Origin of the sequence: Bradyrhizobium sp. NAS96.2 (assembly GCF_001908235.1) — a bacterium.
In the GTDB taxonomy this organism is placed as follows: domain Bacteria; phylum Pseudomonadota; class Alphaproteobacteria; order Rhizobiales; family Xanthobacteraceae; genus Bradyrhizobium.
The window spans coordinates 1-41,506 of record NZ_LGHK01000143.1; the positions used below are offsets into that span (position 1 = coordinate 1).

30 protein-coding genes and 1 pseudogene are annotated in these 41,506 nt (G+C 64.6%); 21 read left to right on the forward strand and 10 right to left on the reverse strand.

Annotated elements, in window-relative coordinates; translation table 11 throughout:
• Nucleotides 1-15: 15 nt before the first annotated feature.
• The 5 genes from AC628_RS44265 (at nucleotide 16) to AC628_RS27740 (ending at nucleotide 7,700) form a co-directional block, all read left to right on the forward strand.
• Entirely contained in the window at nucleotides 16-5,280 is a 5,265-nt protein-coding gene (locus tag AC628_RS44265; RefSeq protein WP_210190269.1) for a beta strand repeat-containing protein, read from the forward strand.
• Between the two features lie 271 nt (nucleotides 5,281-5,551).
• Nucleotides 5,552-6,052 carry a phage tail protein gene (locus AC628_RS27725; protein WP_074129966.1) on the forward strand — a complete coding sequence of 167 codons (501 nt, stop codon included), beginning with the start codon at nucleotides 5,552-5,554 and terminating at the stop codon, nucleotides 6,050-6,052.
• Between the two features lie 12 nt (nucleotides 6,053-6,064).
• Nucleotides 6,065-6,589, forward strand: a complete 525-nt coding sequence (locus AC628_RS27730) for a phage tail protein (protein WP_074129967.1) — start codon at nucleotides 6,065-6,067, stop codon at nucleotides 6,587-6,589.
• 12 nt (nucleotides 6,590-6,601) lie between these two features.
• Nucleotides 6,602-7,135 (forward strand): phage tail protein, encoded by a 534-nt coding sequence (locus AC628_RS27735; RefSeq protein WP_074129968.1) that lies wholly within the window; start codon nucleotides 6,602-6,604, stop codon nucleotides 7,133-7,135.
• A gap of 7 nt (nucleotides 7,136-7,142) precedes the next feature.
• Nucleotides 7,143-7,700: a GNAT family N-acetyltransferase gene (locus AC628_RS27740; protein WP_245321349.1), complete on the forward strand. Its 558-nt coding sequence runs from the start codon at nucleotides 7,143-7,145 to the stop codon at nucleotides 7,698-7,700.
• Here AC628_RS27740 and AC628_RS27745 read toward each other — a convergent pair.
• Nucleotides 7,682-7,984 carry a DUF6916 family protein gene (locus AC628_RS27745; RefSeq protein WP_245321350.1) on the reverse strand — a complete coding sequence of 101 codons (303 nt, stop codon included), beginning with the start codon at nucleotides 7,982-7,984 and terminating at the stop codon, nucleotides 7,682-7,684. The two genes, AC628_RS27740 and AC628_RS27745, sit on opposite strands and share 19 nt — an antisense overlap.
• Before the next feature lie 428 nt (nucleotides 7,985-8,412).
• Between AC628_RS27745 and AC628_RS27750 the strand changes: the two genes are divergently transcribed.
• The 9 genes from AC628_RS27750 to AC628_RS27790 all read left to right on the forward strand — a co-directional run bounded on the left by AC628_RS27750 (nucleotide 8,413) and on the right by AC628_RS27790 (nucleotide 19,047).
• Nucleotides 8,413-9,567 carry an iron-containing alcohol dehydrogenase gene (locus tag AC628_RS27750; RefSeq protein WP_074129970.1) on the forward strand — a complete coding sequence of 385 codons (1,155 nt, stop codon included), beginning with the start codon at nucleotides 8,413-8,415 and terminating at the stop codon, nucleotides 9,565-9,567.
• A gap of 52 nt (nucleotides 9,568-9,619) precedes the next feature.
• Nucleotides 9,620-11,170: an AMP-binding protein gene (locus tag AC628_RS27755; protein WP_074129971.1), complete on the forward strand. Its 1,551-nt coding sequence runs from the start codon at nucleotides 9,620-9,622 to the stop codon at nucleotides 11,168-11,170.
• Between the two features lie 84 nt (nucleotides 11,171-11,254).
• Nucleotides 11,255-11,992, forward strand: coding sequence for a DUF2270 domain-containing protein (locus AC628_RS27760; protein ID WP_074129972.1), 738 nt, complete (start codon nucleotides 11,255-11,257; stop codon nucleotides 11,990-11,992).
• Nucleotides 11,993-12,071: 79 nt separating this feature from the next.
• Nucleotides 12,072-12,959, forward strand: coding sequence for a TauD/TfdA dioxygenase family protein (locus AC628_RS27765; RefSeq protein ID WP_074129973.1), 888 nt, complete (start codon nucleotides 12,072-12,074; stop codon nucleotides 12,957-12,959).
• A 417-nt stretch (nucleotides 12,960-13,376) separates the two neighbouring features.
• Nucleotides 13,377-14,972: an ABC transporter substrate-binding protein gene (locus AC628_RS27770; RefSeq protein WP_074129974.1), complete on the forward strand. Its 1,596-nt coding sequence runs from the start codon at nucleotides 13,377-13,379 to the stop codon at nucleotides 14,970-14,972.
• Between the two features lie 227 nt (nucleotides 14,973-15,199).
• Complete coding sequence (locus tag AC628_RS27775; protein WP_074129975.1) at nucleotides 15,200-16,147, forward strand: ABC transporter permease; 948 nt, start codon at nucleotides 15,200-15,202, stop codon at nucleotides 16,145-16,147.
• A 4-nt stretch (nucleotides 16,148-16,151) separates the two neighbouring features.
• Entirely contained in the window at nucleotides 16,152-17,045 is an 894-nt protein-coding gene (locus tag AC628_RS27780; protein WP_074129976.1) for an ABC transporter permease, read from the forward strand.
• Nucleotides 17,045-18,058 (forward strand): ABC transporter ATP-binding protein, encoded by a 1,014-nt coding sequence (locus AC628_RS27785; RefSeq protein ID WP_074129977.1) that lies wholly within the window; start codon nucleotides 17,045-17,047, stop codon nucleotides 18,056-18,058. The genes AC628_RS27780 and AC628_RS27785 overlap by 1 nt, the downstream gene beginning before the upstream one ends.
• A complete protein-coding gene (locus AC628_RS27790) occupies nucleotides 18,055-19,047 on the forward strand; it encodes an ABC transporter ATP-binding protein (protein WP_074129994.1) in 993 nt (330 codons plus the stop codon). Before AC628_RS27785 ends, AC628_RS27790 begins: the two co-directional genes overlap by 4 nt.
• A gap of 35 nt (nucleotides 19,048-19,082) precedes the next feature.
• Here the strand turns inward: AC628_RS27790 and AC628_RS27795 are convergent, their stop codons facing one another.
• The 4 genes from AC628_RS27795 to AC628_RS27810 all read right to left on the reverse strand — a co-directional run bounded on the left by AC628_RS27795 (nucleotide 19,083) and on the right by AC628_RS27810 (nucleotide 25,267).
• Nucleotides 19,083-21,062: an acetyl/propionyl/methylcrotonyl-CoA carboxylase subunit alpha gene (locus AC628_RS27795; RefSeq protein WP_074129978.1), complete on the reverse strand. Its 1,980-nt coding sequence runs from the start codon at nucleotides 21,060-21,062 to the stop codon at nucleotides 19,083-19,085.
• Nucleotides 21,059-22,687, reverse strand: coding sequence for an acyl-CoA carboxylase subunit beta (locus tag AC628_RS27800; RefSeq protein WP_074129979.1), 1,629 nt, complete (start codon nucleotides 22,685-22,687; stop codon nucleotides 21,059-21,061). Before AC628_RS27800 ends, AC628_RS27795 begins: the two co-directional genes overlap by 4 nt.
• On the reverse strand, nucleotides 22,687-24,285 hold the full coding sequence (locus tag AC628_RS27805) for an AMP-binding protein (protein ID WP_074129980.1): 1,599 nt from the start codon (nucleotides 24,283-24,285) through the stop codon (nucleotides 22,687-22,689). The genes AC628_RS27800 and AC628_RS27805 overlap by 1 nt, the downstream gene beginning before the upstream one ends.
• 115 nt (nucleotides 24,286-24,400) lie before the next feature.
• Nucleotides 24,401-25,267, reverse strand: a complete 867-nt coding sequence (locus AC628_RS27810; protein ID WP_074129981.1) for a beta-keto acid cleavage family enzyme — start codon at nucleotides 25,265-25,267, stop codon at nucleotides 24,401-24,403.
• A gap of 214 nt (nucleotides 25,268-25,481) precedes the next feature.
• Between AC628_RS27810 and AC628_RS27815 the strand changes: the two genes are divergently transcribed.
• Nucleotides 25,482-26,705 carry an ABC transporter substrate-binding protein gene (locus tag AC628_RS27815; protein ID WP_074129982.1) on the forward strand — a complete coding sequence of 408 codons (1,224 nt, stop codon included), beginning with the start codon at nucleotides 25,482-25,484 and terminating at the stop codon, nucleotides 26,703-26,705.
• 161 nt (nucleotides 26,706-26,866) lie between these two features.
• Here the strand turns inward: AC628_RS27815 and AC628_RS27820 are convergent, their stop codons facing one another.
• The 4 genes and pseudogenes from AC628_RS27820 to AC628_RS27835 form a co-directional block, all read right to left on the reverse strand.
• On the reverse strand, nucleotides 26,867-27,691 hold the full coding sequence (locus AC628_RS27820; RefSeq protein WP_074129983.1) for a helix-turn-helix domain-containing protein: 825 nt from the start codon (nucleotides 27,689-27,691) through the stop codon (nucleotides 26,867-26,869).
• A gap of 116 nt (nucleotides 27,692-27,807) precedes the next feature.
• Nucleotides 27,808-28,464 carry a glutathione S-transferase family protein gene (locus AC628_RS27825; protein WP_074129984.1) on the reverse strand — a complete coding sequence of 219 codons (657 nt, stop codon included), beginning with the start codon at nucleotides 28,462-28,464 and terminating at the stop codon, nucleotides 27,808-27,810.
• Nucleotides 28,464-29,630, reverse strand: a complete 1,167-nt coding sequence (locus AC628_RS27830; protein WP_074129985.1) for an acyl-CoA dehydrogenase family protein — start codon at nucleotides 29,628-29,630, stop codon at nucleotides 28,464-28,466. Before AC628_RS27830 ends, AC628_RS27825 begins: the two co-directional genes overlap by 1 nt.
• 134 nt (nucleotides 29,631-29,764) lie before the next feature.
• A pseudogene (locus AC628_RS27835) lies at nucleotides 29,765-30,900 on the reverse strand (acyl-CoA dehydrogenase family protein).
• Nucleotides 30,901-31,115: 215 nt separating this feature from the next.
• Here AC628_RS27835 and AC628_RS27840 point away from each other — a divergent pair.
• From AC628_RS27840 to AC628_RS27850, 3 genes are all read left to right on the forward strand, one after another.
• Complete coding sequence (locus tag AC628_RS27840; RefSeq protein WP_074129986.1) at nucleotides 31,116-32,657, forward strand: acyl-CoA synthetase; 1,542 nt, start codon at nucleotides 31,116-31,118, stop codon at nucleotides 32,655-32,657.
• A gap of 126 nt (nucleotides 32,658-32,783) precedes the next feature.
• Nucleotides 32,784-34,004 carry an ABC transporter substrate-binding protein gene (locus tag AC628_RS27845; protein WP_074129987.1) on the forward strand — a complete coding sequence of 407 codons (1,221 nt, stop codon included), beginning with the start codon at nucleotides 32,784-32,786 and terminating at the stop codon, nucleotides 34,002-34,004.
• Between the two features lie 260 nt (nucleotides 34,005-34,264).
• A complete protein-coding gene (locus AC628_RS27850; protein ID WP_074129988.1) occupies nucleotides 34,265-34,975 on the forward strand; it encodes a DUF1614 domain-containing protein in 711 nt (236 codons plus the stop codon).
• 12 nt (nucleotides 34,976-34,987) lie between these two features.
• On the opposite strand, the gene AC628_RS27855 is transcribed toward AC628_RS27850, so the two are convergent.
• A complete protein-coding gene (locus AC628_RS27855) occupies nucleotides 34,988-35,752 on the reverse strand; it encodes a helix-turn-helix domain-containing protein (RefSeq protein WP_074129989.1) in 765 nt (254 codons plus the stop codon).
• Nucleotides 35,753-36,005: 253 nt separating this feature from the next.
• Here AC628_RS27855 and AC628_RS27860 point away from each other — a divergent pair, with 253 nt between their 5' ends.
• The 3 genes from AC628_RS27860 (at nucleotide 36,006) to AC628_RS27870 (ending at nucleotide 41,392) form a co-directional block, all read left to right on the forward strand.
• Entirely contained in the window at nucleotides 36,006-38,225 is a 2,220-nt protein-coding gene (locus tag AC628_RS27860) for a marine proteobacterial sortase target protein (protein WP_502689778.1), read from the forward strand.
• Nucleotides 38,226-38,426: 201 nt separating this feature from the next.
• Nucleotides 38,427-39,002 (forward strand): class GN sortase, encoded by a 576-nt coding sequence (locus tag AC628_RS27865; protein ID WP_074129991.1) that lies wholly within the window; start codon nucleotides 38,427-38,429, stop codon nucleotides 39,000-39,002.
• 167 nt (nucleotides 39,003-39,169) lie between these two features.
• Nucleotides 39,170-41,392 (forward strand): acetate--CoA ligase family protein, encoded by a 2,223-nt coding sequence (locus AC628_RS27870; protein WP_074129992.1) that lies wholly within the window; start codon nucleotides 39,170-39,172, stop codon nucleotides 41,390-41,392.
• Nucleotides 41,393-41,506: the final 114 nt, after the last annotated feature.

Here is a 41,506-nt window from a genome sequence, read left to right on the forward strand (position 1 = left end):
GTCAACGGCCCGGCCGTGACCTATTCGCTGACCGGCGACACCTCCGGCGGCGGCTTCACCATCAACGCGACCACGGGCGTCATCACCGTCGCCGACCCCACCAAGATCGATTACGAGACCAGCGGTTCCACCCACGCCTACACCGTGACGGCGACTGCCAGCGATGGCACGCTGACAAGCTCGCAGACCTTCACCATCGACGTCACCGATGTCGCGCCGTCGACCCCGGTCGACAGCGACGGCAGCGCGAACCGGGTCGCGGTCGGCGGTCCGGCAGGCAGCTATGTCCACCTGACAGCGTCCTCGATCGACGTGAACGGACCGCCGGTGACCTATTCGCTGGTCGGCGACACCTCCGGCGGCGGCTTCACCATCGATGCCACCACCGGCCAGGTCACGGTTGCCGATCCCAGCAAGATCGTCTTCAATCCCGCCAGCCCGTCCTTTGACGTCACGGTCGATTCAAGCGACGGGACGCTGCACAGCCAGCAGACCTTCACCATCCAGGTCGTCGTCGACCAGGCACCGGTCGTCACCGCCGGCCACACCCTGAATTACACCGAGAACCAGGCCGCGACCGCGATCGATTCGGCGATCATCGTGACCGACGCCGACGATGCCAATCTGGCGTCCGCCACGGTGCAGATCACCGGCGGCTACGTCAGCGGCGAGGACGTGCTCGGCTTCACCAACCAGAACGGCATCAGCGGCGCGTTCAACGCGGCGACCGGGACGTTGACGCTGACCGGCTCCTCCAGCGTCGCGAACTACCAGGCCGCGCTGGACTCGGTGACTTATTTCAACACCAGTGACAACCCGTCGGGCGCACCGCGCACCGTCACGATCACCGCCAATGACGGCACGCTCGACAGCACGCCGGTCACCGACACCATCAACGTCACGCCGGTCAACGACCCGCCCGTGGTCACCGCCGGCCACACGCTGAACTACACCGAAAACCAGGCCGCCACCGCGTTCGACCCGGCGATCACCGTGTCCGACGTCGACAACACCACGCTGGCCGGCGCCACGGTGCAGATCACCGGCAACTACGCCAACGGCCAGGACGTGCTCGGCTTCACCAACCAGAACGGCATCACCGGATCGTTCGACGCCGCGACCGGAACGCTGACGCTGTCCGGCACCTCCAGCGTCGCCAACTACCAGGCCGCGCTCGCCTCGGTGACCTATTTCAACACCAGCGACAACCCGTCGGGCCTGGCGCGCACCGTCACCATCATCGCCAATGACGGCGCGGCGAACTCCACCGCAGTCACCGACACCATCAACGTCACGCCGGTCAACGATCCGCCGGTCACGACCGCCGGCGGTACGCTGAGCTACATCGAGAACCAGGCCGCAACCGCGATCGACGCGTCGGTCAACGTGACCGACGTCGACAGCGCCAACATGGCCAGCGCGACGGTGCAGATCACCGGCAACTATGTCAGCGGCCAGGACATCCTCGGCTTCACCAACCAGAACGGCATCACCGGATCGTTCAATGCCGCGACCGGGACGCTGACCCTGACCGGCTCCTCCAGCGTCGCCAACTACAAGGCCGCGCTCGATTCCGTCACCTATTTCAACAACAGCGACAACCCGTCCGGGGCGGATCGCACCGTCAGCTTCACGGTCAATGACGGCTCGCTGAACAGCAATACCTCGACCTCCACCATCCATGTCACGCCGGTCAACGATGCGCCGGTGATCAGCTTCGGTGCCATCACCGGTTTCTCCGAGCCGCCGAACGGCACGCCGGCGGCGAATTCGACCCCGGTCACGATTACGCCGAATCTGACGATCACGGACGCCGAAGGCAACAACCTGACCGATGCGACCTTCGTGCTGAACGACCTGAAGCCGTCGGACGCGCTCTCGATCGCAGGGCATGCCGGCAGCAGCGGCGATATCGGCGGCATCCACTTCGATATCACCAGCACCGCCGGCACGGAAACCATCAGCTTCACCGGCACCGACACGCTTGCGCACTACAATGCGGCGCTGGACCTGATCCAGTTCAACAACACCAGCGAGAACCCCGACACCACCGCGCGTTCGTATAGCCTGACCGTGCACGATGACGGCGGCACCGCGAATGGCGGCAACAACACCGGGACGGCCTCGACGACGGGAAGCGTGACCGCGGTGGACGATGCGCCCACCGCGACGGTGCCGGCGGACAATTCGATCGGCACCGCGTTCTCGCACACCAATCTCGCGATATCAGGCCTGTCGGTCGCCGACGTCGATTCCGACCCCAGCACCGTCACTGCCACGATCTCGACGCTCCATGCGAATGTGAGCTTCGACACCACGGGCCTTGCTAGCTTCACCAACAACGGCAGCCACACCGTGACCCTCACGGGCACGATCGCACAGGTCAACACTGCGCTGGCAACGCTGACCTACAACAGCGACGACGGCTTCACCGGCACCGACACCGTCACGCTGAATGTCAGCGACAACGGCCACACCGGCACCGGCGGGCCGCTCTCGTCGGGCAATCAGACCTTCCATGTCGGCGTCGTGCCCCAGGTGTTCTACATCGACAACTCGGCCGCGGGCAGCCACAACCTCGGCACCCAGGCCGACCCATACACCTCGATCGCGGCCTTCAACGCGGCGAACCCGGCAGGCTCCGGCGACTACGTCGTGCTGGAGCACGGCACCGGCACCTACAGCGAAGCCACCGGCATCAATCTCGCCAACGGCGTCAACCTGATCGGCGGCAGCCACACCCTGCAGTTCACCAATCCGGTGACCGGCGCGACGGTCATCGCCAATGTCGGGTCCGGCACCGATCCGGTCATCCACGTGACCGGCGCCGACAACGGCATCGACCTGCTCGGCACGACGGGGCATACCATCACCGGTGTCAGCATCGACACCTCGGCCGGAACCGGCATCGGCATCAGCGACGACGGCAACAATGTCGGCACCGTCACGATGTCCGACATCACGATCAAGACCGCCAGCGGTACCGGCATGAGCTTCACCCACGGCGGCACCATCACGCTGACCGGCACCGCCAACTCCATCACGTCCACGACCGGAACCGCGCTCGATGTTGAGAACACCAACATCGGCTCGTCCAACCTTATCCTGAAGAGCATCACGTCGAGCGGCGGGTCCAACAACGGCATCATCCTCTCCAACACCGGCACCGCCGCCGGCAATGGCGGCCTGCACATCACCGGCGACGGCTCAACGGCGGGCAGCGGCGGCACGATCGCCAACAAGACCGGCGCTGACGGCAGCACCACGCAGGGCAGCGGCATCTTCCTGAACAACACCAAGGATGTTCAGATCTCCTACCTGGCGATGCACGACTTCCAGAACTACGGCATCGTTGGCACCAACGTCACCGGCTTCACGCTCGGCAACACCACGGTGACCGGCACCAACGGCGACAATGTCGGCGGCATCGGCGAAGGCGACGTCTACTTCACCGGCCTATCCGGCACGGCTTCGGTGACCAACTCGACCTTCACGGGCGCGGCGCTCGATGCGTTCCATGTCTTCAACAACTCCGGCCAGACGCTCAACCGCATCACCATTACCGGCTCGACTTTCGCGACCAATACGGCGGCGGGAAACCAGTCGGGCGATGCCCTGGTGTTTCAAGCCACCGACGGAACATTCAACGCGACGATCCAGAGCTCGACATTCACGTCGGCGCGCGGCGACCTGTTCCAGCTCGATCTGCATGGCGGCGTCAGCTCGGACCTCGTGCTGGGCGGCGCGAGTGCCGGTCTCGGCAACAGCTTCTCGAACAACAACCAGAACATCGTCTCGGGCGGCGGCGGCATCACCATCAGTTCCGGCGGAACCGGCGACCACGCCAACCTGACCTTCAACATTGCAAACAACACCATGCGCGATGCCGTCGGCACGGCGCTCGGCATCAGCACCGGATCGGGAGCAAGCTCGTTCACCGGCACGATCGATTCCAACACGATCGGCGTGGCCGGCGTCACCAACAGCGGCTCCTCCCAAGGCAGCGACATCGGCTTCATCACCGACGGCGGCGCCAATTCCAGCGTCACCATCACCAACAACCATCTGTATCAGTACAATAACGACGGCATCCAGGTGCAGACCGGCGACGCTGTGGACGGCGGCAACGCGCGATTGACCGCGATCGTCATGGGCAACACGGTGTCCAACCCCGGCACGTTCGGCAATCATGGCTTCGAGCTCAACGCGGGCACGGTAACGGGCGATGCGCAGAGTGTCTCTCTGACGATGGGCGGCACCGGCACCCAGGAAAATCAGTTCCTGGGTTCGGGCGCCAATGGCGGCACCGATATCCGGCTGCGCGATCGCTTCGACACCACGGTCGGCCTGCACGCCGGCGACGGTACGTCCTACAGCGGTGGCTCGACCGATACCGCCGCGATCTCGGCCTATGTGCTGTCGCATAACACCGTCACCACGGCACCCACGTTCAGCGTCACGGCGGGCAGCACCAACGGGTTCGGCGCATCGCCGATGCTCGCGGCGGACGGCGGCGTGCAGGCCGCTGTCGCGAACCCGGGCGAAACCCACCTGACGCAAAGCGAACTGAACTCGGTTGTGTCGGCGGCCATTGCGCAATGGGTGAAGGCAGGCGTCGATTCGGATCAACTCGCCGCGCTGCATGCCGTCACCTTCAGCGTCGCGGACCTCGGCGGCCAGATTGTCGGCCTGGAAAGCGCCGGCCACATTACGATCGATACCGATGCCGCAGGCCACGGCTGGTTCGTCGATCCGACACCGTCGGACAATTTCGAGTTCACGCACGCGCTCAATGCTTCCGGCTCCAGCCTGCAGACCGATCCGTCAACGGCAGCGGCGGGACACCTCGATCTGCTGACCGCCGTGGTCCATGAATTGGGACACGTGCTCGGGCTCCCCGACCTGACGTCGGCATCCGATGCCAACGACCTGATGTATATCGATCTGGCCGACGGCGAGCGGCGGCTGCCAACAGCTACGGATGTCGCTCAAGCCAACGTGGGATCGGTCAAGGCGATGCCCACGCAAAGCGACGCATCCTCAGGTCAGCAGGCGACCAACAACGGCGGCTTCGACTTCTCGTCGTTCACCCAGACGTCGTCGCAGACCAACACCAGCCATGTGGATCTGGCCGCGAACAACCAGACCCTGTCTGATTTGTTCAGCGGGCATTCCAATGTCGCCGCCCCTTGGTGGCTCGGCCACGAGACGACATTCGTCGCCATGGGCGGCACGCCGATCGACAATCATCTCCAGACCCACCACGATCTGGTGGTTTGATCGAACGTCGCGCCGACAAGGACACGCCAGCCGGAGCTATCCGGCGGGGCGTGCTCCATCCGGTCGGAGCGTATTCGGGTCGATAGCGGTGGCGACGTTCCGCGTCGGAATAACGACGCGGAAGATCGCGCGCCAAACAAAAAATTCACAAAGGCTCGACAATCGTTGAGGTTGCACTTGGTAGAAAACACGCTATCGTGCACACGTTCTCGACGCTGCATTCATTGTCTCGCATTTTTCACAAATCGTACGACTTATTCGCGGAGGACCGATGGCCGATCCGTTTCTTTCTGAAGTCCGCATGATGTCGTTCAACTTTCCGCCCAAGGGCTGGGCGTTCTGCAACGGCCAGTTGCTCCCGATCAATCAGAATCAGGCGCTGTTCTCGTTGCTGGGCACCACCTATGGCGGCGACGGGCGCGTCAATTTTGGTCTGCCGGACCTGCGGGGCCGGGTGCCGATCAGTATGGGCAATGGCTACACGCTCGGCCAACGCGGTGGCGAGGAGGCCCACACGCTCACCATCAACGAGATGGCGCAGCATAATCATCTGGCCAACGCCACCAACAGCAACGGTACCCAGCCGATCGATTCGGGCGCCTATCTCGGCGCCTTCAACAACGGCTACACCTCGTCGCTGGCCGACATCACGACGCTCAATCCCCTGACCGTGGGCAATGTCGGCGGCAGCCAGCCCCATCAGAACATGCAGCCGTTCATGACGATCAATTTCAGCATTGCCCTCCAGGGCATTTTCCCCTCGCAGACCTGACGAGACGCGCCGATGGCACAACCTTATGTAGGTGAAATCCGTATGTTCGGCGGCAATTTTGCCCCGGCGGGCTGGAATTTCTGTGACGGCAGCCAGTTGGCAATTTCCGAGTACGAAACGCTGTACAATCTGATCGGCACCACCTATGGCGGCGACGGCCAGGTGACCTTCGCAGTCCCCGATCTGCGTGGCCGGGTGCCAATTCATATGGGCACTGCCAGCAGTGGCACGACCTATAACATCGGGGAAGCGGGCGGCGTCGAGACCGTGACGCTCACGACACAGACGATCCCGCAGCATTCGCACGGCTTCATCGCCTCGAAACAGACCAGCACCGGGCAGAACCCGCAAGGAAACGTTCTTGACCAGACGTCCGGCACAATCGCCCTGTACATCGACGGCCAGCCGCCCGATGGCCCGATGGCAAGCGGAATGCTGATGAATGCGGGCGGAAGCCAGCCGCACAACAATTTGCAGCCGCTCCTTTGCGTCACCTTCATCATTTCGCTGTTCGGCATTTTCCCGAGCCAGACCTAGGAGCGCGACAACATGGCCGATCCCTTCGTCGCGGAGATCCGCATCTTTCCGTTCAATTTCGCCCCCAAGGGCTGGGCCTTCTGCGCCGGTCAGATCTTGCCGCTCTCGCAGAATACGGCGCTGTTCTCGCTGCTCGGTACCACCTATGGCGGTGACGGCAAGTCGAACTTCGCGCTGCCCAACATGCAGGGCAACGCGCCACTGGCACCTGGACAGGGGCCCGGGCTATCGCTGTATGATCTCGGAGAGACCACCGGCACGACCTCGGTGACGCTGCTGCAAAGCGAGATACCGGTTCACAACCATCTCGTGAACGTCGGCACGCAGGACGTTGCCGACATCCAGGTGCCCAGCCCGAGCCGCATCCTGGGCAAGTCGGCCAACGCCTTCGCCTATGTACCCGCAAGCCCGGCGCCGACCCTGATTCAGATGAACGCCGCCATGATCGGCATGACGGGCGGTAACCTGCCGCACAACAACATGCAGCCTTACCTCACCTTGAATTTCTGCATCGCGCTTCAGGGCGTGTATCCGCCACGGAGCTGAGATCGCCTTGACCCTCCACGTTCCCGCCACTGGCACGCCCGCGTTCGGTTGGGCGCGTGCGGCCGAAGTCGGTTGCGGCTTCCGCCGGATGTCGGAGGCGGATCTGCCGTTCCTCGGCCGGGTCTATGCCGCGACGCGCGCCGAGGAGCTGGCGCCGGTGCCGTGGAGCGAGGCGGACAAGGCGGCCTTTCTCGAACAGCAATTCCGCGCCCAGCACGCGCATTACCAGCGGTACTATCCCAACGCCGATTGGCTGGTAGTCGCGCGCGCGGATGGAGATATTGGCCGCTTCTACATCGAGCGCTGGCCGAGCCAGCACCGCATCATCGACATCGCCTTCATGCCGGCGCATCGCGGCAAGGGCTACGGCGAGGCGTTGCTGCGCGATGCCATGGACGAGGCCGACGCGGCCGGCAAGGACGTCTCGATCCATGTCGAGAAGCTCAACCCGGCGATGCGGCTCTACCACCGGCTCGGCTTCGTCACCGAGGAAGACAAGGGCGTCTACGATCTGATGCGCTGGCGTGCAGGCCGAGAAACCGAGCGTCAGGTGAAGATCGCCTGATAGCCGTTGCCGTCGCCGAGCGGACCGATCGGCACCAGGAAGATCTCGATCACGCCGAGCGCGGGATGCCGCACCGGATAGATCGCCTGCGGCAGCCATGCGCCCTTCGGCCCCACGAACAGCAGAGAGAACGCACCACCCGGCCGGCCGCTGTTGCCCGCGGGCTCGACCTTGGCGAGCCTCAGCACCACGACGCGATCGGCCGCCTGCATCTCGAACTCTGCGTCCTGCTGCGGTTTGAAGTCATCAATATGCAGTTTCGCGAGATCGACGGTGGATGACATGCGCACGTCCTTGTTGCTGTCGACCTGTAACACACGTCACGACGATGCGGTCAAGGTTTCTGCCGCACGCCCACTCTCGCCGTCATTCCCTGTGCCCACTGTCCCCAGAGGGGGGCAAGTAAACGCAAGACTCGGACAGATCATCTCGCGAGAATGTGGATGTATGACTCAAGCGAGCGCCACATATTCGATGTCGTCCCGGGCAAGCGCAGCGCGGCCCGGAACCCATTGGCCAGCGCCGGGGCCGCAGCTCACTTCGACACCACAACCCTGTGGTTATGGATCCCTGCTTTCGCAGGGACGACAACGGAATAGGCGGTGCGATCGTGCCAACCACCCGCAGCAGCCCTGATGACGGCCCCGCTTTCCTCCGCTAACCTCCCCCCAAACGACCGCCGGCAAGGCGGAGCATTTTGAGGGAGAGGCGCGTGCATCGAGGCCGTGTCGTATTCGGCGCCATGGACGAGGTCGTGTTCGGACGGCCCGCCCGTGAGGCCATCGTCGAGCAACTGGACCGGTTAGGCGCACAGCGCGCCTTCCTGATGGTATCGGGCACGCTGAACCGCGAGACCGATGAGATCGAGAAAATCCGCGAGGCGCTCGGGTCCCGCTGCGTCGGCACCTTCGACAAGATGCCGGCGCATACGCCGCGCGCCGCGGTCATCGCGGCAACCGAACAGGCGCGCGATGCGAAGGCCGACCTGATCGTCACCGTCGGCGGCGGCTCGATCACCGACGGCGCCAAGGCGGTGCAGCTCTGCCTCGCCAACAATGTCACGACATCCGACGGCATCGACGCGATCCGCACTCGCGGCGGCGTCTCGCCGGAGATGAATCCGCCGGCCGTGCGCCAGATCAGCGTGCCGACCACGATCGCGGGCGGCGAGTTCTCGTCGATCGCGGGTGTCACCAACGAGGCCAAGCGGCAGAAGGAGATGCTGCGCCATCCGCTGGTGATGCCGCGCGCCACCATCCTCGATCCGGAATTGTCAGTGCACACGCCGGACTGGCTGTTCCTGTCGACCGGCATCCGCGCGGTCGATCATTGCGTCGAGGGCATCTGCTCGCGCGAGGCGCATCCTTACGGCGACGCGCAGGCGATCAAGGGGCTCGAGATGCTGGCGGCCGGCCTGCCGCGGGTGAAGGCCAATCCGACGGACATTTCGGCACGGATGGATTGCCAGATCGGCACCTGGCTCTCGACCGGCCCGCTCGCCTCGGGCGTGCCGATGGGCGCGAGCCACGGTATCGGCTACGTGCTCGGCGCCGAATTCGACGTGCCGCACGGCTACACCTCATGCGTGATGCTGCCGGCGGTGATGCGCTGGAACAAGCGCGACAATGCCGACCGGCAGGCGCTGGTTGCGGCCGCGATGGGCCATCCGGGCGCGGACGCCGGCGACGTGCTCGACCGCTTCATCCGCGACCTCGGCATGCCGCGCAGCCTGCAAGAGGTGCAGGTCGGTCCCGAACATTTCGACCGCATCGCAGCGGGAGCGATGCGCACGCCCTGGGTGCCGCGCAATCCGCGCAAGATCGACGGCCCGTCCCAGGTCCGCGAGATTCTGGTGATGGCCACCTAGAACAAGCGCCTAGAACAAAAACGAGTCGCGAGTGAGGGGGAAATAAAGCTCAATGTACACCGGCAAGCATGCTTACCTGCGCCCGCTGCAACCCGCCTTCATCATGGCCGGGACCGGCGAGACCGTCACCTATCGCGAGCTCGAGGCGCGCAACAACCGTCTCGCACATCTGTTCCGCAAGCAGGGCCTGCGGCGCCTCGACCACTATTCGATCTTCATGGAGAACAACAACCGCTACCTCGAGGCCTGCGGTGCCGGCGAGCGCGCAGGACTCTATTACACCTGCGTCAACTCCTACCTCACCGCCGGTGAGCTCGCCTACATCCTGACCAACAGCCAGTCGCGGATCCTGATCACCTCGAAGCTGAAGCTCGACATCGCGCGCGAGGCGCTGAAGGCGTGCCCACAGGTCGAGCTGTGCATCGTGGTCGACGGCGACAGTGAAAGTGATCGCATCGTCGGCTTGCCGCAGGCCACCGCGGGCCTGCCGTCGACGCCGATCGCAGACGAATATGCCGGCACCGCGATGCTCTATTCGTCCGGCACCACCGGCCGGCCCAAGGGCATCGTGCGGCCGTTGCCGGAACAGCCACCATCGGAAAACCTGCCGCTGTTCGATTTCCTGACCAAGCTCTGGCACTACCGCGAGGGCATGGTCTATCTGTCGCCGGCGCCGCTCTATCACTCGGCGCCGCAGGCCGCGGTCAATCTCACCATCCGGATGGGCGGCACCGTCGTCATCATGGAGAGCTTCGATCCCGAGCGTTATCTCCAGCTGGTCGAGAAATGGGGCATCACCCACAGCCAGCTGGTGCCGACAATGTTCTCGCGCCTGCTGAAGCTGCCCGAGGAGGTGCGCACCCGCTACGACCTGTCGACGCTCGAGATCGCGATCCACGCCGCAGCGCCCTGCCCGGCGCTGGTCAAGGACGACATGATCAAATGGTGGGGCCCGATCATCCACGAATATTACGGCGCGACCGAGGGCCTCGGCTTCACCGCCTGCAACAGCGAGGAATGGCTCGCGCATCGCGGCACCGTCGGCAGGGTCTTGCTCGGCGACCTGCATATCCTCGACGAGAACATGCAGCCTTGTCCGAAGGGAACGCCGGGCACGGTGTGGTTCAAGACCGCGACGCCGTTCGAATATTTCAACGATCCGGCCAAGACCAGCGAGGCGCGCTCGGCGGACGGCAGCATGAGCACGGTCGGCGACGTCGGCTATGTCGACGACGACAACTTCCTCTATCTCACCGATCGCGCCACCTTCATGATCATCTCCGGCGGCGTGAACATCTACCCGCAGGAATGCGAGAACCTCCTGATCACCCATCCCAAGGTCGCCGATGCCGCCGTGTTCGGCGTGCCCAATATCGATCTCGGCGAGGAGGTGAAGGCAGTGGTGCAGCCGGCCGACGGCATCGCGCCGGGGCCGGAGCTGGCCGAGGAGCTGATCGCCTTCTGCGCAGGCTCGCTGTCGCGCCAGAAGGTACCGCGCTCGGTGGATTTCGAGGCCGAGCTGCCGCGGCTGCCGACCGGAAAACTCTACAAGCGCCTGCTGCGCGACCGCTATTGGGGCAACAAGACCTCGCGGATCGTCTGAGCCAAGCGATGCGGCTGACGGCGCTGACACGGTCGGGCAAGCGCCGCAGCGCAACGGACTCGCCCATCGCGCGGATTTGGCGTTATGCTCTGCGATCGCAAGCCAGCTTCGCCGGAGGCCGCCATGCCGTCGCCCCAGCCGCGCGAGCCGGAGCCGGCAGAGGCCGGCAGGCTCGAATTCACTGCCGCCGAGATCGGCGCGCTCGCCCACCTCTATCGCGGCGAGGTCTACCGCAGCACGGTCTGGCGCACCCGCCTCGACAGCTCGACCAACTGGGCTGTTGTCACCACCGGGATCGCGCTGTCGGCGACCTACAGCAACGCGGAGGCCTCGCCTCTGCCGATGGTGCTGGTCGGCCTGCTGGTCACGGTCTTCCTGCTGTTCGAGGCGCGGCGCTACCGCTACTTCAACGTCTGGCGCGCCCGTGCCCGGCTGCTCGAAACCGATTTCTACGCGCCGATGATCCGCGGCGAGGAACCATCGCCAAATGCGGCCTGGACCGAGCTGCTGGCCAACGATTATCGCCGCCCCAGCTACCACATCAGCTTTGCCCGCGCGGTCGGCCGGCGGCTGCGCCGGACCTATGGCTGGATCTTCGCAATCCAGGCCATCGCCTATTACGGCAAGCTGGCGATCCATCCGCTGCCGTTGACCACGATGAGCGACATCTGGGACCGCGCCTCGATCGGGCCGATTCCGGGGGTCATCGTGGTCCTGGCCGGCGTCGCCTTCCATTCGAGCTGGGCGCTGTTCGCCCTCGTCACGCGGCGCATCGAGGTCGCCGACCGGCGCACGCGGCACAATCTGATCGCAATGGGGTGAGGTGCTGCAGGTCGCGTTGCCGGTGGCGGGCTTTTCCCCTAACCTCGCTTCAACAAGAAAAATCAGGGAGGACCTGCCGATGGAAGTGATCCCACTGCGCGAGGGATTCGGAGCCGAACTGCGCGGCGTCACGCTGTCAGATGTTGCCGGCAGCGATGGCGCCTATGCGGCGGTGCGCGCGGCCTTCGAGGAGCACTCGGTGCTGGTGTTCCGCGACCAGGAGGTCAGCGACGACATCCAGCTCGCCTTCTCGCGCCGCTTCGGTCCGCCTGAGGTGACAAAAGTCGGCTCGATGGGCACCGGCTCGCATTTCGTGATCCTCTCGACCTTCGGACCCGACGGCAAGGTGGTTCCATCAGACCATCGGCAGCAGCTGCGCGCCAAGGCCAACCAACTCTGGCACACCGATTCCTCCTTCAAGCGCGTGCCGGCGCTGACCTCGATCCTGTCGGCGCGCATCATCCCCGAACATGGCGGCGAGACCGAATTCGTCTCGATGCGACTTGCGTTCGAGCGGCTCGACAAGGATGTGGCGAAGCGGCTCGAAAACTCCTTCGCCTGGCATTCCTACGCGCATTCGCGCAGCAAGGTGGCCGCCGGCCTCGCAACAACGGAGGAAACCGACGCGCTGCCGCCGGTGTGCTGGCGCATGGTCTGGCGCAATCCCGTCAACGGCCGCGGCGCGCTGTATCTCGCCTCGCATGCCTATGGCGTCGAGGGCATGGATGCCGATGCCGGCAAGGCGCTGATCGAGCAATTGACGGACGCTGCGACCGCGCCCGGCGTCAGCTATCTGCACCAATGGAAGCAGGGCGACGTCGTGATGTGGGACAACCGCGCCACCATGCATCGCGGCCGCCCCTGGCCGGCGCATGAGGGCCGCCTGATGATCCGCACCACGATCTCGGCGACCGAGGCCGACGGCATCGCGAGCGTCAGCCCGCCCTCATCGCAAGCGGCGGAGTGAGGTGTGCAGTTGTGTCGTACCGTCATCCTGAGGAGCGCGGAACGCGCGTCTCGAAGGATGCACGGCCACTGACCGGGCCGTACATCCTTCGAGGCTCGCTCCGCTCGCACCTCAGGATGACGGAAGAAGATTCATCGGCGACAAACTGTCGCTGATTGCGGGATGCTTCGCGCCACACGCATCGGCGTTAGCAATCGAAATCGAAATCGAAATCGAAGGGAGATTCGTCACTGCATAGCAAAACAACCGGAGAGTTCCCCGCAATCACTGCCAATCTTCCCGGTCCGTGGAAATTTTAATGTCCTGGCGTCATCCGAATTGCCAATCCCCGCGCGACCCGTGCAGGTTGCCCGACAGCCTCACCGTGGTATCGTCGATGCCAATCGGCCATTGAGACCGAAATTCGTGGAGGGGACTATGCGGAGCGTGCAAGCGCTGGCCGTCGCGGTGTTGTCTGTGCTGACCATCAGCGACGTTTCACGCGCAGCCGAGCCGAAATCGGGCGGCATCTTCAGGATCTATCACCGCGACAGCCCCGGCAGCGCCTCGATCCACGAGGGCGCGACCTATTCGGTGAACATTCCGTTCATGCCGATCTTCAACAATCTCGTCATCTTCGATCAGCACATCGCCCAGAACAGCGCCAGCACGATCCGGCCCGAGCTTGCGGAAAGCTGGGCCTGGAGCGGCGACAACAAGACGCTGACCTTCAAGCTGCGCAAGGACGTAAAATGGCATGACGGCAAGCCGTTCACCGCGGCCGACGTCAAATGCACCTTCGACATGCTGATGGGCAAGTCGCAGCAGAAGTTCCGGCAGAATCCGCGCAAATCCTGGTACGACCAGGTCGATGAGGTCACGACCAACGGCGACTATGAGGCATCGTTCAAGCTGAAGCGGCCGCAGCCCGCGCTGTTGTCGCTGCTCGCCTCGGGCTATTCGCCGGTCTATCCCTGCCACGTCTCGCCCGCGGAAATGCGCACCAAGCCTGTTGGCACCGGCCCCTTCAAGTTCGTCGAGTTCAAGGCCAACGAATCGATCAAGCTCACCAAGAACCCTGATTACTTCAAGAAGGGCCTGCCCTATCTCGACGGCATCGAGTTCACCATCATCCCGAACCGCTCGACCGCGATCCTGGGCTTCGTCTCGGGCAAGTTCGACATGACGTTCCCCACCGAGGTCTCGATCCCGCTGCTCAAGGACGTCAAGTCGCAGGACCCGACAGCGGTCTGTGTGGTGGAACCGAACAACGTCTCGACCAACATCATCATCAATTCGACCGCCCCGCCGTTCAACAATCTCGACATCCGCCGCGCGCTGGCGCTGGCGCTCGATCGCAAGGCATTCATCCAGATCATGTTCGAGGGCCAGGGCGACATCGGCGGCACCATGGAGCCCGCGCCCGACGGCCTGTGGGCGATGCCCAAGGACATGCTGGAATCCATTCCCGGCTATGGTCCCGACGTCGAGAAGAACCGCGAGGAAGCCCGCAAGCTGATGCAGAAGGCGGGCTATGGTCCGGACAAGCATCTGCAGATCAAGGTGTCGACCCGCAACATCGCGGTCTACCGCGATCCCGCGATCATCCTGATCGACCAGATCAAGAGCATCTACATCGACGCCGAACTCGACGTGGTCGACACCGCGCAGTGGTTTCCGAAGATCGCCCGCAAGGACTATTCGCTCGGCCTCAACCTCACCGGCAACGCCGTCGACGAGCCCGATCAGTCATTCTACGAGAACTACGCCTGCGGCTCGGAGCGGAACTACACCAACTATTGCAACAAGGACATCGAGAAGCTGTTCGACCAGCAATCTGAGGAGACCAACCTCGACAAGCGCAAGAAGCTGGTCTGGGAGATCGACAAGAAGCTGCAGGAAGACGTCGCGCGGCCGATCATCTTCCACGCCCGCACCGGCACCTGCTGGAAGCCTTATGTGAAGAATGTCACGATCATGTCCAACAGCTCCTATAACGGCTATCGCTACGAAGACGTCTGGCTGGATAAATAGGCAGGTACAGATCTGATGAGAGCTGGTTTGCCCAGGACTTCACCTCTCCCATCGGGAGAGGTCGCGCCGAAGGCGCGGGTGAGGGGTCACGCCCTATCGTGGGACCTGCGCCCCCTCACCCGGCGCTTCGCGCCGACCTCTCCCCGCCGGGGAGAGGTGAAGACCTCGCCTATGCAAGTTCTCATAAGCATCGTTCGGTAGCACACCGACGAAAGGAGAGAGCCAGGGTGTTTGCCTATATCGTGCGGCGGCTGTTCCTGATGCTGGTGACCCTGTTCGGGATCTCGGTCATCATCTTCGTGCTGCTGCGCGTCGTTCCCGGTAACATCGTCGACATCCTGTTCGATGCCGCGGGCTTCGTCGACCCCGCCGACAAGGCCAATCTCGAGCGCGAGCTTGGCCTCAGCCAGCCGATCGTGATCCAGTATCTGCACTGGATCGGCGGCCTGCTGCACGGCGATCTCGGCTATTCCTATGTCTCGGAGAAGCCGGCGCTGGAGGAGATCCTGCCGCGGATCCCGATCACCGCGCGGCTCGCGGGGCTGGCGCTGCTGTTCTCCGCCTCGATCGGCATCCCGCTCGGCGTGATCAGCGCCGTGCACCAGGGCTCCAAGCTCGATTATGCGCTGCGCGTCGTCAGCCTCAGCGGCCTGTCGCTGCCGTCGTTCTGGCTCGGCCTGTTGATCCTGATGGCCTCGGTGTCGCTGTTCGGCACCATGCCGATCTTCAATCCGAACCCGAAGACCTGGCTCGAGGCGCTGACCATCTATGCGGTGCCGGCAATGGCCGTCGGCTTCCGCAGCGCGGCGCTGACCATGCGCATCACCCGCTCATCGATGCTGGAGATCCTGCGCCAGGACTACATCCGCACCGCGCGCGCCAAGGGCGCATCCGAAGCCTCCGTCAACTATCACCACGCGCTGAAGAACGCCGTGCTGCCGGTCATCACCGTGATCGGCATCGAGGCCGCATTCCTGATCGGCGGCTTGATCGTCACCGAGACCGTGTTCAACATCCCCGGCATCGCCCGCTTCCTGGTCGAGGCGCTGCGCTGGCGCGATTATCCGATCGTGCAGAACCTCGTGATGTTCATCGCTGTTGTCGTGGTGGTCGTGAATTTCATCGTCGACATGCTGTATGCGGCCATCGATCCGCGCATCCGGTTTGGGGACTAACCCGATGGCGACGATCAATTTCGATAGTGAATTGCGACGCGCCGGGGCCAACGCCACCGGCGGCTGGGGACGGCTCGCCTTCCTCGCGCAGCGCCACGTGCTCGGCACCGTCGGCCTCATCATCATGCTGCTGTTCGTGTTGACCGCGATCTTCGCCGACGTCATCAGCCGCTACGATCCGCTCACCGTCGATTCCGCGCACCGCTTGGCACCGCCCTCGATGCTGCACTGGTTCGGCACCGATTCCTTCGGCCGCGACGTCTGGAGCCGCATCATCCATGGCGCACGAATCTCGCTTGCGGTCGGCATCGGCTCCACGACGCTCGGCGCTACCCTCGGCGTGATCGTGGGCCTTGCCTCCGGCTATCTCTCCGGCTGGGTCGATCTCGTGTTCCAACGGGTGACCGACATCCTGCAATCGCTGCCGCTGCTGGTGCTAGCGCTTGTCATGACCGCGGCGCTCGGTCCGTCGCTGCCGAACGTCATCCTTGCGATCGCGATTCCCCTGATCCCGACCGTCGCCCGCGTGATCCGCGCTAACACGCTGGCGCTGCGCGAGCAGCCGTTCGTGGAGGCCGCCAAGTCGATCGGCATGAGCGAGATGCGCATCGCGCTGCGCCATGTGCTGCCGAACACCATCGCACCGCTGATCGTGCTCGCGACCGCGCAGCTCGGCTCGACCATCCTGACCGAGGCATCGCTGTCATTCCTCGGCCTCGGTATCCCAGAACCCTATCCATCCTGGGGCCGCATGCTGTCGGAATCCGCCGCCGAATATGTCCGCACCGCGCCGTGGCTGGTGATCTTCCCCGGCATTGCGATCAGCCTCGCGGTGTTCGGCACCAATCTGTTCGGCGACGCGCTGCGCGACATCCTCGATCCGAGGCAGCGCGGCTGATGAGCGAGGCTATCCCGGCAGAGACGGTTCTCGACGTGAAGAACCTGCAGACGGTGTTCTTCACCAATTCCGGCCTGTTCCGCGCGGTCGACGACGTCTCGTTCTCGGTCCGCCGTGGCGAGACCTTGGCGATCGTCGGCGAATCCGGCTGCGGCAAGAGCGTCAGCGCGCTCTCGATCATGCGCCTGGTGCCTGATCCGCCCGGCCGCATCGTCGGCGGCTCGGTGACGCTCGAGGGCACCGACCTCCTGAAGCTCGACGACGCCGCGATGCGCGATATCAGAGGCAACCGCATCTCCATGATCTTCCAGGAGCCGATGACCTCGCTCAATCCGGTGATGCGGATCGGCGATCAGATCATCGAGGCGGTGCGGCTGCATCAGAAGGTGAGCAGCAAGGAGGCCTGGAAGCAGGCCGTCGACATGCTGCGGCTGGTGCGTATCCCCGAACCTGAGCGCCGCGCGCAGGAATATCCGCACCAGCTCTCCGGCGGCATGCGCCAGCGCGCGATGATCGCGATGGCGCTGGCCTGCCGACCGGCGCTGCTGATCGCCGACGAGCCGACCACCGCGCTCGACGTCACGATCCAGGCGCAGATCCTGGCCCTGATCGTCGATTTGCAGCAGCGGCTCGGCACCGGGCTGATCCTGATCACCCATGACCTCGGCGTCGTCGCGCAGACCGCGCAGCGTGTGATCGTGATGTATGCCGGCAAGAAAGTCGAGGAAGCGACAGTTGAATCTTTGTTCGAGACGCCGCTGCATCCCTACACCCGCGGCCTGATGGCCTCGATCCCCGCGGTGCCTTCACCCGATGCGAAAGAGGACGTGCGGCTGGTCGAAATCCCCGGCATGGTGCCGTCGCTGACCAAATTGCCGCCCGGCTGCGCCTTCGCGCCGCGCTGCAAGCTCGCGGTCGACCGTTGCCGTCAGGAATATCCGCCGCTCGACGAGGTCAAGAGCAAGCACTGGGCGGCATGCTGGCGCGCCGGCGAGCTGGCGGAGGCATCATGACTGAGCAGCGCCCGCTCCTCGAGGTCACTGACCTGGTCAAGCACTACGCGGTGCGCGGCGGCGTACTGCGCCGGCAGGTCGGCACCGTGCACGCGGTCGACGGCGTCAGCTTTGCGCTCGGCGCCGGCGAGACGCTCGGCCTGGTCGGCGAATCCGGCTGCGGCAAGTCGACGGTGGCGCGCACCGTGCTGCGGCTGGTCGAGCCGACCAGCGGCGCCATCAAGCTCGACGGCGAGGACATCGCGTCGCTCAGCAAGACGGCGCTGCGGCCGTACCGTCGCTCGATGCAGATCGTGTTCCAGGATCCGTTCGCCTCGCTCAACCCGCGCATGACGGCCGGCAACATCGTCGGCGAGCCGTTGACTGTGCACAGCATCGCGACCGGTGCGAAGAAGCAGGAGCGCGTTGCAGAGCTGTTCCAGCAGGTCGGCCTCCGGCCCGACCAGATGAAGAATTTCCCGCACCAGTTCTCCGGCGGCCAGCGCCAGCGCATCTGCATCGCGCGTGCGCTGTCGCTCGGACCACGGCTGATCGTCTGCGACGAGCCGGTCTCCGCGCTCGACGTCTCGATCCAGGCGCAGGTGATCAATCTGTTGATCGACCTGCAGCGCAAGCAGAACTTCTCCTATTTGTTCATCGCGCACGATCTCGCGGTCGTCGCCCATATCAGCCACCGCGTCGCCGTGATGTATCTCGGCCGCATTGTCGAGATCGCCGACAAGCACGAGTTGTTCGCCAACCCGCGCCATCCCTATACGCAGGCGCTGCTCGCCTCGGTGCCGATCGCCGACCCCAAGGCCAAGCGCACTGCGCCCTTGATCGACGGCGACGTACCAAGCCCGATCAACCCGCCCTCCGGCTGCGCCTTCCACACCCGCTGCCGCTACGCGATCGATCGCTGCAAGACCGAACGCCCGGCGTTGCAGGCGGCCGGACCGGCGCATCAGGTGGCGTGCTGGCTGAATGATGGGACGGGGCGGAGCGAGTAGAGCCGTCGTCCCGGCTTGCGCCGGGACGACGGTCTTTATGCGGCGGCCTCGATCTCCACGACGATCTTCCCCGTCGTCACCTGCTCGCCTTCAGCAACATCGATCGACGACACCGTGCCGGCGACACCGGCGGTGTGGACGTGCTCCATCTTCATCGCTTCCAGCGTCATCACCGGCTGACCCGCGGCGACCTTGTCGCCGGCCTTCACCAGCACCGCGACGACCCGGCCGTTCATGGCGGCACGGACCTTGCCGTCGCCGCCGGCGGCCGACGCACTTTCCGGCGGGGCGAGCGTGAGGTCGCGGGCCGACAGCGTGACGCCGCGGTGCAGGATATAGAGCCGATCGCCATCGCGCAGGAGCCTGGCTTGCTCCATCACGCCATCATGGTGAAAGCGGATGCTATCCTGATCGAGCTCGTCGATCACGAAGCTGAACCGATCACCATTGCGGGTCGCGACGTAGCTGCCGTCGCGCTCGCGGACGATCTCGATCTCCTGCGCGCCGTGGCCGAGATCGATCCGCAGGCCGAGCGGGAACGACGCCGCCAGCGACCGGCCGCGCTGCCATGCCGGCGCATGCGGATGGGTGACGTAGAGCAGCAGCGCCGCGAGCGCGAGGTCGCTGCCACGATCCGGCCGCGGCGCCAGCAGCGCCTCGCGATTATTGCCGATGAAGGCCGTGGTCGCCTCGCCCCTGGCAAAGACCGGATGGCGCAGACAGTCGATCAGGAAGCCCTGGTTGGTGGTGACGCCAAACGCCGTGACCTGCTCCAGCGCAGAGATCAGCTTGCCGCGCGCCTCGTCGCGGGTGGCGCCGTGACTGATGACCTTGGCGATCATCGAATCGTAGAACGGCGGAATCTCCGAGCCGGACTTGAGTGCATGCTCGACGCGGATGCCATCGGGCATCTGCCACCGCGCCATCGTGCCGGATTGCGGCATGAAGTCGTGCCCGGCATCCTCCGAGCACAGCCGCACCTCGATGGCATGACCGGAGAAGGTGATGTCCTCTTGCCTCAGACCGAGCGGCTCGCCCTTGGCGACGCGCAGCTGCAATTCGACGAGATCGAGCCCGGTGATCGCCTCGGTGACGGGATGCTCGACCTGGAGCCGCGTGTTCATCTCCATGAAATAGAAATTGCCGGCACGATCGAGCAGGAATTCCAGCGTGCCGGCACCCTCGTAGCCGATCGCCTTGACCGCCTGCACGGCGACCGCGCCCATGCGCGCGCGCAGCTCCGGCGTCACCGCGGGCGACGGCGCCTCCTCGATCAGCTTCTGGTGCCGCCGCTGCACCGAGCAGTCGCGCTCGCCGAGATGGATCGCGTTGCCATGGCGGTCGCCGAACACCTGGATCTCGATGTGGCGCGGATCGACGATCGCGCGCTCCAGGATAACGGTGGGATCACCGAACGCACCCTGCGCTTCCGACCGCGCGCCGCGCAGCGCATCCGGAAACGCCGCCGCATCCACGATCAGCCGCATGCCGCGGCCACCGCCGCCGGTGACCGCCTTGATCATGACGGGAAAACCGATCTTCTTCGCTTCCGCCAGCATCGCCGCATCGCTCTGGTCGGCGCCTTGATAGCCGGGCACGCAGGGCACACCGGCCTTCTGCATGATCTCCTTGGCGCCGGCCTTGTTGCCCATCGCCAGGATCGCCTCCGGCGACGGACCGATGAACACCAGCCCCGCATCGCGGCACGCCTGCGCGAAGTCATCGTTCTCCGCGAGGAAACCGTAGCCGGGATGCACCGCGCCGGCGCCGCTTGCCTTGGCGGCGGCAATGATCGCGTCGATCTTCAGATAGGATTGCGCCGGCAGCGCCTCGCCGATCCGCACCGCCTGGTCGGCCTCGCGCACATGCAGCGCATCGCGGTCGGCATCCGAATAGACCGCGACGACGCCATAGCCGAGCCGCCGCGCGGTACTCATGATGCGCAGCGCGATCTCACCGCGGTTGGCGATCAAAACCTTGAAGAACGGCGTCCGCTTCACGATTGCCCCGCTCATGGCCGCGCCACCGAGAACTGCATGCGCTGCGGAGTGCGCGCCTCCGCCTCCCGGCAGATCGAAAGCACCTCTGACAGCACCGTCCGCGTATCGCGCGGATCGATCACCCCGTCGTCGAGCACCCGCGCGCTGGTCGAGAACACGTCCATCTGACTGTCGAACACGCCAGTGATCTGCGCCTTCATCGCGTCCAGCTTCTCCTTCTCGATCGGCTTGCCGCGACGCGCTGCCGCCGCCTCGGTGACGATTGCCATGGTCTCGGCGGCTTGCTCGCCGCCCATCACGGCGGTCTTGGCGTTCGGCCAGGAGAAGCAGAAACGCGGATGGAAGCCGCGGCCGCACATGCCGTAATTGCCGGCGCCGAACGAGGCGCCGCAATACAGCGTGATCTGCGGCACCGTCGCCGAGGTCACCGCCTGGATCATCTTGGAGCCGTGCTTGATCATGCCGGCCTCTTCATAGGCCTTGCCCACCATGTAGCCGGTGGTGTTGTTCATATAGAGGATCGGCGTGCGCGACTGGCAACAAGCCTGGATGAAATGCGTCGCCTTGTTGGCGCCGGGCACATCGAGCGGCCCGTTGTTGGTGATGATGCCGATCGCTTGGCCCTGGATGCGGGCATGGCCGCAAATCGTCGCCGGGCCATAGTTGGCTCCGAGCTCGGTGAAGTCGGAATCGTCGATGAAGCGCGCGATCGCCTGGCGCATGTCGACCGGACGCTTGTGGTCCATCGGCATGATGCCGAGCAAATCCTCGGCGTCGTAGCGCGGCGGCTTGAACGCGGCTGGTTCTGGGCTCGGCCGGTCCCGAGGGCGGTCCCAGGGCAGCTTGGCCATGATCTCGCGTGCGATGCGCAGCGCGTCGCGGTCATCCTCGGCGAGATAATCGCCAAGACCTGAGATCTGGGTATGCATCTCCGCGCCGCCGAGCTCCTCCTCGGTCGCGATCTCGCCGGTGGCGGCCTTGAGCAAAGGCGGCCCGGCGAGGAACGCGCGGGTGCGGCCGCGCACCATCACGATGTAGTCGGAGAGGCCGGTCTGGTAGGCGCCGCCCGCGGTCGAGGAGCCGTGGGTGACGGTGACGACCGGAAGCCCGGCCGCCGACAGCCGCGCCAGGTTGCGGAAGATGTTGCCGCCACGAACAAAATCCTCGACCCGGTAGCGCAGCAGATTGGCGCCGGCGCTTTCGACCAGCTGCACATAAGGCAGCTTGTTCTCAAGCGCGAGCTCCTGCACCCGCAGCGTCTTGTCGAGGCCGTAGGGTTGCAGCGCGCCGGCGTCGATGCCGGCATCATTGGCGCTGACCATGCAGCGGATGCCGGAGACGAAACCGATGCCGGCGACCAGTCCGCCGCCGGGCACGCTCTTGTCCGCATCAGCCACATCGAACATGTAGCCGGCGAGCGTCGACAATTCGAGGAATGGCGAGCCGGGATCGAGCACCAGCGCGACGCGCTCGCGCGGCAACAATTGCCCACGCTTGTGGAAGCGGTCCTTTGCTGCGGCCGACGCCGCACGGGTCCGCTCTTCCAACCCGCGCATCCGGGCGATCAGCGCCAGCATGCCGTCGCGATTGCCCTGAAAGCCGGCGCTACCGGTGGCGATGGTGTTCTCGATGATGGCCACTACGCGCGCTCCACAAAATACCCGCTGTATTGCTGCCGCAGCTCAACCTTGCGCAGCTTGCCGGTCGCGGTCATCGGCATCTCCTCGAGGATACGCACCAGCTTCGGCACCTGGAAGCCACCGAGATGCTTTCGGCAATGCGCCTCGATGCCGGCCTCGTCGGCGATCGCCCCGGGCTTCAGCTTGACGAAGGCGGAGACCGCCTCGCCCCATTGCGGATGCGGCAGGCCGACCACGGCCGCGTTTTGCACCGCCGGATGCGCCAATAGCGTCTCCTCGATCTTGACGGACGCGACGTTCTCGCCGCCCGACTTGATCATGTCCTTCTTGCGGTCGAGGAACAGCACCTCGCCATTGGCGTCAATCAAAGCGAGATCGCCGGTATGGTGCCAGCCGAACTTGCGGGCCTCCTCGGTCGACTTCGGGTCCTTGTAATAGCCCATCATCACGTTGGGCCCGCGATGCACCAGCTCGCCGATCTCGCCGCGCGGCAAAAGCTTGCCGTTGTCGTCCATGATCGCGGTCTCGTTGACGATCAGCGACTCGCCCCAGTAATTGCCGAAGCGATCGAGCTGCACCTCCGGGCGCGACATCGTGGTCGCCGGATACATCTCGGTCTGGCCGCTGGTCAGCACGAAGTTCGGGCACATGTCCGCCATCGCGCGTTCGAGCAGCGGCTTGCCCATCGGCGCCATGGTGTAGATGCAGCAACGCAGGCCCGACAAATCATATTCGCGCCGGCGCGGATGATCGAGGATCGCCTGGTACATCAGCGACAGGCCGACGAACACGGTAAGCTTGTCGCGGACGATGGCCTCCATGCAGACCACCGGATCGAAGCCGCGCATCAGCGCCATGCGGCCGCCGACCGAGAGATAGCTGAGCAGCAGCACATGGCCGGCGCAGTGGAACAACGGCAACTGCCCGGTGATCCCGTCATCACGCGAGAGCTGCATCTCGATGCAGTTGCTCATCACGGCCATGACCACGGCGAGATGGCAATGCATCGCGCCCTTTGGCCGCGACGTCGTGCCCGAGGTGTAGATGATCATCGCGAGGTCGCGGTCGTTGATCTCGATCTCAGGCTCGATGTCGGATTGCCCGGCCAGCAGGCCGTTGAATTCCTGTAATCCGGTCTTCCCGGCATTGCCGGTCAGGTCGACCGCGATCGTCTGCATGCCACGCGCATCCAGCGCCGCGCGCCGATCGGCCTGGGCATGAAGATTGTCATCGATGATGGCAAAGCGGACCTCGGCATGGCCGAGGATGTAGTCCATGTCCGACGGCCCGAGCATGGTGTTGATCGGCACCCAGACCAGGCCGGCGCGGTGGATGCCGAACAGCGCTTTGACGAACTCGACCGAGTTGTTGCAGATGGTCGAGATCTTCTCGCCCGGCTTCAGCCCGCGCTGCACGAGGTGGTTGGCGAAGCGATTGGCGTCGCGTTCGAGCTCGGTGAAGGTGACTTGCCGGTTGCCATCGGTCAGCGCGACGCGGTCGGGAAACCGCCGCGCGGCGCGCTTCAGGAGATCACCGATCGCGACCCGCCCGATGCGGCCCGGCCCGGTGACGCCGCCGGTTGCTGCGAGATTGTGCATGTCTGGTTCTCCTCTCAACCGTCATTGCGAGGAGCGAAGCGACGAAGCAATCCACTCTGTCTTCGAGTGGCAAGATGGATTGCTTCGCTACGCTCGCAATGACGGCTGGCGTGACCTAGTGTCTCGTCCCAAAGATCTGCCGCGCTTCGGCCGGGCTCGCGATCTCGCGGCCGGCACGCCGCGCACATGCCACCAGCTCTTCGACGAGCTGCCCGTTCGACGTCACCTTGGTGCCGTCGCCGAGATAGAACGTATCCTCAAGGCCGCTGCGCAGATGGCCGCCGAGATCGGCGGCGCGCTGGTGCAGCGGCCAGATCTCGGCGCGGCCGATCGCGGTGACCTGCCAATGCGCCTCCTGCGCCTTCAGCTTCAAGAGGATTGGCAACAGTTCCGGATCGGCCGGCATGCCCGAGGCGACGCCCATGACGAAGTTGTATTCGAGCGGGCCGGAATACATGCCGGTCTGCCGGTACATGCCGACGCAGCGCACGATGCCGACGTCGAAGCATTCGAATTCGGGAATCGTGCCGGCGACCTTCATCACGTCGAGATAATCCTGCACCTTCTCGACCGCGTTATCGAACATCATCGGCGGCCAGGCCCAGGTGTTGTCGGCCTTGACCTTGAGATAATTCAGCGAGCCGGCATTGCAGGCGGCGATCTCGGGCCTCGTCTCGCGCACGCAATCGAGCGCGCCCTGGTAGTTCGGGCCTGACGTGCCGGTGGTGTGGTTGATGATCACGCCGGGGCAGGCCTCGCGGATCGCCTGCTGGATCTCCTTGCTGACGCCGACGTCCCATGACGGCAAGTGACCCTTGTTCGGTTCTTGCTGGCGCAGATGGATGTGCATGATGCTGGCGCCGGCGTTGAACGCGGCCTTGGCCTCGCGCGCCATCTGCTCCGGTGTCACCGGAACGTTGTGCTGCTTCGGGTCGGTAAGCACGCCGTTCAGCGCGCAGGTGATGACGGCCTTGTCGCTCATGGGTCTCTTGTCCGCTTTGCAGTGCACATGCGCTGCTGGTTTTCCCATGATGAGAAATTTGCCTTCGCGCCATCTTGCGTTGACTGGCTAAGTCAATGCGCCCGCGCCGTAATTCGCCGCCAGCCGGTTAACACAAGACGCCGCACGAACATGCCGCATAGGCTCTGCTGCAAGCAGAAGCGGCGCGACAAGCCGGCATCACGGGGAGGACGTCATGGTCTCGATCAACCGGCGCAGATGGCTCACCGGCGCAACTGGCGCGGGGCTAGCCGCAGTCGCGGGCCTCCGGCCTTCGCTGGCCGAAGACACACCCGGGGTCACCGCCACCGAAATCAGGATCGGCAGCACCACTTCGCTGAGCGGTCCGGTATCGGCGCTCGGCGTGCAGGCACGCTGCCAGGAAGCCTATTTCAGGATGCTGAACGAGCAGGGCGGCATCGCCGGCCGGCAGATCAAGTACATCTATTACGACGATGCGTTCAATCCCGCGAAGACGGTCGAGCAGGTGCGCCGCCTGATCGAAAGCGACAATGTCGCCTTCCTGTTCAACATGCTCGGCACCGCGCCGAATTCGGCCGTCGTCAAATACATCAATGCCGCCAAGGTGCCGCATCTGTTTCTGTCGGTGAACGGCGACAAATGGGGCGACTACAAGTCCTATCCCTGGACCATGGGCTTTGCGCCGAGCGCGCGGACCGAGGCGCAGGTGTTCGTCAAATATGCGCTGAGCCAGCACAAGGACGCGAAGATCGCGGTGCTCTACCAGAACGACGATCTCGGCAAGGATTTTGTCGCCGGCACCAAGGACGTGCTGGGCGAGCGGTTCGCGACATCGGCCGTGGTCGCCTCGCACGAGGTCACCGATCCCACGATCGATTCCCAGATCGTCGCCTTGCGCGGCGCCAATCCGGACGTGCTGATCTCGGGCACAACGGCAAAGTTCTGCGCGCAGTCGATCCGCAAGATCTATGAGCTCGGCTGGAAGCCGATGCATTTCATCGCCAGCGGCGCTGCGTCGCTGTCTTCGACCATCATCCCTGTCGGCCTCGACAAGGCGCAAGGCACGATCTCATCGGCTTATATCAAGGACGTTGCCGATCCGGCCTGGGCCAATGACCAGGGCGTGAAGGATTTCCTCGCCTTCATGGAAAAATACTTCCCCGACGGCAATCCGAAGGAAGGCTACAACCTCTACGCCTATATGGTGGCGAACGTGCTCAAAATCGTGCTTGAGCAGTGCAAGGGCAATTTCAGCCGCGACAACATCATGGCGCAGGCGAACAATCTGAAAGACGTCTATGTCCCGACGCTGTTGCCCGGCATCAAGGTCAACACCAGCCCGACCAATCACCACCCGCTACAGCAGCTTCAGCTGCAGCGGATCGAAGGACCCGGCTGGCTGCGGTTCGGCGAAGTGATCCAGGGCGCGAATCTGTAGCGGAGAAGAATCCCAGGTGTCGTCCCGGCCTAGTGCGCAATTGCGCACGGGAGCCGGGACCCATACCGCGTGATCTATCGATGGCTCGGGATGGCAGACACCTGCCGAAACAACAGGCTGCTGTGGTCATGGGTCCCGGCCTTCGCCGGGACGACGGATGGTTACGTCAGCGCGCGCTCCTGCCCAGTCCGGTAGATCGCAAGATCGCGCGAGCCGGAGAAGATCGCGCGCGGCTTCAAGCCATAGAAGCGGCGGATCGAGTGGCTGAAATGGGTGCTGTCGGGATAGCCGATATCCTGCGCGAGATGCGCGAGGTTGATGTCCTGGTTGGCGAAATGCAGCAGATGCCGCGCGCGCTTCCAGGCGCGGAAGGAGCGGAACGAGATTCCGGTCTCCTCCTTGAACAGATGCAGGAAGCGCGACGGCGACAGCCCGGCCTCGGCGGCGCAGCCTGCCGCGGTCACCGGCTCGCCGGAGAACTGCCCGATGCGACCGATCGCGCGCACGACGCGCGGATCGAGCACGCGCTGCGGCAGCGCGTCGCCGAAGCACATGGTGTCGAACTCGGCATTGGCGATCGCATCACGATGCTGCATCTCGGCGAGCGTCGCATAGGCGTTGCGGATCCGGTTCGCGAACAAATGAGCGTCCGGCCCCTGCAGGCGGCGGGCGACCGCTTCCAGCGTGCCGTCGGGCACGCTCTCCGGCTCGATCGCAACGCAGATCGCAGAACGATATTCGCTGGTGATGGTGTGGCGCAGGTTCGGCATCGTCACCGCGAGCTCGCCATGGGACTCGCGGCCCTCGCTGGTCGACAGATGCAAGCCGTCGCGGATCGCGACATAGACATGGAATGCGCCGGGGCAGCGTTCACGGGGGCGGCCGAGCAGCCCGGCATAGAACACCCGCTCCGGCGTGATCAGCATCCGGTGGCCGGACTGCTGCTGGCCGGACTTCTGGCACTTCGCGTCCACAATCGCGTCCATGGCGGTTCCTCCTCGCGCGGCTCTTTGGGCCGCTGCGGCGGAGCTACCATAGCGCAAATTCGCAAGCTGTCACCGACGTGCTGGATCAATTCCGGGACACATCGTCTCGGGCACGATCAAGCCCGCGCCCGCGGCGCAACATTCTGTTCCAGCCCGGCTTTCTGCTCCGCCGCCACCGCACGCTTGTAACCGTCCCGCTGCTGCAGCCGCGCCCAATAGGCCGCGACATTCGGCCCGAAATCCTTGGCAAGGCCGATATTGCTGGCGAGCCGGAGCGCATAACCGTTGGCGATGTCGGCGGCGGTGAAGCGTTCCGCGCAGAGGAATTCAGACTTCGCGGCGGCGGCCTCGACTGCGCGCAGGCGGCCGAGGAACCATTTTGCATAGTCGCCGGAGACCTGCGGGTTACGCCGCTCCTCCGGCTCGAGCTGGCTGTAGCGGAGCACCAATGTCTGCGGAAAGGTCAGCGTCGCATCGGAAAAGTACATCCAGTTCAGGAACGCGCCATAGGCCGGCTCGTCGACACCCACGATCAGCGGTGTCGGGCCATATTTGGTGCCGAGGTAATGGCAGATGCCGGAGGACTCCGTCATCTTGGTTTCGCCGTCGACCATGAACGGGATGGTGCCGAGCGGATTGATGCCGAGATATTCCTTGGCGAACACGCGCGGCGGGAACGGCAGCATCTTCAGCTCATAGGGCAGCCCGAGCTCCTCCAGCATCCACAGCGGGCGGAACGAGCGCGCGGCGTCGCAGTGATAGAGCGTGATCATCAGGCGTTTCCCTTCTTCAGGCCAGGCAGCGTGCCCATCATCTTGCACAATACCATGAGCATCACCTCGTCGGCACCGCCGCCAATCGAGGTCAGGCGGCTGTCGCGATAGGCCCGGCTGACCGGCGTCTCGTTGGTAAATCCCATGCCGCCCCAATATTGCAGGCAGGCATCGGTGAGCTCGCGGCCGAGCCGGCCGGCCTTCAATTTCGCCATGGTCGCGAGCCGGGTCACATCCTCACCCGCCACCAGCGCCTCGGCGGCGCGATAGATCAGCGAGCGCAGCAGCTCGACCTCGGTCTGCATCTCCGCGAGCTTGAAGTGCACCACCTGGTTATCGAGGATCGAGCCACCGAACGCCTTGCGGTTGCGCGTGTACTCGATGGTCTCGTTGATGATGAACTCATGCGCCTTCAGGCAGGCCGCTGCGCCCCACAGCCGCTCCTCCTGGAATTGGATCATCTGGTAGGTGAAGCCCTGGCCTTCCTCGCCGATCCGGTTGCGCTTCGGCACCCGGACATTGTCGAAGAAGATCTGCGCCGTATCCGACGAGCGCATGCCGAGCTTGTCGAGCTTGCGCGCGACCTGCACGCCCTTGGTCTTCATCGGCACGCAGATCAGCGACTTGTTGCGATGGACCTGGCCGTCGCTGGTGTTGGCGAGCAGGCAGATCCAGTCGGCCTGGGTGCCGTTGGTGATCCACATCTTGCCGCCATTGATGACGTAGTCGTCGCCGTCGGAGCGGGCGTTGGTCTTGATCGAGGCGACGTCGGAGCCCGCACCGGGTTCGGAGACGCCGATGCAGGCGACCTGGTCGCCGGCGATCGCAGGCGCCAGAAATTCGCGCCGCACCTCGTCGGAGCCGAATCGCGCCAGCGCCGGCGTCGCCATGTCGGTCTGCACCCCGATCGCCATCGGCACGCCGCCGCAGGTGATGGCCCCGAGCTCCTCGGCCATCATCAGCGCGTAAGAGTAATCCAGCCCCTGGCCACCGAACTCGACCGGCTTGTTGAGGCCGAGGAAGCCGAGATTGCCGAGCTTCTTGAACAGCTCATGCGCCGGGAAGATGTCGGCCTTCTCCCATTCGTCGACATGGGGATTGATCTCGGCCGCGATGAATTTTTGCAAGAGCCGGCGGGGTTCGTCGTGGTCGGCGGTGAAGAGCATGGTTCTTACCTCGTCATTCCGAGGCGACGCGAAGCGGCGAGCCCGGAATCCATTTCACATCGAAGCTGCGGCCTGATGGATTCCGGGCTCGCGCTCCGCGCGCCCCGGAATGACGGCGAGTGGGTCGAGTGCATTTAAAGCCCCATCTGCCGGCTCGCGAGATCCTTCATGATCTCCTCGGTGCCGCCACCGATGGCGTTGACCTTGACCTCGCGGTAGATGCGCTCGACCTTGACGCCGCGCATGAAGCCGGCGCCACCGAAGATCTGCACCGCCTCGGAGGCGCAATGCGCCATCGTCTGCGTCGCCTGGTTCTTCATCATGCAGATCTCGGCGACCGGGCTTTCGCCCTGGCCGAGCCGCCACGCCAGCATCTCCAGCATCGCCTGCGAAGCCGCGACCTTCTGCGCCATGTCGACGATTTTGTGCCTGATGACCTGGTGCTGGGCGATCGGCTTGCCGAACGTCTTGCGCTCCTTGGCGTAGGCGATCGCTTCGTCGAGGCAGACGCGGGCATAGGCGGTGCAGCTCGCCGCCATGCCCATGCGCTCGCTGTTGAAGTTGTACATGATCTGCTTGAAGCCCTGGCCCTCCTCGCCGATCAAATTCTCGACCGGCACACGGCATTCGTCGAAATGAAGCGTCGCGGTGTCCGAGGCCCACCAGCCCATCTTCTTCAATTTGGTGCGGGAGAGGCCCGGCGTATTGCCCTCGATCAGCAGCAGGCTGACGCCGCCGGGGCCCTCGCCGCCGGTGCGCACCGCGACCGTCAGATAGTCGGCGCGCATGCCCGAGGTGATGAAGGTCTTCTCGCCGCTGACCACATAGTGGTCGCCGTCGCGCCGCGCCTTGGTACGGAGGTTCGCGACATCCGAGCCGCCGCTCGGCTCGGTGATCGCGAGCGCGGAGATCTTCTTGCCGGCGAGCACCTCCGGCAGCACCCGCGCCTTGACCTCGGGCCGGGCAGCCGGGCGATCGGCGGCGAGCCGATGGTGTGGCTCATCAGGCTCGAACTGACGCCCCCGGCGCCGGCCCGCGCCAGCTCCTGCGAGGCCACGATCTTCATGAACTGGTCGGCGGCGACCCCGCCATATTCCTCGGGGAAACCGAGGCCGAGCAGCCCGATCTCGGACGCCTTGGCATAGAGTTCGCGCGGAAACTCGCCCTCCTCGTCCCATTGATGGGCATAAGGCTCGATTTCCCTGGCCACAAAGCGCCGCATCACCTCGCGAAAGGCCTCATGCTCGCCGGTGTAGAACGGGTTTGCCATCCGCGTGCTCCATTGATTCTCGCGCCCGACGATGTCCGGATTTCTCCCGGTTCACTTGCGTCGAGTGGCTGCCGGCCGGACCGGCGTTCCATCTGGCCACCCGCCAGCCACTAAACGCAAGACAGTATCCCGATACGCCCCCTCCACTGCCTATTCATGGCATCAATCGAGCCAGGAACAGGCGGCGCAAGACCGCCGTTCCGGAGGAGGGACATGTGCCGGTTCGTTACTACGACTGGATCGCGCATCATCGCCGGCGCACGCCGGACAAGATGGCGCTTGTCGATCTCGCAAGCGGACGCCGCTTTAGCTATGCGGAGCTCGACGCCCGCGCGTCGCGGCTCGCCGCCTGGCTGCGCGACGGGCTGAAGGTTGCGCGCGGCGACCGGGTCGCGGTGCTGGCGCTGAACACGACGGATACGCTGGAGATCCAGTTCGCCTGCTTCCGGATCGGCGCGGTCTTCCTGCCGCTCAACACTCGCCTCACCGTTCCCGAGCTGCGCTACATCACCGGCGACGCCTCGCCGAAGGTGATGATCCATGACGACGACCTCGCCGAGACCGCGCTTGCGGTCGCCAAGCTCTGCGATGTCGCGTCGACCGTGCGGCTCGGCCCGGGCGGCGCCTATGAAGCCGGCATCGCGGCGGTCAGGCCGCTCGAACGGTTCGAGGAGGTCACGCTCGATGACATCTCGACCATCATGTACACCTCGGGCACCACCGGCCAGCCCAAGGGCGCGATCATCACGCATGGGATGACGTTCTGGAATTGCGTCAATCTCGGCGGCCCGGCCTATATCTCGCCGGCCTCGGTGCTGCTGACCGTGCTGCCGCTGTTCCATACCGGCGGACTGAATTGCTACACCAACCCGGTGCTGCATGCCGGCGGTACGGTGCTGATCATGCGCACCTTCGATCCCGGCGAAGCGCTGAAGCTGATCGGCGATCCCGCGCAGGGCATCAACGTGTTCTTCGGCGTGCCCGCGATCTACCAGTTCATGGCGCAGCATCCTTCGTTCACAACGGCGGATTTCAGCCGCCTGATGATCGGCGGCGTCGGCGGCGCGCCGATGCCGGTGCCGCTGCTCAAGACCTGGGAGGCGCGCGGCGTCGCGCTGCAACAGGGCTACGGCATGACCGAGACCTCGCCGGCGGTGATGGTGCTCGACCGCGAGGACGCCGCGCGCAAGGCCGGCTCGTCCGGCAAGCCGGTGCTGCACACGGAAGCTCGCATCGTGCGGCCCGACGGCAGCGATGCCGCGGTCGGCGAACTCGGCGAACTCTGGGTCAAGGGCCCGAACATCACACCGGGTTACTGGAACCGGCCGGACGCCAATGCCTCGTCCTTCACCGACGGCTGGCTGCATACTGGCGATGCCACGCGGATCGACGAGGAAGGCTTCTACTACATCGTCGATCGCTGGAAGGACATGTACATCTCCGGCGGCGAGAACGTCTATCCTGCCGAGGTCGAGAGCGTGCTGCATCAACTGACAGCTGTCGCCGAAGCCGCCGTCATCGGCATCCCGAACGAGCAGTGGGGCGAGGTCGGGATGGCCGTGATCGCCGTGAAGCCAGGCCACACGCTGACGCCGGACGATATCCACGCGCATTGCCAGGCCAATCTGGCGCGGTTCAAATGCCCGCGCCTGATCGAGTTCATCGATGTCCTGCCGCGGAATGCGACAGGCAAAATTCATAAGCCGACGCTTCGGCAACAGTTCAGCCAGCCGAAGCCGACCGATACTGCCGCTTGATCGCACGGACGCGTGTCGCGTCTCATGCCATGTCGAGAGAAGTGTTGCCCATAACCGTTTGCCGGGACCGGCTATGGGTTCGTTGCGTTGAGTCCCCAACCAGAATAGATCGAGGAAATTGCCTTTATGAAAACCACAAAACTGTCGCTGCTGGCCGCCGCCGCGGCGCTCTGCCTGCTCTCCACCCAGGCCGCCTTTGCCCAAAAGAAGTATGACACCGGCGCCTCCGACACCGAGATCAAGATCGGCAATGTCGAGGCCTATAGCGGTCCCGCCTCCGCCTACGGCGTCATCGGCAAGACCGAAGAAGCCTATTTCAAGATGATCAACGATCAGGGCGGCATCAACGGCCGCAAGATCAACTGGATCTCCTATGACGACGGCTACTCGCCGCCGAAGACCGTGGAGCAGATCCGCAAGCTGATCGAGAGCGACGAGGTTTTCCTGGTGTTCAACGCGCTGGGCACGCCGACCCAGACCGCGGTGCAGAAGTATCACAACGCCAAGAAGGTGCCGCAGCTGTTCCTCGCCACCGGCGCCAGCAAGTGGAACGATCCGAAGGATTTCCCATGGACCATGGGCTTCCAGCCGAGCTATCGCGTCGAGGCGCGGATCTTCGGCAAGTACATCCTCAAGACCAAGCCGGACGCCAAGGTCGCGATCTTCTATGCCAATGACGATTTCGGCAAGGACTACCTGATCGGCCTTAAGGAAGTGCTCGACAAATCGAGCGTCAAGATCGTCGCCGAGGAAAGCTACGAGACCACAGAGCCGTCGATCGATTCCCACATCGTCAAGCTGAAGGACACCGGCGCCGACGTGTTCGTCAACATCTCGACGCCGAAATTCGCCGCGCAGGCGATCAAGAAAATCGCCGAGATCGGCTGGAAGCCGATGCACGTCATGACCGACGTCTCGATCTCGATCGGCGCGGTCATGAAGCCCGCCGGCCTCGAAGCGTCCGAAGGCGTGCTGTCGGCGGGCTATCTGAAGGACGCTTCCGACCCGCAGTGGAAGAATGACGAAGGCATGAAGAAGTTCATGGCCTTCGCCGAGAAGTACTTGCCGGGCGCCAATTTGTCGGACGCGAACCTGGTCTATGGCTACGCCGCAGCGCAGACCATGGTGCAGGTGCTGAAACAGTGCGGCGACAACCTGACGCGCGAGAACGTGATGAAGCAGGCCGCCAGCCTGAAGGATTTTGCGCCCGACACGCTGATCCCCGGTATCCGGATCAACACCAGCGCGACCGATTTCGCGCCGGTCGAGCAACTCAAGATGATGCAGTTCAAGAACGGACAGTGGGAGCTGTTCGGCGACATCATCAGCGCCGAGACCGGCGGCTAGCGAAGCGCGCTCGACAGGCAACAATACGCGAAGCCGCCCTATTCGGGCGGCTTCGTTGTTTTTCAGCTCTCTCACCGTCACCCTGAGGTGCGCGCTCTTGCGCGCGTCTCGAAGGGTCGACGGCCCCGCTGGTGGCCGTGCATCCTTCGAGGCTCGCTGCGCTCGCACCTCAGGATGACGGTACTGGCACCGTCCTTGTGATGCTGTTTAGAATTACTACGTAACAAAGTGGGCCGCGCTGAAGCCGGACTGTTACGCTGATGCATTCCCACGTTCACTACCTTCCGCTGACGCCGGGTTTCTTCTCGATCCTGGTGTTCGCCGCCGTGGCGCTGCTGGTGCTGATCCAGCTGCGCATCCTGCGCTACGCCTATATGCGGCTCGGCATCGGCCCCGGGGTCGCGCTGCTGCTGCTGTTCGGCTCGCTGATCGGCAGCTATTTCAATATTCCGATCACCGTGCTGCCCGGCCCGCCAGTGCGATCGGGGGAGATCGTCGACTTCTTCGGCATGCGCTATGTCGTGCCTTATCTGGCATCGCCGAGCACGATCCTCGCCGTCAATGTCGGCGGCGCCGTGATCCCGGCCGTGATGTCCGCCTATTTGGTGCTGCGCTATCAGCTCTGGCTGAGAGCTGCGATCGCGACGATCGTCATTGCAGCGATTGTCCATGCCAGCGCCACGCCGGTGCGAGGTATGGGCATCGCCGTCCCCGTGTTCGTCCCTGTCGTAGCGACCGCGATCCTCGCACTGCTGCTGTCCCGCGAATACGCCGCACCGCTCGCCTATATCGGCGGCTCGATGGGGACGCTGCTCGGCGCCGATCTGTTGAACCTCGACAAGATCGGCAGCCTCGGCGCACCGATCGCGTCGATCGGCGGTGCCGGCACGTTCGACGGCATTTTCCTGACCGGCATTCTCGCCGTGCTGATCGCCGGCGTGGTTGCGCCCGCGCGCCCAAGCACGGCATGATCTTGTCGGGACTTATCCCGGCCGGAAGATCGCGAACGGCTCGTCGATCGTACGGCGCAGATGCTCGCGATAGACGGCGTAGTTCGCATCGTCGGCCGACACCCGGCCGAGGCTCGGCTTGAGCACGTTCTTGATCGGCAGGAATGCGATCGGCGCGGCAACCGGCGTCAACAGCGAGCCGCGGCCGGCGAGCAGCGTCGTGATGATGCCGTACATCTCACCGGAATTGCGCGGGCGCGAGACCGTGATCACGCGATGCTGGCCGTGCCTGTTGGTCACGAGATAGACGAAGCCGGATTCATTGGGCACCGCGACCTCGCCATACTGGGTGTAATCGGCATCCTGCCGCTCGCCCTCGCGGAAGCCGAGCGATGACGACGCGTCGTCCCAGGCGATCTCGGTGCGATAGGCATAGAACGCGCCCGGCTCGCCGAACGACGGCCGCACCGTGATGTAGGTCCCTTCGATCCGCGCCACCGAACGGCGCGAATAGGATCCGAGGCTATCGGGCGCGATCCCGCCATTGGCGGGCGCCGCGACCGTGATCGTTTCCGGCAGCTTGCGCAAGGAGACGCCGAGCGCCTGCTCGAGCCGCACGGTGGTCGCCAGCGTGAACGGCCGGCGGCCGCCGAGCACCTTCTCCAGTGTCGACAGGCTGAGCTTGGCCTGCTCGGCCAGCGTCTGCCGCGAGATGCGGCGGCGCGCGATTTCCTCGCGGATGGTCTCCGCGACCTGCTGGCTCTGCTCAGCCGAAAGCTGTTTGTCAGGCGTCGGCATTCTGATTCCTGCCCGGTTCCCCTTGATTCCGCGCAGTCTAGCAGACCGGACAATCCATCACAAAACCGCACAAATCCGCCTCGGCCGGCGGCGGGCCGCGCCGGACGGCGGCCAATCATTGCCGATCATTCTGCTCGCGCCAAAACCGCCGCTCTCCATGATTGCGAAGCAGCGAAAGTCTCGCTCGGGAGTGACGACAATGACGATTTACGATGCATGTGAGAGCAGTCCGCAGATACGCCTGTCGCGCAGGATGCGCATCGCGCTGTTCTTCCTGGTGGAGGGCGTGGCCGCGCTGGTGATCGGCTTTGCGGCGCTGTTCCTGAGTTTCGATCCGGTGTGGTCGGCCGAGTTGCCGCAACAGGCCGTGCTGCGGCCGAGTAATGCGCGCTCCGGCTCGCTGCTGTTCAAGACCGACGACGGCTACAGGGATGCCTTGAGGCTCGGCGTCGATGTCGACCTCACGGTATCGGGCCCGACCGTCCGCGCCCGCGTCACGCAGATCTTCCGCAACCCGACCAAGGACTGGGTGGAGGCGACCTATGTCTATCCGCTGCCGGCGGGCGGCGCGGTCGATACGCTGAAGATGGTGGTCGGCGATCGCATCGTGGTCGGCGACATCAAGGAGCGGCAGCAGGCCCGCGCCATCTACGAGCAGGCCAAGCAGAACGGCCAGAAGGCGGCGCTCACCGAACAGGAGCGGCCGAACATCTTCACCAACTCGGTCGCCAATATCGGTCCCGGCGAAACCGTGCTGGTGCAAATCGAATATCAGGAGCCGGTGCAGCAGAACGGCAACGAGTTCTCGCTGCGGGTGCCGATGGTGGTCGGCCCGCGCTACAATCCACGGCCCGTGGTGCAAAGCGTCGACCTCCGCGCCGATGGCAATGGCTGGGGCGCCACGTCAACCGATCCGGTGCCGGATCGTGATCGTATCTCATCCGAGGTGCTCGACCCCGCCACCAACGCGCCGATCAATCCGACCAACATCACCGTGCATCTCAACGCCGGCTTCCCGCTCGGCGAGGTGAAGAGCCACTTTCATCAAGTCAAGATCGAGAGCCCTGACAGCGCCACGCGCGTCGTCAAGCTTGCCGAAGGCCCAGTGCCGGCGGATTGCGATTTCGAGCTGACCTGGAAGCCGGCCGCCGAGAAGGCGCCGTCGGTCGGGCTGTTCCGCGAGCATGTCGGCAATTCCGACTATCTGGTCGCCTTCGTCACCCCGCCATCGGTGGAACAGGCGCAGCAGAAGCAGCTGCCGCGCGAGGTGATCTTCGTGATCGACAATTCCGGTTCGATGGGCGGCACCTCGATCATCCAGGCCAAGGCGAGCCTCACTTACGCGCTCGGCCGCCTGCAGCCGACCGATCGCTTCAACGTGATCCGCTTTGACGACACCATGGACACGCTGTTCCCGGCGCCGGTCGCGGCCAACAGCGCCAATATCGGCAACGCGACGGCGTTCGTCAGTGCGATACAGGCCCGCGGCGGCACGGAGATGGTGCCGGCGATGCGCGCCGCGCTGTCCGACACCAACCACGACGACGCCGACCATGTCCGCCAGGTCGTGTTCCTGACCGACGGCGCGATCGGCAACGAGCAGCAATTGTTCGAGACCATCAGCGCACTGCGCGGCCGCTCACGGGTGTTCATGGTCGGCATCGGTTCGGCGCCGAACACTTACCTGATGACGCGCGCCGCCGAACTCGGCCGCGGCACCTTCACCCATATCGGCTCGGTCGAGCAGGTCGATGAACGCATGCGCGACCTGTTTGCCAAGCTCGAGAATCCCGCGGTGACCAATCTCTCCGCGAAATTCTCCGAGGCGACGGCCGACCTGACGCCGTCGGCGCTGCCCGACGTCTATCGCGACGAGCCGCTGGTGCTGGCGGCGAAGCTCGACAAGCTCGCCGGCTCGGTCGAGATCAAGGGCCGCATCGGCGACCGTCCGTGGAGCGTGACGCTGCCGCTCGCGAATGCCGCCGAAGGCAAGGGCCTCTCCAAGCTGTGGGCGCGCCGCAAGATCGCGGATGCCGAGGTCGCGCGCACCACGCGGCAGGCGAACGCGGAGGATGTCGACAAGGCCATCCTTGCGCTGGCGCTGGAGCACCAGCTCGTGACGCGGCTGACCAGTCTCGTTGCGGTCGACAAGACGCCGAGCCGCCCCGAAGGCGAGCCGCTGAAGCTGTCCGAGCTGCCGCTCAACCTGCCCGCCGGCTGGGATTTCGCAAAAGTGTTCGGCGAGCGTCCGAGCCTTCCGGCTGCACCGGGCGAGCGTCGCGCTGAGGCAGGCAACGGCAGGGTGCAGCTCGCCGCGCTGAAGCGGTCACCGGTCGCAACGCAAGGTCCCGGCACCATCCAGCTGCCGAAGACCGCGACCGACGCCGAATTGAAGATGATCGCTGGTGTGATCCTGCTCACGGTCAGCCTTCTGCTTCTGGTGTTCAACCGGCGTCAGACGTCGCCCCAATGACGTCGGATGAAGGGAGAAGGTGCCCCCCGACCTCCTCCTTTCCAAGAGCGCGCGCGGCCTTCCCACCCGTCCCCCAGGGGCCGCGCGCGCAGTTTTCCTCAACGGTCATTGCGAGGAGCGAAGCGACGAAGCAATCCATCGCTCCGCATATGCCGCACGATGGATTGCTTCGCTTCGCTCGCAATGACGGGAACCATACCGATGCGCCGCTTCATCCCGCCCCTCGCCTTCGCCCTTATCGGCCTGATCCTGTTTGGCCAGGGCGCCTATATCCATGCCAAGGCGCTGCTCGCGCAGGTGCTGCTGGAGAGCGCCTTCGCAAGGACCATCGCGACCGGCCAACCCGTGAAGCCGTGGCGCTGGGCCGACACCTGGCCGGTGGCCAGGATCGAGATCAAGCGCCTGCACGCCTCCGCGATCGTGCTCGCCGGCAGCAGCGGCCAGGCGCTGGCGTTCGGCCCCGGCCATGTCGAGCAGAGCGTCGATGCCGGCGAGCGCGGCGTCGCGGTCTATTCCGCGCATCGCGACACCCATTTCCGGTTTCTGAAAGATGTCACAATCGGCGACGAGATCGACGTCACGAGGAGCGACGGCAGGATGTTTCGTTACCGAGCCGATCGCAGCGCGGTCGTCCGCTTCGATCAATCCGGCATCGACCCGCTGACCGGCCGGTATGAACTGGTGCTGTCGACTTGCTGGCCGTTCGACGCGCTGACATCGGGGCCCGAGCGCTATCTGCTGCACGCGACCATGATCGAATCCGAATCGGGTTCCTGACGCGCATCGATTTTGCGCCTGCCGGGATATTGCAAGCGATGCCCTGACTTGCGCCAGCGTGAGTTGCTACCCCCTTTCCCTCGCCATAAAAACAATGAAAAATCGTGTCCTGCGGTGATGCACCGTGGGCCAGAGGAACAAGCAGAACAAGGATAAGGGCAGGCTCCATGGAAGCTTACGCAAGCACCGCGTCTCATGTGTCCCACAAATGGGCGCCGCCCGCTGACGCCAGCGACATCGTCAAGAGCATCCACGCGATGCTGCACCCGCGCAACATCGTGCTGGTCGGCGCCACCGACAAGCCCGGCAACTACGCCGAACGGATCTGGAACAACCTGATCAAGTACAAATATGCCGGCGGCCTGTTTCCGATCAACGCCAAGCGCGAAACCATCTGGGGCGTCACCTGCTACAAGGATTTCGCCAGCCTTCCCGAAAAGCCCGATCATGTGCTGGTGCTGGTGCCGGCCCGCTTTGCCGTGCAGGTGATCCGCGACGCGGCCGCGGCGGGCGCCCGCTCGGCGACGATCGTCACGTCAGGCTTCAGCGAGCTGCAGGACGAAGAGAGCCAGCGGCTCGCAGTCGAGCTGAAGCAGGCGATCAAGGAGACCGGGCTTGCCGTGACTGGTCCGAACTGCCTCGGCAATCTCAGCGCCGGCGAGAACCTGTTCACCAATATCGACGACCGCATCGTCACCATGGAGCCGGGCGCGGTCGCGATCGCCGGCCAATCCGGCGCGATCGTGATGGCGATCCGCCAGGCGCTGGAGGATCGCGGCGTCGGCGTCGGCTACATGGTCACGACAGGCAACGAATCCGGGCTCGAGACCCCGGACCTGATGAGCTATTTCGCGGCCGATCCGAGCATCCGCGTCATCGTGGTCTATCTCGAAGGCGTCAGGAACACCAAGGTGTTCCGTGACGCCTGCAAGGCCGCGCGCGCCGCCGGCAAGCCTGTCATCGCGCTCAAGCTTGGCGCCTCCGAAGGCGGCCGCGCCGCCGCAATGGCGCATACCGGCGCGCTCGCCGGCTCGATCGAGACATTCGATGCGATCTCGACCCGCGAGGGCGTGATCCGGGTGCGCGGACTGGATGAATTGATCGAAACCACCGAGTGTTTCGTGCATGCCGATCCGCCGAAGGGCAATCGCCTCGCGGCGGTGTCGCTGTCGGGCGGCAAGCGCGGGCTTCTGATCGACGCGTTCTATTCCGCCGGCCTGAACTTCGCGCCGCTGAGCCCGAACGCGTCCGAGCAGCTGGCGAAGATGCTCGGCCCCGGCAGCATCGTCGGCAATCCGCTCGACGCCGGCTTTGCGGCCGTGGTCGATCCCTCCGTCTACATGAAGTCGATCAAGATCATGATCGACGACCCCGACACCGACATCGTCATCATCGACGCCGAGCTGCCGAAGGCGCCGCACGAGCTGCGCGAACGCAATCTGCACATCGTCAACGAGATGGCAGGGCAGGCCAACAAGCCCGTGGTCTATATCAGCGCGATGTCGATCGGCTTCACCGACTTTACCAAGGGACTGCGCAAGTCGCTGCCTAATGTCGCAGTCATGCAGGGCCTCGACCGCGCGGTCGGCGCGATCAAGTCGCTGATCGAATATGCCGGTCTGCGCAAGGAGGTGCCCGACATCGTGTCGAGCTCGAAGGCGTCGGCGCGCGCCGTGCTGGAGAAAACACTGAAGGCCGCCAACGGCGCCGCCGCGCTCGACGAGGTCGCTTCGAAGCAGCTGCTCAAGGCCTATGGCATCCCGATCTCGAAGGAAGACGTCGCGCAGACCGCGGCCGAAGCCGTGAAGATCGCCAAGGCGATCGGCTTTCCGGTGGTCGCCAAGGTGGTCAGCCCCGACATCCTGCACAAGTCGGATATCGGCGGCGTGGTGCTGAACCTCGCCAACGCGGCCGAGGTGAAGAAGGCGTTCAACGACATCACCGCGCGGGTGAAGAAGCTGAAGGGCAAGCCGAAACTCGAGGGCATCCTGATCGCGCAACAGGTCAAGGCCGACCTCGAGCTCGTGGTCGGTGCCTCGCTCGATGCCGAGATGGGGCCCGTGGTGCTGTTCGGCACCGGTGGCGTCGATATCGAGCTGATGAAGGACGTCGCCCTCGCCGGTGCGCCGCTCGACGCTGCCGAGGCTAAGGAGCTGATCGCCAAGACCAAGGCCGGCGTCAAGATGAAGGGCTATCGCGGCAAGCCCGCGCTGCACGAGCCATCGGCAGTGAAGGCGCTGGTCGGGCTCTCCAACCTGATGGCCGACGCCAACGGCCGCATCGCCTCGATCGACGTCAACCCGTTCCTGATCAACAGCAAGCTCGGCGTCGCCGTCGACGGCCTGATCGTGCTGAACAACGCTGCCGCGAACAAGGCCGCGGGGCATTAGCTCAGATGCGAATCTATCCCCGTCATCCTGAGCAACCGTTAGCTTGCGGGGTGCATCGGCTGCCACGGAGTGCCGCGAGCGACGACAGTATTGATGAAGATGAGGAGCTTACGG

What these genes read in the sequence shown, in the direction of transcription:
- AC628_RS27820 (WP_074129983.1), bottom strand. Translation starts at nt 27,691, where the DNA reads ATGGACGCGATTGTGGACGCGAAGTGCCAGAAGTCCGGCCAGCAGCAG.
- AC628_RS27855 (WP_074129989.1), bottom strand. Translation starts at nt 35,752, where the DNA reads ATGCCGACGCCTGACAAACAGCTTTCGGCTGAGCAGAGCCAGCAGGTC.
- AC628_RS27785 (WP_074129977.1), top strand. Translation starts at nt 17,045, where the DNA reads ATGAGCGAGGCTATCCCGGCAGAGACGGTTCTCGACGTGAAGAACCTG.
- AC628_RS27745 (WP_245321350.1), bottom strand. Translation starts at nt 7,984, where the DNA reads ATGTCATCCACCGTCGATCTCGCGAAACTGCATATTGATGACTTCAAA.
- AC628_RS27860 (WP_502689778.1), top strand. Translation starts at nt 36,006, where the DNA reads ATGCGCATCGCGCTGTTCTTCCTGGTGGAGGGCGTGGCCGCGCTGGTG.
- AC628_RS27810 (WP_074129981.1), bottom strand. Translation starts at nt 25,267, where the DNA reads ATGAGCGACAAGGCCGTCATCACCTGCGCGCTGAACGGCGTGCTTACC.
- AC628_RS27850 (WP_074129988.1), top strand. Translation starts at nt 34,265, where the DNA reads ATGCATTCCCACGTTCACTACCTTCCGCTGACGCCGGGTTTCTTCTCG.
- AC628_RS27755 (WP_074129971.1), top strand. Translation starts at nt 9,620, where the DNA reads ATGTACACCGGCAAGCATGCTTACCTGCGCCCGCTGCAACCCGCCTTC.
- AC628_RS27870 (WP_074129992.1), top strand. Translation starts at nt 39,170, where the DNA reads ATGGAAGCTTACGCAAGCACCGCGTCTCATGTGTCCCACAAATGGGCG.
- AC628_RS27730 (WP_074129967.1), top strand. Translation starts at nt 6,065, where the DNA reads ATGGCACAACCTTATGTAGGTGAAATCCGTATGTTCGGCGGCAATTTT.
- AC628_RS27795 (WP_074129978.1), bottom strand. Translation starts at nt 21,062, where the DNA reads ATGAGCGGGGCAATCGTGAAGCGGACGCCGTTCTTCAAGGTTTTGATC.
- AC628_RS27760 (WP_074129972.1), top strand. Translation starts at nt 11,255, where the DNA reads ATGCTCTGCGATCGCAAGCCAGCTTCGCCGGAGGCCGCCATGCCGTCG.
- AC628_RS27770 (WP_074129974.1), top strand. Translation starts at nt 13,377, where the DNA reads ATGCGGAGCGTGCAAGCGCTGGCCGTCGCGGTGTTGTCTGTGCTGACC.
- AC628_RS27815 (WP_074129982.1), top strand. Translation starts at nt 25,482, where the DNA reads ATGGTCTCGATCAACCGGCGCAGATGGCTCACCGGCGCAACTGGCGCG.
- AC628_RS27790 (WP_074129994.1), top strand. Translation starts at nt 18,055, where the DNA reads ATGACTGAGCAGCGCCCGCTCCTCGAGGTCACTGACCTGGTCAAGCAC.
- AC628_RS27765 (WP_074129973.1), top strand. Translation starts at nt 12,072, where the DNA reads ATGGAAGTGATCCCACTGCGCGAGGGATTCGGAGCCGAACTGCGCGGC.
- AC628_RS27845 (WP_074129987.1), top strand. Translation starts at nt 32,784, where the DNA reads ATGAAAACCACAAAACTGTCGCTGCTGGCCGCCGCCGCGGCGCTCTGC.
- AC628_RS27735 (WP_074129968.1), top strand. Translation starts at nt 6,602, where the DNA reads ATGGCCGATCCCTTCGTCGCGGAGATCCGCATCTTTCCGTTCAATTTC.
- AC628_RS27830 (WP_074129985.1), bottom strand. Translation starts at nt 29,630, where the DNA reads ATGCTCTTCACCGCCGACCACGACGAACCCCGCCGGCTCTTGCAAAAA.
- AC628_RS27825 (WP_074129984.1), bottom strand. Translation starts at nt 28,464, where the DNA reads ATGATCACGCTCTATCACTGCGACGCCGCGCGCTCGTTCCGCCCGCTG.
- AC628_RS27805 (WP_074129980.1), bottom strand. Translation starts at nt 24,285, where the DNA reads ATGCACAATCTCGCAGCAACCGGCGGCGTCACCGGGCCGGGCCGCATC.
- AC628_RS27865 (WP_074129991.1), top strand. Translation starts at nt 38,427, where the DNA reads ATGCGCCGCTTCATCCCGCCCCTCGCCTTCGCCCTTATCGGCCTGATC.
- AC628_RS27725 (WP_074129966.1), top strand. Translation starts at nt 5,552, where the DNA reads ATGGCCGATCCGTTTCTTTCTGAAGTCCGCATGATGTCGTTCAACTTT.
- AC628_RS27780 (WP_074129976.1), top strand. Translation starts at nt 16,152, where the DNA reads ATGGCGACGATCAATTTCGATAGTGAATTGCGACGCGCCGGGGCCAAC.